The 53,321-nt window shown below is 68.3% G+C and carries 59 protein-coding genes, 2 tRNA genes and 1 pseudogene (1 of these 62 cut by a window edge); 23 read left to right on the top strand and 39 right to left on the bottom strand.

Annotation, left to right across the window (positions count from 1 at the left end; genetic code table 11):
- Positions 1 to 154: 154 nt before the first annotated feature.
- Both JIN95_RS15170 and JIN95_RS15165 read left to right on the top strand, forming a co-directional pair.
- Positions 155 to 922 (top strand): DICT sensory domain-containing protein, encoded by a 768-nt coding sequence (locus tag JIN95_RS15170; RefSeq protein WP_095637175.1) that lies wholly within the window; start codon positions 155 to 157, stop codon positions 920 to 922.
- A 42-nt stretch (positions 923 to 964) separates the two neighbouring features.
- A complete protein-coding gene (locus JIN95_RS15165; RefSeq protein WP_095637176.1) occupies positions 965 to 1,837 on the top strand; it encodes an SDR family NAD(P)-dependent oxidoreductase in 873 nt (290 codons plus the stop codon).
- Positions 1,838 to 1,868: 31 nt separating this feature from the next.
- On the opposite strand, the gene JIN95_RS15160 is transcribed toward JIN95_RS15165, so the two are convergent.
- Complete coding sequence (locus JIN95_RS15160; RefSeq protein ID WP_200532009.1) at positions 1,869 to 2,726, bottom strand: hypothetical protein; 858 nt, start codon at positions 2,724 to 2,726, stop codon at positions 1,869 to 1,871.
- Positions 2,727 to 2,804: 78 nt separating this feature from the next.
- Positions 2,805 to 3,743, bottom strand: coding sequence for an alpha/beta hydrolase (locus tag JIN95_RS15155; RefSeq protein ID WP_200532008.1), 939 nt, complete (start codon positions 3,741 to 3,743; stop codon positions 2,805 to 2,807).
- A gap of 140 nt (positions 3,744 to 3,883) precedes the next feature.
- On the opposite strand from JIN95_RS15155, the gene JIN95_RS15150 reads away from it, so the two are divergent.
- The gene (locus JIN95_RS15150; RefSeq protein WP_200532007.1) at positions 3,884 to 5,251 is read left to right on the top strand and encodes an MFS transporter; all 1,368 of its coding nucleotides are present in this window, start codon (positions 3,884 to 3,886) and stop codon (positions 5,249 to 5,251) included.
- A gap of 554 nt (positions 5,252 to 5,805) precedes the next feature.
- Here the strand turns inward: JIN95_RS15150 and JIN95_RS15145 are convergent.
- From JIN95_RS15145 to JIN95_RS15135, 3 genes are all read right to left on the bottom strand, one after another.
- A tRNA-Leu gene (locus JIN95_RS15145) sits at positions 5,806 to 5,890 on the bottom strand.
- 93 nt (positions 5,891 to 5,983) lie between these two features.
- The gene (locus tag JIN95_RS15140) at positions 5,984 to 6,334 is read right to left on the bottom strand and encodes a ferredoxin (protein WP_095637180.1); all 351 of its coding nucleotides are present in this window, start codon (positions 6,332 to 6,334) and stop codon (positions 5,984 to 5,986) included.
- A gap of 118 nt (positions 6,335 to 6,452) precedes the next feature.
- Positions 6,453 to 6,911 carry a DUF5796 family protein gene (locus tag JIN95_RS15135; RefSeq protein ID WP_095637181.1) on the bottom strand — a complete coding sequence of 153 codons (459 nt, stop codon included), beginning with the start codon at positions 6,909 to 6,911 and terminating at the stop codon, positions 6,453 to 6,455.
- A 117-nt stretch (positions 6,912 to 7,028) separates the two neighbouring features.
- On the opposite strand from JIN95_RS15135, the gene JIN95_RS15130 reads away from it, so the two are divergent.
- From JIN95_RS15130 to JIN95_RS15110, 5 genes are all read left to right on the top strand, one after another.
- Positions 7,029 to 8,393 (top strand): hypothetical protein, encoded by a 1,365-nt coding sequence (locus JIN95_RS15130; RefSeq protein ID WP_200532006.1) that lies wholly within the window; start codon positions 7,029 to 7,031, stop codon positions 8,391 to 8,393.
- Entirely contained in the window at positions 8,393 to 8,854 is a 462-nt protein-coding gene (locus tag JIN95_RS15125) for a hypothetical protein (protein ID WP_095637183.1), read from the top strand. Before JIN95_RS15130 ends, JIN95_RS15125 begins: the two co-directional genes overlap by 1 nt.
- Before the next feature lie 103 nt (positions 8,855 to 8,957).
- On the top strand, positions 8,958 to 9,554 hold the full coding sequence (locus JIN95_RS15120) for a hypothetical protein (RefSeq protein WP_200532005.1): 597 nt from the start codon (positions 8,958 to 8,960) through the stop codon (positions 9,552 to 9,554).
- A 103-nt stretch (positions 9,555 to 9,657) separates the two neighbouring features.
- A complete protein-coding gene (locus tag JIN95_RS15115) occupies positions 9,658 to 10,551 on the top strand; it encodes a shikimate kinase (RefSeq protein ID WP_200532004.1) in 894 nt (297 codons plus the stop codon).
- 36 nt (positions 10,552 to 10,587) lie between these two features.
- Positions 10,588 to 10,881, top strand: coding sequence for a chorismate mutase (locus JIN95_RS15110; RefSeq protein WP_095637186.1), 294 nt, complete (start codon positions 10,588 to 10,590; stop codon positions 10,879 to 10,881).
- Between the two features lie 104 nt (positions 10,882 to 10,985).
- Here the strand turns inward: JIN95_RS15110 and JIN95_RS15105 are convergent, their stop codons facing one another.
- The gene (locus JIN95_RS15105; protein ID WP_200532003.1) at positions 10,986 to 11,339 is read right to left on the bottom strand and encodes a type II toxin-antitoxin system PemK/MazF family toxin; all 354 of its coding nucleotides are present in this window, start codon (positions 11,337 to 11,339) and stop codon (positions 10,986 to 10,988) included.
- Positions 11,336 to 11,575 carry a hypothetical protein gene (locus JIN95_RS15100; RefSeq protein ID WP_200532002.1) on the bottom strand — a complete coding sequence of 80 codons (240 nt, stop codon included), beginning with the start codon at positions 11,573 to 11,575 and terminating at the stop codon, positions 11,336 to 11,338. Before JIN95_RS15100 ends, JIN95_RS15105 begins: the two co-directional genes overlap by 4 nt.
- 231 nt (positions 11,576 to 11,806) lie before the next feature.
- Here JIN95_RS15100 and JIN95_RS15095 point away from each other — a divergent pair, with 231 nt between their 5' ends.
- Complete coding sequence (locus JIN95_RS15095) at positions 11,807 to 12,142, top strand: hypothetical protein (protein WP_095637189.1); 336 nt, start codon at positions 11,807 to 11,809, stop codon at positions 12,140 to 12,142.
- Between the two features lie 79 nt (positions 12,143 to 12,221).
- A complete protein-coding gene (locus JIN95_RS15090; RefSeq protein ID WP_095637190.1) occupies positions 12,222 to 13,145 on the top strand; it encodes an acetamidase/formamidase family protein in 924 nt (307 codons plus the stop codon).
- 187 nt (positions 13,146 to 13,332) lie between these two features.
- Here JIN95_RS15090 and JIN95_RS15085 read toward each other — a convergent pair whose 3' ends face one another.
- Both JIN95_RS15085 and JIN95_RS15080 read right to left on the bottom strand, forming a co-directional pair.
- Positions 13,333 to 15,315 (bottom strand): DUF87 domain-containing protein, encoded by a 1,983-nt coding sequence (locus JIN95_RS15085; protein ID WP_200532001.1) that lies wholly within the window; start codon positions 15,313 to 15,315, stop codon positions 13,333 to 13,335.
- A 454-nt stretch (positions 15,316 to 15,769) separates the two neighbouring features.
- On the bottom strand, positions 15,770 to 17,392 hold the full coding sequence (locus tag JIN95_RS15080; protein ID WP_200532000.1) for a tryptophan--tRNA ligase: 1,623 nt from the start codon (positions 17,390 to 17,392) through the stop codon (positions 15,770 to 15,772).
- Positions 17,393 to 17,560: 168 nt separating this feature from the next.
- Here JIN95_RS15080 and JIN95_RS15075 point away from each other — a divergent pair, with 168 nt between their 5' ends.
- A complete protein-coding gene (locus JIN95_RS15075) occupies positions 17,561 to 17,986 on the top strand; it encodes a universal stress protein (protein ID WP_095637193.1) in 426 nt (141 codons plus the stop codon).
- A 29-nt stretch (positions 17,987 to 18,015) separates the two neighbouring features.
- On the opposite strand, the gene JIN95_RS15070 is transcribed toward JIN95_RS15075, so the two are convergent.
- Positions 18,016 to 19,581, bottom strand: a complete 1,566-nt coding sequence (locus JIN95_RS15070) for a globin-coupled sensor protein (RefSeq protein WP_200531999.1) — start codon at positions 19,579 to 19,581, stop codon at positions 18,016 to 18,018.
- Between the two features lie 175 nt (positions 19,582 to 19,756).
- On the opposite strand from JIN95_RS15070, the pseudogene JIN95_RS15065 reads away from it, so the two are divergent.
- A pseudogene (locus JIN95_RS15065) lies at positions 19,757 to 20,521 on the top strand (MBL fold metallo-hydrolase); the annotation flags it as partial.
- Positions 20,522 to 20,664: 143 nt separating this feature from the next.
- On the top strand, positions 20,665 to 21,669 hold the full coding sequence (gene moaA, locus JIN95_RS15060; protein WP_200531998.1) for a GTP 3',8-cyclase MoaA: 1,005 nt from the start codon (positions 20,665 to 20,667) through the stop codon (positions 21,667 to 21,669).
- A 33-nt stretch (positions 21,670 to 21,702) separates the two neighbouring features.
- Here the strand turns inward: moaA and JIN95_RS15055 are convergent, their stop codons facing one another.
- From JIN95_RS15055 to JIN95_RS15030, 6 genes are all read right to left on the bottom strand, one after another.
- Positions 21,703 to 22,254, bottom strand: a complete 552-nt coding sequence (locus JIN95_RS15055; RefSeq protein ID WP_200531997.1) for a hypothetical protein — start codon at positions 22,252 to 22,254, stop codon at positions 21,703 to 21,705.
- 119 nt (positions 22,255 to 22,373) lie between these two features.
- Positions 22,374 to 23,426, bottom strand: coding sequence for a site-specific integrase (locus tag JIN95_RS15050; protein WP_200531996.1), 1,053 nt, complete (start codon positions 23,424 to 23,426; stop codon positions 22,374 to 22,376).
- Complete coding sequence (locus JIN95_RS15045) at positions 23,423 to 23,602, bottom strand: hypothetical protein (protein ID WP_200531995.1); 180 nt, start codon at positions 23,600 to 23,602, stop codon at positions 23,423 to 23,425. The genes JIN95_RS15050 and JIN95_RS15045 overlap by 4 nt, the downstream gene beginning before the upstream one ends.
- Positions 23,599 to 23,787, bottom strand: a complete 189-nt coding sequence (locus JIN95_RS15040) for a hypothetical protein (protein WP_200531994.1) — start codon at positions 23,785 to 23,787, stop codon at positions 23,599 to 23,601. Before JIN95_RS15040 ends, JIN95_RS15045 begins: the two co-directional genes overlap by 4 nt.
- Before the next feature lie 151 nt (positions 23,788 to 23,938).
- The gene (locus JIN95_RS15035; RefSeq protein WP_200531993.1) at positions 23,939 to 24,262 is read right to left on the bottom strand and encodes a hypothetical protein; all 324 of its coding nucleotides are present in this window, start codon (positions 24,260 to 24,262) and stop codon (positions 23,939 to 23,941) included.
- The gene (locus JIN95_RS15030) at positions 24,259 to 24,513 is read right to left on the bottom strand and encodes a hypothetical protein (RefSeq protein ID WP_200531992.1); all 255 of its coding nucleotides are present in this window, start codon (positions 24,511 to 24,513) and stop codon (positions 24,259 to 24,261) included. The genes JIN95_RS15035 and JIN95_RS15030 overlap by 4 nt, the downstream gene beginning before the upstream one ends.
- 343 nt (positions 24,514 to 24,856) lie before the next feature.
- On the opposite strand from JIN95_RS15030, the gene JIN95_RS15025 reads away from it, so the two are divergent.
- Positions 24,857 to 25,069 carry a hypothetical protein gene (locus tag JIN95_RS15025; protein ID WP_200531991.1) on the top strand — a complete coding sequence of 71 codons (213 nt, stop codon included), beginning with the start codon at positions 24,857 to 24,859 and terminating at the stop codon, positions 25,067 to 25,069.
- A 168-nt stretch (positions 25,070 to 25,237) separates the two neighbouring features.
- Here the strand turns inward: JIN95_RS15025 and JIN95_RS15020 are convergent, their stop codons facing one another.
- The 7 genes from JIN95_RS15020 to JIN95_RS14990 all read right to left on the bottom strand — a co-directional run bounded on the left by JIN95_RS15020 (position 25,238) and on the right by JIN95_RS14990 (position 30,932).
- Entirely contained in the window at positions 25,238 to 26,197 is a 960-nt protein-coding gene (locus JIN95_RS15020) for a hypothetical protein (protein WP_200531990.1), read from the bottom strand.
- Positions 26,190 to 27,029, bottom strand: coding sequence for a hypothetical protein (locus tag JIN95_RS15015; protein WP_200531989.1), 840 nt, complete (start codon positions 27,027 to 27,029; stop codon positions 26,190 to 26,192). The genes JIN95_RS15020 and JIN95_RS15015 overlap by 8 nt, the downstream gene beginning before the upstream one ends.
- Positions 27,026 to 27,547, bottom strand: coding sequence for a hypothetical protein (locus JIN95_RS15010; RefSeq protein ID WP_200531988.1), 522 nt, complete (start codon positions 27,545 to 27,547; stop codon positions 27,026 to 27,028). Before JIN95_RS15010 ends, JIN95_RS15015 begins: the two co-directional genes overlap by 4 nt.
- Before the next feature lie 2 nt (positions 27,548 to 27,549).
- Complete coding sequence (locus JIN95_RS15005; RefSeq protein ID WP_200531987.1) at positions 27,550 to 29,247, bottom strand: hypothetical protein; 1,698 nt, start codon at positions 29,245 to 29,247, stop codon at positions 27,550 to 27,552.
- A gap of 21 nt (positions 29,248 to 29,268) precedes the next feature.
- On the bottom strand, positions 29,269 to 29,670 hold the full coding sequence (locus tag JIN95_RS15000; RefSeq protein WP_200531986.1) for a hypothetical protein: 402 nt from the start codon (positions 29,668 to 29,670) through the stop codon (positions 29,269 to 29,271).
- Positions 29,670 to 29,954 (bottom strand): hypothetical protein, encoded by a 285-nt coding sequence (locus JIN95_RS16355; protein ID WP_321169269.1) that lies wholly within the window; start codon positions 29,952 to 29,954, stop codon positions 29,670 to 29,672. The genes JIN95_RS15000 and JIN95_RS16355 overlap by 1 nt, the downstream gene beginning before the upstream one ends.
- A gap of 210 nt (positions 29,955 to 30,164) precedes the next feature.
- Positions 30,165 to 30,932 (bottom strand): hypothetical protein, encoded by a 768-nt coding sequence (locus JIN95_RS14990; RefSeq protein ID WP_200531984.1) that lies wholly within the window; start codon positions 30,930 to 30,932, stop codon positions 30,165 to 30,167.
- Between the two features lie 255 nt (positions 30,933 to 31,187).
- Between JIN95_RS14990 and JIN95_RS14985 the strand changes: the two genes are divergently transcribed.
- Positions 31,188 to 31,595: a type IV pilin N-terminal domain-containing protein gene (locus JIN95_RS14985; RefSeq protein WP_200531983.1), complete on the top strand. Its 408-nt coding sequence runs from the start codon at positions 31,188 to 31,190 to the stop codon at positions 31,593 to 31,595.
- A gap of 83 nt (positions 31,596 to 31,678) precedes the next feature.
- Here JIN95_RS14985 and JIN95_RS14980 read toward each other — a convergent pair whose 3' ends face one another.
- The 5 genes from JIN95_RS14980 to JIN95_RS14960 all read right to left on the bottom strand — a co-directional run bounded on the left by JIN95_RS14980 (position 31,679) and on the right by JIN95_RS14960 (position 38,628).
- The gene (locus JIN95_RS14980; protein ID WP_200531982.1) at positions 31,679 to 31,834 is read right to left on the bottom strand and encodes a hypothetical protein; all 156 of its coding nucleotides are present in this window, start codon (positions 31,832 to 31,834) and stop codon (positions 31,679 to 31,681) included.
- A gap of 23 nt (positions 31,835 to 31,857) precedes the next feature.
- On the bottom strand, positions 31,858 to 33,789 hold the full coding sequence (locus JIN95_RS14975) for a hypothetical protein (protein WP_234699218.1): 1,932 nt from the start codon (positions 33,787 to 33,789) through the stop codon (positions 31,858 to 31,860).
- A gap of 574 nt (positions 33,790 to 34,363) precedes the next feature.
- Positions 34,364 to 34,438 (bottom strand) — tRNA-Arg (locus JIN95_RS14970).
- 75 nt (positions 34,439 to 34,513) lie between these two features.
- Positions 34,514 to 37,339, bottom strand: a complete 2,826-nt coding sequence (locus JIN95_RS14965; RefSeq protein ID WP_200531981.1) for a DUF4350 domain-containing protein — start codon at positions 37,337 to 37,339, stop codon at positions 34,514 to 34,516.
- The gene (locus JIN95_RS14960; RefSeq protein ID WP_200531980.1) at positions 37,336 to 38,628 is read right to left on the bottom strand and encodes a DUF1102 domain-containing protein; all 1,293 of its coding nucleotides are present in this window, start codon (positions 38,626 to 38,628) and stop codon (positions 37,336 to 37,338) included. Before JIN95_RS14960 ends, JIN95_RS14965 begins: the two co-directional genes overlap by 4 nt.
- A gap of 273 nt (positions 38,629 to 38,901) precedes the next feature.
- Between JIN95_RS14960 and JIN95_RS14955 the strand changes: the two genes are divergently transcribed.
- Entirely contained in the window at positions 38,902 to 39,561 is a 660-nt protein-coding gene (locus JIN95_RS14955; RefSeq protein WP_200531979.1) for an AAA family ATPase, read from the top strand.
- Entirely contained in the window at positions 39,558 to 40,010 is a 453-nt protein-coding gene (locus JIN95_RS14950; RefSeq protein WP_095637199.1) for an RNA-binding domain-containing protein, read from the top strand. Before JIN95_RS14955 ends, JIN95_RS14950 begins: the two co-directional genes overlap by 4 nt.
- A 127-nt stretch (positions 40,011 to 40,137) precedes the next feature.
- Here JIN95_RS14950 and JIN95_RS14945 read toward each other — a convergent pair whose 3' ends face one another.
- The 5 genes from JIN95_RS14945 to JIN95_RS14925 all read right to left on the bottom strand — a co-directional run bounded on the left by JIN95_RS14945 (position 40,138) and on the right by JIN95_RS14925 (position 44,022).
- Positions 40,138 to 40,716, bottom strand: a complete 579-nt coding sequence (locus JIN95_RS14945) for a transporter (protein WP_200531978.1) — start codon at positions 40,714 to 40,716, stop codon at positions 40,138 to 40,140.
- 69 nt (positions 40,717 to 40,785) lie between these two features.
- Entirely contained in the window at positions 40,786 to 41,379 is a 594-nt protein-coding gene (locus JIN95_RS14940; RefSeq protein WP_200531977.1) for a GNAT family protein, read from the bottom strand.
- 72 nt (positions 41,380 to 41,451) lie between these two features.
- The gene (locus tag JIN95_RS14935) at positions 41,452 to 42,372 is read right to left on the bottom strand and encodes an EamA family transporter (protein WP_095637201.1); all 921 of its coding nucleotides are present in this window, start codon (positions 42,370 to 42,372) and stop codon (positions 41,452 to 41,454) included.
- Between the two features lie 102 nt (positions 42,373 to 42,474).
- A complete protein-coding gene (locus JIN95_RS14930) occupies positions 42,475 to 43,146 on the bottom strand; it encodes an ArsR family transcriptional regulator (protein WP_095637202.1) in 672 nt (223 codons plus the stop codon).
- A gap of 78 nt (positions 43,147 to 43,224) precedes the next feature.
- Positions 43,225 to 44,022, bottom strand: coding sequence for an aldolase/citrate lyase family protein (locus JIN95_RS14925; RefSeq protein ID WP_095637203.1), 798 nt, complete (start codon positions 44,020 to 44,022; stop codon positions 43,225 to 43,227).
- A 119-nt stretch (positions 44,023 to 44,141) separates the two neighbouring features.
- On the opposite strand from JIN95_RS14925, the gene gpmI reads away from it, so the two are divergent.
- Positions 44,142 to 45,707: a 2,3-bisphosphoglycerate-independent phosphoglycerate mutase gene (gene gpmI / locus JIN95_RS14920; protein WP_095637204.1), complete on the top strand. Its 1,566-nt coding sequence runs from the start codon at positions 44,142 to 44,144 to the stop codon at positions 45,705 to 45,707.
- Between the two features lie 107 nt (positions 45,708 to 45,814).
- A complete protein-coding gene (locus JIN95_RS14915; protein WP_095637205.1) occupies positions 45,815 to 46,957 on the top strand; it encodes a thiolase family protein in 1,143 nt (380 codons plus the stop codon).
- 59 nt (positions 46,958 to 47,016) lie between these two features.
- On the opposite strand, the gene eif1A is transcribed toward JIN95_RS14915, so the two are convergent.
- Complete coding sequence (gene eif1A, locus JIN95_RS14910) at positions 47,017 to 47,301, bottom strand: translation initiation factor eIF-1A (protein ID WP_004046489.1); 285 nt, start codon at positions 47,299 to 47,301, stop codon at positions 47,017 to 47,019.
- 133 nt (positions 47,302 to 47,434) lie between these two features.
- Positions 47,435 to 48,121 (bottom strand): AAA family ATPase, encoded by a 687-nt coding sequence (locus JIN95_RS14905; protein ID WP_234699217.1) that lies wholly within the window; start codon positions 48,119 to 48,121, stop codon positions 47,435 to 47,437.
- Between the two features lie 142 nt (positions 48,122 to 48,263).
- Here JIN95_RS14905 and JIN95_RS16440 point away from each other — a divergent pair, with 142 nt between their 5' ends.
- The 3 genes from JIN95_RS16440 (at position 48,264) to JIN95_RS14895 (ending at position 50,606) form a co-directional block, all read left to right on the top strand.
- Positions 48,264 to 48,398, top strand: a complete 135-nt coding sequence (locus JIN95_RS16440) for a hypothetical protein (RefSeq protein ID WP_255521297.1) — start codon at positions 48,264 to 48,266, stop codon at positions 48,396 to 48,398.
- Between the two features lie 168 nt (positions 48,399 to 48,566).
- The gene (locus tag JIN95_RS14900; RefSeq protein WP_200531976.1) at positions 48,567 to 49,298 is read left to right on the top strand and encodes a carbonic anhydrase; all 732 of its coding nucleotides are present in this window, start codon (positions 48,567 to 48,569) and stop codon (positions 49,296 to 49,298) included.
- A gap of 60 nt (positions 49,299 to 49,358) precedes the next feature.
- Positions 49,359 to 50,606 (top strand): PQQ-binding-like beta-propeller repeat protein, encoded by a 1,248-nt coding sequence (locus JIN95_RS14895; protein ID WP_200531975.1) that lies wholly within the window; start codon positions 49,359 to 49,361, stop codon positions 50,604 to 50,606.
- Between the two features lie 176 nt (positions 50,607 to 50,782).
- On the opposite strand, the gene ndk is transcribed toward JIN95_RS14895, so the two are convergent.
- The 4 genes from ndk to rpl7ae are packed head-to-tail and all read right to left on the bottom strand — an operon-like array spanning position 50,783 to position 52,048.
- Positions 50,783 to 51,262, bottom strand: a complete 480-nt coding sequence (gene ndk / locus JIN95_RS14890; RefSeq protein WP_095637208.1) for a nucleoside-diphosphate kinase — start codon at positions 51,260 to 51,262, stop codon at positions 50,783 to 50,785.
- Entirely contained in the window at positions 51,263 to 51,451 is a 189-nt protein-coding gene (locus JIN95_RS14885; RefSeq protein ID WP_004046480.1) for a 50S ribosomal protein L24e, read from the bottom strand. It lies immediately after the preceding gene.
- A gap of 3 nt (positions 51,452 to 51,454) precedes the next feature.
- Positions 51,455 to 51,679: a 30S ribosomal protein S28e gene (locus JIN95_RS14880; protein WP_004046478.1), complete on the bottom strand. Its 225-nt coding sequence runs from the start codon at positions 51,677 to 51,679 to the stop codon at positions 51,455 to 51,457.
- A gap of 6 nt (positions 51,680 to 51,685) precedes the next feature.
- Positions 51,686 to 52,048 (bottom strand): 50S ribosomal protein L7Ae, encoded by a 363-nt coding sequence (gene rpl7ae, locus JIN95_RS14875; RefSeq protein ID WP_095637209.1) that lies wholly within the window; start codon positions 52,046 to 52,048, stop codon positions 51,686 to 51,688.
- Between the two features lie 301 nt (positions 52,049 to 52,349).
- Here rpl7ae and JIN95_RS14870 point away from each other — a divergent pair, with 301 nt between their 5' ends.
- On the top strand, positions 52,350 to 53,321 hold the 5' portion of the coding sequence (locus JIN95_RS14870; protein WP_200531974.1) for a 5'-nucleotidase C-terminal domain-containing protein. It continues 513 nt past the right edge of the window; only the first 972 of its 1,485 coding nucleotides appear in the window; the start codon lies at positions 52,350 to 52,352; its stop codon lies off the right edge, out of view.

The raw sequence follows: 53,321 nt of genomic DNA, 5'->3' as shown, positions 1-53,321 counted from the left end.
TTATCACTGCTGGCGACGCTACGGTAACGCGAACCGTTCGCAGGACCACCATGCCAACCATTACCACTACAGGAGCGGGCGACGCGACGGAGGACGCGCAGACGGAGGCGACGGCGGCGTCGCCGGAGCGAGGTATCTCCTCGAACGCCGCCCGATGACGGATTCGTTGCGCGGCTTCTTCGACGATATCGACGCCCCGAGCCGGTCGCTCGTGGTCGTCAACCGGACCGAGCCCGACCCGGTTCGGAACCTCCTCGACTCCCTGCTCGACGGCCAGTCGGTCGCGATCAGCGAGCGCGACATCCCGGACACCGACGAAGACCTCGTCCTCCTCGTCGAGGACGGCGAGGTGATCGCTCGCTCCACGCTCGACGAGCTGCTCGACTCGGTCCTGTTGATCAACTCCGACCTGTACAAGACCGGCGCGATCGACCTCGACGAGGTCGAGCTCCCGGACGTGCTCGCCGGGCTCGACGAGGTCCCCTTCCGGCTCCGCGGCTACCCCCACTCGAACAAGGAGAAGCTCCTGTTGATCGTCGTCTCCCGCGTCATCGAGCGCATCGCGGCCAAGGCGGGCGGGGGGACGCTCCGGGCGTCGTTCCAGCGCCTCTCCCGGCTGCAGGACGAGCGCGGAACCCACGAGGTGTACCGGGTCGTCGGTAGTCGCGGCGTCGACGTCCACGTTTACGGGATCGGGGACGCGGACCCGGCGGCGACGCTCCCGGTGACCGTCCACCGTGGCCGGTCCTACCCGTACCGGCGGTCGTGGTTCGTCGTCTACGATCCGCCGCCGGAGGCGGAGACGGACCGCCACGCCGCGCTCGTCGCCCTCGAGGACGAGCCGAACGTGTGGGACGGGTTCTGGACGTTCCGTCCGGCGCTGGTCGACCGGATCGAGCAACACATCGCGACCGCGCTCTGAGCGCCGACAGAGCTACCCCGCTCGCGCGCCACCGTCCGACCCGTGCCCCCCACCGACCTCACCGACCGCGTGGTTGTCCTCACCGGCGCGACCAGCGGGATCGGTCGCCGCGCGGCCGCGACGCTGGCCGAGCGCGGCGCCACCGTCGCCGCCGTCGGGCGGGACCGCGAGCGCGGCGCGACGCTCGCCGCCGAGAGCGAGGCGGCGGCCGGGACGGTCCGGTTCCACCGCGCGGATCTGGCGACGCAATCCGCCGTGCGCGACCTCGCCGCCGACCTCCGTGACTCGTACGACCGGCTCGACGTGCTCGCGCACAACGCCGGACTCTCCGCGGGAGCGCGGACGGAGACCGCCGACGGGATCGAACTCACGCTCGCCGTGAACCACCTCGCGCCGTACCTCCTCACCCGCGAGCTGTTCGACCGGCTCGCGGCATCGGCGCCCGCCCGCGTCGTCGTCACCGCCTCGGACCTCCACCGGCGCGCGACCCTCGACTTCGACGACCTCGAGATGGCCGCCGACTACGACCCTCTGGAGGCGTACGCCCGGTCGAAGCTCGCGAACGTCGCGTTCACGCTCGAGCTCGCCGACCGGATCGGAGCCGACGCGGGGGTCACGGCGAACTGCCTCCATCCGGGGTTCGTCCCCTCGACGAACCTGTTCCGCGACGCCGCGCTCCGGACCCGCCTCGCGGTCCGAGTCGCCGGCCTCCTCCCCGGCGTCGGGACGACGCGCCGGGCGGCCGCGGAACGCCTCGTGCGACTGATCGCGGCGTCCGAGTACGGCGAGCAGACCGGGCGCTACGTCGGCGAGGAAGAGTTGACCCCCGCGGACGAAGCGAGGGACCCCGAGACCCGAAAGCAGCTCTGGGCCGTCAGCGCCGACCGCGTCGGGGTCGACCCCGACTGGCCGTGAGTCGGCGACCGACTCACCGGTCGGCGGGTAGCTACCACTCCACGTACGCGAGGTACGCCGCGCCCTCGTACTCCAGCAGCCACGTCCCGTCGAAGTCGTCCTCCCGGATTGCATCGTGGTCTCTGATCCGGTCGACCACCGAGCGGAAGGCGTCGTCGTCCTCGAAGTACGCCCCGTCGATCGACTCCTCGACGACCTCGCGCTCGGCGTCCGAGAGCCCCGCGAGCACGAACAGGTACCGGTCTCGGACCCGGTCCGCGAACGTCTCCACGTCGGGGGCCACCTCGCTCGCCTCGTACCGATACTCGGCCTCCGGGGCGGTCCGCGAATTGACCGCGACCCGGTACCGCTCCCCCCCGTAGACGAGCACGTCGTACTCCCGATCCGGCACGAACACCGAGTCGTTCCCGACCTCCTCGGCGCTCCCGTAGTCGACGCCGATGTCGTAACCGTCCCCGAGCGGCGGGTCGGCCTCGGTGACGATCCGTTCGAGCCGCTTCCTGTCCGTCTCCGGGAGGTCGTCGAACGCGATCTCGCCCAGCTCCGGCGTCGTGTCCTCCGGATCGAGGTCGAGGAGCACCTCGTACACCGTCACCTCGCTGCTCGCGACCCGCGTCTCCGTGACCTCGTAGAACGCGCCGTCGACCCGGACGGTGTCGGTGCGGTCGAACAGCTCGTACCGTCCGCGACGCGTGGCCGTCCCGTTCTCGATCGCCGACGCGACGACGTCGTACTCCTCCGAGTCGGGATCGGCGTTCATCGACACCTCGTCGGCGACGTCGTCGTCGGTCGCCTCGCTCAGATCGAGGACGACGGAGGGGTGGCCGCAGCCGGCGAGGACCGTCGCCGCGCCGGTCGCGAGGGCCGCGAGGAGGGACCGTCGGTTCATGGGGGAGAATGACGGGCCCCGATAATAAACGACCCCGTAGGACAAACGATCGCCGTCGCCTCGCTCCCCGCCCCCTCGCTATCCGTCCGCCCGAACCGCGCCCGCGAGGTCGTCGGCCACGTCCGCGACGGCCTCGGTCGCACGGTCCACCTCGCGGAGCGTCATGAACCCGTGCACCTGGTCCGCGTAGTTCTCGTAGCGCGTCGGGACGCCGTCCCGGACCAGCTGTTCGGCGTACGCCCGCCCGCCGTCGCGGAGGGGATCGAAGCCGGCGGTGACGACGGTGGCGGGGGCGACGCCGGACACGTCGCCCGCGTTCGTCGGGTCGGCGTAGGGGTTGCGCTCGTGGATCTCGTGGTCGTAGTAGCACTCCCGAAACCACTCCAAGTCGGCCTCGTCGAGGACGATGCCGGCGTGCTCCTCGACCGACGGCTGGCCACGCTCGACGCCGACGGCGGGGTACAACAGCGCCTGATACGCGATCTCGGGGCCGTCGCGCTCGGCCGCCATGAGCGCGGCGGCGGCCGCGAGCGCGCCCCCGGCGGAGTCGCCGGCGACCGCGACCCGACCGGTCCCCGCAACCGCGTCCGGGTTGGCGGCCGTCCACTCGACCGCCGCGTACGCGTCCGCGACCGCCGCGGGGAAGGGGTTCTCGGGCGCGAGCCGGTAGTCGACGGAGAGGACCGCGCAGCCGCTCTCCCGCGTGAGGTGGCGACAGAGCCAGTCGTGGGTGTCGACGCTCCCCAGCACGAACCCGCCGCCGTGGAAGAACACCACCGTGGGGAACGGGCCGTCGGCGTCGGGCAGGTACAGTCGGGCGTCGAGGTCGCCGGCCGGGCCGGGGACCGTCCCGTCCACGGTCTCACCGACCGGGGGCGGGTTCCGGTTTTGAAGCCGCGTCACCGGCCCCGTGAGCAGCCGCGCGAGCTTCAGCCCCCAGCGGCTGTGGGGCAGCGGGAACCGCTCCTGGCGCTCGATCGCCGCCTTCGCCTGCGGATCGATCTCGTCGGCGTGCATGGTCGACCCTGTGGCGAGCCGGGAGTAAACGTTGGGGACGGTGCGGGTACGGGTGCACACTGAGGAGCGATCGTGGGTACCTATTTGTCGCCGCGGGCGAACGCACAGACACGAGCAGTCAGCCGCCTCTCAGTCCCCCGATGAGCGAGACAAAATCGACCCCAGACCCGGAGGAGACCAGCCCGCTGGAGACGTTCCGACAGTTCTTCGCGTTGGAACGGGACGTGCTCGCGGTGTCGCTGGCGATGTTCGCGTTCAGCCTCGGCTTCCAGATGACGAACCGGTTCCTCCCGGAGTACATGGTTGCGCTGGGGGCGTCCGGGTTCGTCGTCGGCCTGTTTGGGACCTTCGGCAACGTCATCTCCGCGCTGTACCCGTACCCGGGCGGCGCGATCTCCGACCGGATCGGGTCGCGGTACGCGCTGACGGCCTTCGGGCTGATCTCGACCGTCGGCTTCGCCGTCTGGCTGGTCGCCCCGAACGTCGGGGCGATCACGGTCGCCGGCGTGACGATCGAACCGTGGATCTGGGTCTTCGTCGGGCTCGTGCTCGCGCAGGCGTGGAAGTCGTTCGGCCTCGGCGCGACCTTCGCCGTGGTCAAGCAGGCGACAGACCCCTCGCGGCTGGCGGCCGGGTTCGCGAGCACGGAGACGTTCCGCCGCACCGCGTTCCTGATCGGCCCCGTCCTCGCGGCGGTCCTCATCGACCTCCACCCGGCGTTCACCGTGAGCTTCCGGTACGTGCTCGCGGTGGCGGTCGTCTTCGGCGTCGTCGGGACGCTCGTGCAACACGTCCTCTACGACGCGAGCGAGGACACCGTCGGCGGCGGGCGGTTCGAGGGCGTCGCCCAGATCCGACGCGACCTCCGCGACATGCCCGATCCCCTCCGCCCGCTGTTGATCGGCGACACCCTCGTCCGCTTCGCGAACGGGATGGTGTACGTCTTCTTCGTGCTCGTCGTCACGCAGATCTTCTCGGTCGGGCTGGAAACGACGGTCGCGGTCGGCGGGTTCTCCTACCCCCTCGACCTCTCCCCGCAGGCCTTCTTCGGCTACCTGCTGGGCGTCGAGATGGTCGTCGCGCTGCTCACGATGGCCCCCGCGGCGAAGCTGGCCGAGCGGGTCGGGCTCAAGCCGGTCGTCGCGCTCGGCTTCTTCGTGTACGGGGCGTTCCCCGTCGTCCTCGTCTACGGTCCCGAGCTCCTCTCGCCGACCGTCCCGATCCAGTGGGCGCTCGTCCTCGTGTTCGCGTTCTCCGGGCTCCGGTTCGCCGGGCTGCCCTCGCACAAGGCGCTCATCGTCGGGCCCGCGGAGCAGGGCGCCGGCGGCCGGGTCACCGGGACCTACTACCTGCTGCGAAACACGATCGTCATCCCGAGCGCCGCGATCGGCGGCTACCTGTGGGACTTCGTCAGCCCGGAGGTCGCCTTCACCGTCGCCGCCGTCATCGGCGTCGTCGGAACCGGCTACTTCCTCGTCTTCGGCGAGGAGTTCGAGGCGTACGCTTGAGATCGGGGGCGTTTCGATCGACGGCGGGAGTACGTGAATCGTTTCGATGGGTTGGTTGTTTATAAGTCGGATTGTGGTGTTGCTGGCGGGTGTTTATAAGTGATCGACGGCTCCGGAGTGACGGCCTCCAAAGCCCCAGTCGCTGCGGGCGGCGCACGCTCGTTGCGCGCCTCACTCGGTCGCTCACGTTGTTCGCTCCCTCGTTCCGGTGCTTCCGTCGCCTGCGCCGCCCGCAGCGACTGCCCCTTTGAGTCCCACCCAACCGCACAGCACCTCATACCTCCCCAGCCTCGTCGGCCGGCGCTTATAAGCGCCGGCCGACTCCCTCGCGCGTGCTCCTCGCGGCCGCCTCCGGCGGCCACTCGGAGGCACGCGCCGACCGCATCGTTCTTTATAAGTGATCGTCGCCGTCGCTCACGGAGTGTTCGCGACAGCAATGCGGGGGAAGGGATTCGAACCACGGTCGGACGTGCTCGCTTCGCTGCGCGCGACCTCCCTGCTTCGAATCCCTTCTAAGCCGATTCCTGCTGCTCGCGGGTTGCTCGCAGCAGGAATGCGGGGGAAGGGATTCGAACCCTCGAACCTCTACAGGAGCGGATCTTAAGTCCGCCGCTTTTGGCCAGGCTCAGCCACCCCCGCGCGAATTCGGATTCCGGCGGCGGGGTCAAACCCCTTTCGGATGCCGCGGCGGTGCTCTGGATAGCGGGCTCCCACGCGCCCCGTCCGACTCCCCTACCAGTCCACCGACAGGGTCCCGTCCCCGTGCGGATCCGGCGCGATCTCCTCGTCGGTGCGGCGGTCGACGACGTGGATGACGCCCTGGTCCTTCTTGGCGGGACACACCTCGGCGGCCCGGACGTTCTCCGCCAGCTCGTCCTCGCCGATGTAGTACGACCGCGGCTTCGCCATCCCGCTCTGGACGTCCATCACCCAGTTGTCGCCGACCTCGGCGCACTTGCCCGCCCCGAAGCACTTGTTCGCCTCGAAGACGATCTTGTAGGGCTTCTCCTCGATCGGGGGGCCCTCGCCGCCGATGTCGCTCGCGCGCAGCACCTCGCTCTCGGCGTCCGCCTCGTCGCTCATACCCGTGATCGGCGCCCGCCGGACTTTCGTCTGTCGGTCGTTTTCACTCGGCGGGCGGTTCCACCCGGTGATCGGTTTCGTCACCGCGCTCCGCGCCGAGCCCGGTCACCGAGCCCGCTCACCGATGCGCGTCGAGTCCGTCCTCCGGCGCGTCGACGATCTCGTAGCTCCCCTCCGTCCAGCCGTCCTCGACGAAGACGAACACGCGGCCGCCGGCGATCTCGGGGTCGGCGATCACCTCGTTGCGCTGGCCCTCCCGCGCGACGATGACGCCGGGGAACACCTCGTCGCGCTCGCCGTCCTCGACCATGACGCGGCCGACCCCCGAGTCCTCGAGGATCTCGTCGTCGGTGTTGTAGTCGTTGACGTACGTCATCACGCCCTCCGTCTCCGTCGGGTCGGTGACGAGCACGTGCGTCTCCTTGCCGGGGCCGGCGGTCACCGACCCCTCGACGGCGTCCGGGACGCCGCGGTAGAGGGTGGTCCGCCCGTCGAGGTACTCGACGACCACGCCCTCCTCGCGGAGGTCGATCCCGATCGACGTGGGGGGAACGTCGCTGCGTGAGGGTGCTGACATACGCGCCGTTCGGTGCGCGCGCCTCAAAAGGGGCGCGCTCGGCGGTCGCGGCTCGGCCATTCAGAAGCGAGAATCGGGGATGCCACATTTAAGGTCCCTCCGCCGGGAGGGTATGTCATGCAACGGACGCGACGGGGCCTGTTGGGCGTCGGCGCCGCCGCGGTCGCCGGGCTCTCCGGGTGTCTCGGCGTCGAGGGCGTCGAGTACCCCGACGCGGCCTCCGAGGACCCGCCGAACGCGGACGGCGGGGACGGCGACGGCGGAGACGAGGGGGACGGGAACGCGGACGAGCAGGTCGACGGCGACGACGCCGGGCCGGTCGCAAACGAGGCGCTCGCGGCGGCGACGCGACACGTCGTCGACGACGCGGTGTGGTTCGCGACCGAGTACCCGTCGGCGGTCGAGACGTATCGCGCGGCGATCCGCGAGGTCGTCGCCGAGATCGACGACGTTCGGGACGAAGCCGACGCGAACGACGCGGTGACCGTCGAGATGGCCGACCGCCTCGACGAGGCCGGGCGCGCGGCCGCCGACACCGCCGCTGACGCGCTGGAACCGCACTTTCACCCCCGCTCTCGGATCGTCTCGCGGACCGAGCGCCACGTCGAGGAGCTTCGGACGTTCGCCCCCCGCGGCGACGTCGATCGGTTCCTAGAGGAGCTCTCGCGGATGCACAGCAACTTCGCCGCCGTCGGGACCGCCACCTACGTCGACGAGGCGTTCTCGCGCGAGCCGATCCACAACCGCCTCCTGGACCGCCTCCTGTATCCCCTCCCGGACGACCCCGAGGAGCGCCGGCGGGTCCGCGGCGGCGCGTTCGTGGAGCTCGGCCTCGCGAGCCGCGGCTTCTCGGCGTTCTCACACGAGCCGTACGACGACGAGGAGCACGACCGGGACCGGATCCCGAGGATCTACGGGAACGCGTTCGAGGCCGCCCGCCGCGAGGAGCTGCGCGCGCGGCTCGGACCGATACCTCGTTCCGAGGACCGGACCGAGGAGCTGTTCGTCGCGTTCGCGGCGCGCCCCGAGGCCGGCAACCGTCCGAGCGAGACGTTCGAGGGGTGGGCCCACGAACTGGACGGCGTCCCCCTGTACGTCCAGCGGTACCCGGACGCGGCGACAGCGAGCGACCGCCTCGACGAGGCGATCGCCGCCGCGTCGACCGAGGGCCGCGCGCCGATCGACCCCGACGCCACCGCGGCCGGCTCCGACTTCTCCGGGAACGCGACGGCGGGGGAGGGCGGAGGGAGCGACGAGACCGACGGGGAGGCGGCGACGGACGAGGGCCCCACCCGCTGGCACCGCCTCTACCACCACGAGGCCGAGGGCGAGCGGTACGGGTACGACGAGCACGCCGGCGTCCAGTACGGCTATGTCGTGCAGGCTGGCGAGTTCGTGCTCGCGACCGGGTTCTCGGGCGACGCGTGGGAGGAGCGCACCGGCTGGCAGGGACGGCTGGCGGACGGGTGGGCGGTGGTCTGATGGACGGGAACGGAGTCGGGCTCACGGCGGCGGTGTTCGCGGTCGTCGGCGCGGGCGTCGGCCTCGTCGCCGCCGCGACCACCGGGTGGGCGGAGGCCGCGCTCGCCACGGCGGCCACCGGCGAGACCGCGCGGTTCGGCCCGGTGTTCGTCGCGCAGTCGTACCTCGCCGTCACAGCCGCCGCGCTGGCCTTCGCGCCGCTGCTCGCCGGCGTGCTCGGCGTCCTCGTCGGGTCGCGGGCGTACGACGCGCGGGAGGCGACCGTGACCTGCGGGCTCGGCGGCGGACTCGGCGCGCTGACGTACGGGCTGGTCGTCGTCGTCCTCGTCGTCGCGTCGCAGGGCGAGGCGGCGACGCAGGCCCACGGGATCGCGGACGCGTTCGGATCGATTCTCACGACCGCGGTCGTCGCCGCCGTCGTCGGCGCGGTGACCGGCGCCCTCGGGTCGGTGACGGGATAACGATGCGGCCGCGCTCGACTCCCGAATGCCGTTGCGACCGAGGGGCGCACGTCGATCGGCTCCGACGACCACCTTTAGGGCGCTCGCCGACGTGGGTGGACGCATGACGCCCTCGCTCCGCCGTCGACGCCTGCTGGCCGCCGCGGTCCCCGGCCTGCTCGCCGGCTGTCTCGTGGAGTCGAGCGGGGAGGCCGGCAGCTCCGGGGACGGGACGGGGAGCGACGCCGACCGCGAATCGCTCTCCGAGGGCGAGGAGTCCGGGGCTGAGCAGACGGACGGCGAGGAGTCGGACGGGGCGGACGACGACGACGAGGCGGACGGCGCCGAAACCCCCGAGGAGGTCGGCCCCGACGGCTCCGGCCTCGTGGTCACGAACGTCGACGTGCTCGACGTGACCGACGGCGGCTACGAGACGACGGTCGAGGCGCGGCTCACCGTCGAGAACGCCGGGCGGTTCACGTACGGGACCGTCTACTTCCGCGTCGACGCGTACGCGACCCGCCCGAACTCGATCGAGCGCGAGGCGGTCGGGTACGCGTACCACCGCGCGGAGTACTCTGCGGACGACCGGTTCGACGGGGGCGACGACCCGCGGCGGTTCACCGTCGAGATCGACTTCCGGAGCCGGGACACCCGCGCCCGGCCCGATCCCGACTGGTACGAGGTCGACGCCGCGGTCCGGCGCGCCGAGCCGGTCTGAGGGCGCGGGCGCTTCGGCGGGCCGCGCCGCTCCCTCCCCCGACCGCCCCGAGAGACTCGCCGTGATCGCTACCTCTTTGTCCGCGCTCGCGAGCCGTGAGTGCATGGAGGGACGGGCAGCGGCGCTCGGCGCCGGCACCGTGTTGAACGCGCTCGCGACGGGCACCGGCGCGGCCTTCGGCATCGACGTCGAAACGCGCGCGACGGTGACGCTCGACCCCGGCGCCGACGACGTGCGCGGGGAGATCGCCGAGGCCCCCGACGCGGACACCGCCCTGATCGAGCGCTGCGTCGCGCTCGCGACCGAGCGCTGGGGCGACGGCGAGGGCGGCGCCGTCCGGACCGACAGCGACGTGCCCCTCGCGGCCGGCCTCAAAAGCTCCAGCGCGGCCGCCAACGCGACCGTGCTCGCGACCTGCGACGCGCTCGGGCTCGCGGTCGGGGACGACGCGGACGACCCCGCGGTCGACGTGACCCGCCTCGACGCCTGTCGGCTCGGCGTCCGCGCGGCCCGCGAGGCGGGCGTCACGGTCACGGGCGCGTTCGACGACGCGACCGCCTCGATGCTCGGCGGCGTCACCGTCACCGACAACGGCGCCGACGAGCTGCGGTCGCGCGAGGCGGTCGACTGGGACGTGCTCGTGTGGACCCCGCCCGAGCGCGCCTACAGCGCGGACGCGGACGTGGCGCGCTGCGAGGCCGTCGCGCCGATGGCCGACCTCGTCGCCGACCTCGCGCTGGACGGGCGGTACGCCGAGGCGATGACCGTCAACGGGCTCGCCTTCTCCGCCGCGCTCGGCTTCGACGCCGACCCCGCGGTCGAGGCGATGCCCCACGCCACCGGGGTGTCGCTGTCGGGGACCGGGCCGAGCGTCGTCGCCGTCGCGAACCCGGACGACCCCGAGACCGACCTCGATCGGGTCGCCGACGCGTGGGGCGACCGCCCCGGCACGCTGCGACGCACGACCACCAGGAACGACGGGGCGACCGTCGAGTGAGCGTCCGCGAGACACCACACAACAGACACACCCACAATGAGTGACACACCGAACTCCGAGGACCGAAGCCTCGACGAACTGCGACACGAGATCGAGGACATCGACCGCGAGATCGTGGAACTGATCGCCCGCCGGACCTACGTCGCCGACACGGTCGCGGCCGTGAAAGACGAGCGCGACCTCCCGACGACCGACGAGGGACAGGAGGAGCGCGTGATGGAACGGGCCGGCGAGAACGCCGAGCGGTTCGACGTCGACGCCAACCTCGTGAAAGCGATCTTCCGGCTGCTGATCGAGTTGAACAAGGTCGAGCAGCGGGAGAGTCGATAGTCGTCTCAGGATAGTTTTAGACGCTTCATCACCTGATTAGTGATTCGAAAACCGGTCTAGGGAGTTCGCCGTGTTCGGTCGGGGTAGTCGGAAGATGGGCTGACTCAATCTAGCCCGAGACTCAGTTTCAGTGCTTCGTCGACCTCGGCCATGATCGGCTCGCTCAGACTTCCGACAACCGAGTGAATCCGCTTTTCGATAGAGACGACGCGAATCTGGTCGAGACGAACTGATGAGTCCTTCTCGAACGGTGAGCCATCCGCTTCGACCAGCACCTCGAAGGGGTATCCCCGATGCGTGCCTGTCGCGGGAGCAACGATGGTTGTACTGGAGTTTCGATTTCCGATATCGTTTTGCACAATCACCGCAGGCCGGGTCTTCTTCATCTCACGGCCCTCGGCAGGGTCGAGACGGACGATTACGACATCGCCACGCCGAATCTCGGTATCATCGGTCATTCATCGAGTCCGCTCCACGCCTCGTCGGATGCTCCCTTCCACTCCTCCGCGAGATAGTCGGCGCTCTCGGAAGCCTCGCGGTACGCGGCGGCTAATTCGTCCTCGTCAGGTCCGGCAGACTCGACTTCGACGACGGCGACGGTCACGCGTTTGTTCGCGTATTCTGTTCCGAGATAGATACGACCTCGGTCGTCAGTCTCGTTGGTTCGCAGGTCGCGGGCATCCACCTTCGTCATGTTACCCACTACAATCCACTCCTGGATAAGTATTACCCACTATTACCCACGGAGATGCTTTTCCGTCAATGTTCCATAGATTTCGGCGACCTGAGCAAGGGCGGCGGAAGAGTCGGGAGGACGCTACACTCTCGCCCCCGCCCGGCGTTGCTGAGGCGCCTCGCGCCGAGCGCACGCCGTTCGTCTGACTGACTTTTATCTTCCTGACTGTGCTATTACTTACCACGGACAATGGCCTCCGACCCTCCAGCCGAGAGCGCGACGGAGCGACCGGCGTTGCGGTGGTCCGACAGCGGCGGCTCCGCGGCGGCAGGCGCCGAGGCCCGCGGCGACGACCGCACCGAGGGCCCCCGCGACGCGGAGCGAGCGGTCGCCGACGACGACCGCGACGTCGAACGGCTCGAAGCCGAGCTCGAACGCAAAGAGGAACAGCTCCGGTACGTCACCGAACAGTACGAGGAACTGCTGGCGGAGAAGAACGAGCGGCTCGCGGACGACGGCGACGACGACCGGGGGCGGACCACGCTCCGATCGCGGCTCGCCGGATACCTCCCCGACCTTCGGTGACGTATCGATCTCGTTTCTCTGGCCGCGAACCCGCCGTCGACGCCGGGGTTTTTGTCCGCCCGCCCCGGATCGAGACGCGATGTCACGTGACAGGATCTCACACCGCGACGGCCACGTCTACGAGTTCGCGCCGGCGATGGACCCCGTCTACGAGGCGGCCGACGGCGAGTCGCTCACGATCGAGACGGTCGACAGCCTGAACGGCGCGATCCAGACGGACGACGACCTCCTCGACGCGATCCCGGAGGAGGTGAACGCCGCCACCGGGCCGATCGCGGTCGCGGGGGCCAGCCCGGGCGACGTGCTCGCGGTCGAGATCGAGGACGTGCGCGTCACTGAGGACGTCGGGCGCGTCCTCACCGCCCCCGGATTCGGACTCCTGCAGGACGACCCCGACATCGACCACCCGGCGACGCGGATCACGGAGGTGGATGCCGAGAGCGACGGATCGAGCGGTGGGATCGACTTCGAGGGGATCGACGTGCCGATCGAGCCGGTGATCGGCACGATCGGGGTCGCGACCGCCGAGGAGACCGTGTCGACGCTCACGCCGGACGACCACGGCGGCAACCTCGACACGACCGACATGACGGCGGGGACGACGGCGTACTTCCCGGTGTTTCAGGAGGGCGCGATGCTCGCGATGGGCGACTCGAAGGCCGCGATGGCCGACGGCGAGATGTGCGGAACCGGCGCCGAGATCGGCACCGAGATCGACGTGACGCTCTCGGTGATCGAAGCCCCCGAAATCCCGCTCCGTCGCCCCCTCGTCGACACCGGCGACGCGGTCAAGACGATCGCGAGCGCGCCGACGATGGAGGAGGCCGCCGAGCTCGCGAACCGCGACGCGGTGCGGCTGCTGGCGCACGAACACGGGTTCTCTCGGACCGAGGCGTACCTGTTCTCCAGCCTCGTCGGCGGCCTCGAGATCAGTCAGGTGGTCGACCCGCAAGTCACCGTGCGCAACGCGGTCCCGAGCGAGCACCTCTCGGTTCCGTTCTGACGGGCGGCCGGGACCGCCCGGTCACGTCCGCACCGACCGATCTCGCGTCCGCATCGACCGATCTCACGTCCGCATCGACCGATCTCGCGTCCGCACCGACCGATCTCGCGTCCGCATCGACCGATCTCGCGTCCGCATCGACCGATCTCACGTCCGCACCGACCGATCTCACGTCCGCATCGACCGGTCACTCCTCGGCGGTGCGCCCGCGATCGGCGAGCCGCCGGGCGGCGTCGCTCAGGCCGCCGGCGTCGTCCCCGGTCTCCTCGGTGTCCGCCTCCTCCCGGTCCTCGCTGTCGTCGCGTTCCGCCTCGTCTCCGTCTGTCGGAGTGTCCGCATCGCCGAGCTCGATCCCCGCCGAGCCGCCGCCGGCGACGTCTTCCGGGTCGGCGTCCGGGGGATAGCTCCGCTCGGCCGGGGGGACGAAGGCGGTCTCGACCGCGCGGACGACCTCGCGGACGCTCTCCTCGTCGAGCCGGTCGGCGTACGCCTCGCGGATCAGGTCGGGGACGGCGTAGGCGTAGTGCCCCCGGCCCGCGTGGCGGATGAGCCCCGCACGCCGGATCGGTCGGTGTCGGCTGTACGCGTGCCCGGAGTCGCCGTCGCCGCCGGCGTCGATGTGGGCGGCGACGGGGTCGCTGACGCCCTCTCGGCGGTAGTGTCGCAGCATCCCCTGCGAGAGATCCGGGAGCGTCTCGATCCGGCTCCGGAGCTCCTCGATGACCGCCTCGCGGGTGCCGAGCTCGACCGCGTCGTCGAACCGGAGCGCGCTCTCGGCCACGTCGGCGCGCGTGACCGGGTCGACGTCGTCGACGTCGGCGGCGGGAGCGTCGCCGGTTCCGGAATCGACGTCCGACGTGTCGGCGCGGGTGTCCTCGGCGGTGCCGGTCGCAGCGTCGCTCTCCGCGTCGGCGGCGTCGAGGTCGGCTGCCGGGTTCCCGTCGGCCGCCGGGTTCCCGCCGTCCGCGGCCTCGCCGTCCGCGGTCCCGCCGTCGCCCTCGGTCGCGGCGACCGCCTCGTCGTACGACTTGAGGACGGACTGGCCGCCGTCCTCGCCCTCGTCGCTTCCGGGATAGCCGCCGCCGGGCGCGGTCCCCCCGCCGCCGCGGTACGGCGCCTCGGCCTTCCCGAGGAGCGCCTGCGCGAACTGGTCGGCCATGTTGCTCAGGTCGCGCGCCTCCTCTAACTCGCGTTCGAGCTCCTGGATGCGCCGGTCCTTCTTGTCGAGCTCCTGGCGGAGGTCGGCGATCTCGGACTCGCGGCGCTCCTTCTCGTCGGAGATCGACTGAAGCTCCCCCACGAGGTCGCTGGAGACCGACTTCAGCTCGGGGCGCTCGAAGTCGTCGAGCCCGGGGGTCGCCCCCGCGTCGAACGTCTCCTTGCGGTGGAACTGGATCCGGCGGATCGACTCGTCCCAGTCGGTCATCAGGAAGGCCTCGCCGTCGCCCAGATCCTCCACCGCGCTCGCGTACTTCGAGCCGAGGATCCGGCCCACGACCTTCGTGTCGTTGTCCCAGGTGAGCCGGTGCCAGCAGAGCCAGTCGCACTGGGTGATGAAGTCCTTTTTTACGTCGGCCGGGCGCTGGCTGATCCCGACGATGCCGAGGCCGTGTTTCCGGCCGCGCTTTCCGACCTTGATCAGCATCTTGCCCGTCTCGTCCATCCCGCCGCCCTCGGGGATGTACTCGTGGCACTCCTCGACGACGAGCAGGAAGGGCTTCTTGAGCCGCTTCTCCTTGGCGAACAGCTGTTTGACGACCTCTAAGAGGAGCTCGTTTGCCGTGTCCTCTTCGAGGTAGCCGGAGACGTCGAGGATGATCGGGACGTTCTGCTCCAAGGCGAGGGTCGCGATCTTCTCAGCGTGTTCCGGCGAGACGACGATGTCGCACTCGTCGTCGGCGCCCGCGTGGAGAATCTCGTACTCTTCTTTTAAGCCGTAATACTCTCCGTCCGTGTCGACGATGAGCACCGGAAACCCGTTATCGAGGAGATTCTCGATCACGACGCTCGCGGTGTTGCTCTTCCCGGACCCGCTTTTTCCCGTTATGAAGGATCGGCCGGTGAGCACGTCGACGACCGGAAGCTCCACCGGCGAGCCCGGTTCCGCCGTCGCGTCGCCGCCGATCCCCTCGCTGACGTCCGCGACGTGGATCGTCTCCTCCTCGCTCATACTCGTGAGAGGTGGCGCCCACCCCATAAACCATCGGCTCGGTCGACGGTCCGAGTCGGAACGGGTGAAGCGAACCGACGGGTACCTCTCCGAGAAGTAGACGAACCGCTACCGACGACTGACCCAAGAACACCGACGACGCCCTCCCCGACGCAGTTATCGGCGCGCTCACAGCGGTTCAGTTATAAACTGCTGACTGACACGCACCACTCCGAATCCCTAGCAGCGAGAATCGAAGATTCTCTGGAAGCCGGCGCTACGCGCCGGCGACTGGCCCTTCGAGTCCCGCCCCGCACGGCACCGCACCTCACACCTCCCCAGCCTCGTCGGTCGCCTCCGCTTCGCTCCGGCGACCGACTCCCTCGTACGGGCGGTTCGCGCCCCGCCGGGCGCTCACCGGCGCACGCCACCGCACGGTCACTTATAAATAGTCCACCGCAATCGACGATCCCGTTTAGTGCTCGCCGCCGGTCCCGCGCCGGTCGGAGTCCAAGTCGATGTCGAGCTCGTCGAGCAGTTCCTCGGCCTCCTCGCGCTTCTCCTGGTGGTCTTCGAGGAACTCGCGCATCAGCTCGGCGGCCTGCTCCTTGCAGCCGCCACAGAGGCGCTCGCCGTTGACGCACTCGGAGTAGACGGTCTTCGTCAGCTCGTCGTCGTCGCCCGCGAGCAGGTAGGCGTACAGCTCGTAGACGGGGCACTCGTCGGCCTCGCCGCCGAGTTCGCGCTGCTTTTCAGCGGTGTCGCGGCCGCCGGTCGTCGCCGCCCGGACCTTGTCGTAGCCGTCCTCGGGGTCGTCGAGCAGGGAGATGTGGCTCGCCGGGACCGACGAGGACATCTTCCCGCCGGTGAGCCCGGTCATGAAGCGGTGGTAGATCGAGGAGGGCTGGCGGAAGCCGAACCCGTCGTGGTCGATCTCGACCTCGCGGGCGACCGACTCGGCCTCGCCGCGGGTGAGGTCGAAGGCGTCGACGTGGCCCTCGAACACGCGCTTCTCGCCGTCGACCGCCTCGATCAGCGCCTCGAACGCCTCGTCGGTTGCGTTGCGGTCGAAGAAGCGCACGCGGGGCCGGAGCGGTTCCTTCCCGCCGGCCTCGAGCTTGTCGAGGGCGCCGGACTTGGCCTCGGCGACCGACTCGGGCGGCTCGTAGTCGGCGAGCCAGTCGGCGGCGTCCTCGCAGCGCACGTCGGTCTCGGCGTCGTCGACCGCGCCGTCGCCGTCGGGGTCCGCGAGCGCGTCGTAGGCGGCCCGCACGAGCTGCCGCTCGTCGTCGTCGAGCTCGAAGGAGGCGAACGCCTCGGTCACCTTGAAGTAGCGCACGCGGGTCGCCAGGTCGCGGGTGAGCCGGACGTGGGGGTCCTGGTCCGGCCCGACGGGAATGACGGTGGGCTTCGGCTCGTCGACCAGCTGCGGGTAGAGGATGTCCGCGGTCTGGGTGATCACGCTCTGCATGTGCGAGATGTTGGTCTCGCCGTCGAAGCCGTAGATCGCCTCGAACTCCGAGAAGTTCGCCTTCGAGCCGAGCTCGAAGCCGAGGTCCTGTACCTCGCGGTTGTCGGACTGGCGGTAGATCTCCCCCTCCTCGGCGTCGAAGCCGAGCGCGAGGAGCGAGAGGAGGTAGTTGCGGGCGTGCTCGTCGATTTCGTCCCACGACATCCCGCGCGCGGAGTGGGCCTCCAGGTCGGCGATCAGCCCGAAGGCGTCGCCGCCCTGCTGTTGATGCCAGATGATCTCGTCGAACACGAGCTTGTGGCCGATGTGGGGGTCGCCGGTGGGCATGAACCCGGAGAGCGCGGCGAACGGCTCGTCGTTGGCCATCGCCTCGGCGACGGCGTCGTACTCGCGGTGCCCGAAGATGACGCCGCGGCGCATCAGGTAGTGGGGGTCGACCACGTCGTCGGCGACCTCGTCGAACGCCTCGATGCCGAACTCCTCGAAGAGGTCCGCGTAGTCGCCGACCGACGCCGACCCCCAGGGGTCGAGCGCGACGTCCTCGGTCGGTTCCGCGCGCTCGGTCCCGCCGTCGGCCCGGGGGTCGCCCGCCGTCGGCGCCTCCCCGTCGGGGGTGTCCTCGTCCATACGTCCCTTCCAGTCGGTCGACGCAAAAACCGTTCGCTTGCGCGGGAGCGGTTGGCACGCCCTCGGACGGGGGACGGCGGGGGAGCCCGTCCCCCCGCGTTCCTCCGCGTTCCCAGCGGGCGACCGAGCGGGCGTACCGTTATTTGCCGCCGGATCGAACGGGGACCTATGTACGACGACCTGCTGGTGCCGACCGACGGGAGCGAGGCGGTCGACCGCGCGCTCGATCACGCGGTCCGGCTGGCGACCGACCACGACGCGACGATCCACGCGCTGTACGTCGTCGACCGGCGCATCGCCACCGCGAGCTCGGGCGAACTGCACGACGAGGTCGTCGCCGACCTCGAGTCGCAGGGCGAGGCGGCGGTCGCCGCGGTCGCCGACCGCGCCGAGGAGGCCGGCGTCGACGTCGAGACCCGCGTCGTGTCGGGGACGCCGGACACGGAGATCGTCGACTACGCCGACGAGCACGGGATCGACGTGATCGTGATGAGCCCGGAGGGGAAGTCGCCGCGCGAGCGGATCCGGTCGCTCGGCAGCGTCTCCGACCGCGTGGCCGACGACGCGAACGTCCCGGTGTTCCTGATCAAGTAGCGGGGCCCGCGCCGGCGCCCTCGCCCGATCTACTCCGCGAGATCCGCCGCGGAGTCGGCGATCTCGTCGACGCGCTCGCGCTGCCGGTCGGTCGCGGCGGCGATCTCGCTCGCGCTCTCGGCGACCGTCTCCGCCGAGTCCGCCGACTCGTCGACCATGGCGGCCACCTCCTCGACGGAGGTCGCCTGCGAGTCCATCGCGTCGGACACCTCCGCGACCCCGTCTGAGGCGTCCGCCACCGCGCTCTCGATCGCCGCCAACCGCTCGACGGCCTCGTCGACCTGTCCCGTGCCCGCCGTGACGCGGTCGGCGACCCGCTCGAGCTCGTCGAGCGTCGACTCCCCGCTGTCGGCCACCTCCTCGACCGTGTCCTCGATGTCTGCGGCGTGGTCGCTGGCGTCCTGGGCGAGCGACTTCACCTCGTCGGCGACGACCGCGAAGCCGGAGCCGGCCTCCCCGGCGCGGGCGGCCTCGATAGAGGCGTTCAACGCGAGTAGGTTCGTCTGTTCGGCCACGTCGCCGATCACGTCGGCGACGCCCCTGATCTCGTCGACGCGCTCCTGGAGGTCGGCCATCTCCTCGCGGACGGCCTCGGTGGCCTCTCGGATCTCCGCCATCGTCTCCGCGGCGTCGTCCGCGACCTCGACGCCCCCGGCCGCCAGATCCGCGGCGTCGTCGCTCGTCGCGGCCACCTCGTCGGCGGTGGCGGCGACCTCCTCGACGGTCGCGGTCATCTCGTTGGCCTCCCGGGAGAGGTCGTCCATCCGCTCGGACTGCCGCCCGGCGAGGTCGTCGATCCGGTCGCTCTCCTCGGCGACCGCCGCCGTGGTCTCGCGGAGGGCCGCCGCCGGATCGCCGATCCGCTCGGCGACTCGACGCGAGAGCTCCCGCTGGCGGCGGGCCTCGCGTTCCGCCTCCGCGGCGTACGAGTCGACGTAGGTGTCGATCGCGAGCTGTTGGTCGAGGAGGAACGCCTTGAGCACCGACAGCGCCTCGGCGCGGAACTGCTCGACCGCCTCCGCAGCGTCGGCGGTCGCGGAGCGCTCGGCGGTCGCAGCGCCCCCGTCGATCGGTCCGCCCGCTGCCGGCGATCCGAACCCGTCTCCGTCACCGTTCTGGTCGAGCGCCCGTTCCGCCAACACGTCGAAAATTCCCTCGTAGTACACCGCGTACTGCCCGAGGTACGCGTCGGGGCCGAGGCCGAGCAGGTCGTGGAGCCGGCCAACGCGCGCCCGGTCGGCGAAGTACTCCCGGCCGTAGTCGCCGCCGACCAGGTCGGTGAGATACCGCTGCTGGCCGGCGACGAGCGCCGGCATCGGGAGGGAGGACCGGTCGAGCACCGCCCGGACCTCCGGATCGGAGTCGATGTGATCGTAGAAGTCGTCGACGATGTCGTCCGTGACCGGGTCGACGTCGTCCGCGATCGCGGAGAGCCGCGCGGCGTCCCGTTCGTCGAACCGGGTGTACCGTTTCCGGCGTTCGATCTCGGCGTCGTCGATCCCGAGGTTGTCCAACAGCTCGTCGCCGTCGACCGTCGCTCGGACGTCGTCGTCGACGCCGCGCTCGCGGTCTCGATGAGTCCCTTGGCTGCTCATATCAGAGGTATCCGGATCCGGTTTATGAGTCCTCTCTCCCGATTATCAGGTCGAACATTTTTCCGGTACTGCGCCGCCCCGGCCCCGATCAGGACGCGCCACCGACAGCTCGGGCACGGACGAACGGGGCCTAGGTCCGACCGAGTTAGGTGACTGGGCGCACGGACACACGAGCATGGAACTCACCGTCCTCGGGTCCGGCAGCGCCATGCCGGTCCCGGACCGCGCGCAGGCCGGCTACCTCCTCGACGACGGCGACCGCTCCCTCCTCGTCGACTGCGGCAGCGGCGTCCTCCAGCGGCTCGCGGGCACCGACACCGGCTACGAGGGGGTCTCGACCGTCCTCTTAACCCACCACCACCTCGATCACGTCGCGGCGCTGCTCCCGCTGATAAAGGCCCGGTGGCTCGCCGGCGAGGAGCACTTGGAAGTCGTCGGCCCCGCGGGGACCAAGTCGCTCCTCGACGGACTCCTCGACGTCCACGAGTACCTCGACGGACGGATCGACCTGGCGGTCCGCGAGGTGTCGGCGTCGCGCCCCTTCGCGGCGGCCGGGTTCGACGTGACCGCCCGCGAGACGCGCCACTCGATGGCGGGGTTCGCCTATCGGTTCTCGCCGCCGAGCGCCGACGTCGACCCGGCGGACGGACCGCTCACGCTCTCGGGGGACACGGAGGCGTTCGCGGGCATGGCGTCGTTCGCGGACGGGAGCGATCTGTTGGTCCACGACTGCTCGTTCCCGGACGGGACCGACGTGTCGAACCACCCGAACCCCACGGAGCTCGGCGAGTCGCTCGCCGGCGTCGACGTCGACACGCTACTGCTCTCGCACCTGTATCCGCACACGGGAGGTCGCGAGCGCGAGATGGCGCGAAGCGTCCGGGACGCCGGCTTCGACGGGGACGTCGAGGTCGCCAGCGACGGGCTCCGGATCGCGATCGCCGAACGGTCCGAGCCCACGGGCGAGAGATCGACCGCCGATACGGACCACGCGAACGCGAGAGACGAAACGTAACCGTACCACGTTACACTGACCCACGATCCACCCGGTTATTTAAGCGAACGCGGCGGTTCCGTTCGGACATGACCGGCCCACTCGCGGACGACTTCGGACGGGAGGTGACGGGGGTTCGGATCTCGCTCACCGACCGGTGTAACTTCGACTGCGTCTACTGTCACAACGAGGGGTTAGGCGACACGCGGGGGCCGATGGAGCCGAGCGACGACGAGATGACCGCCGACGACGTGGTCCGCTTCCTGGAGGTCGTCGAGGGGTACGGCGTCGACTCGGTGAAGTTCACGGGCGGCGAGCCGATGCTCCGGCAGGACTTAGAGGAGATCGTCGAACGCACGCCCGACTCGATGGAGGTGTCGCTGACGACCAACGGCACCTTCCTCCCCGGCCGCGCCGCGGACCTGAAGGCCGCCGGCCTCGACCGCGTGAACGTCTCGCAGGACGCGCTCGACCCTGACGACTTCGCGGAGGTCACCAAGTCGGGCGCCTACGAGAAGGTGTTAGAGGGCGTCAAAGCCGCCGTCGACGCCGGGCTCGACCCCGTAAAGCTCAACATGGTCGTGTTCACGCACACCGCGGGCTACGTCGAGGAGATGGTCGAGCACGTCGCCGACAACGAGGGGCTCCAGCTCCAGCTCATCCAGTACATGCCAGAGCTCACCGGGAAGCCGGAGTGGAACATCGACATCCAGCGCGTCCACGACTGGCTCGCGGAGCAGGCCGACCGCGTCGAGCGCCGCGAGATGCACGACCGGAAGCGCTACTTCGTCGGCGAGGAGAGCGACGACGACACCGGCGGCATGGTCGAGATCGTCGACCCCGTCGAGAACGAGGACTTCTGTGCGAACTGCGGGCGCGTCCGCGTCACCCACGAGGGGTACTTAAAAGGGTGTCTCAACCGCAACGACGACCTCCGGTCGATGGGTGAGATGACCCGTGACGAAATCGCGGAGACGTTCGAGGAAGTGGTCGCCAATCGGGTCCCGTACTACGGCGAGTACCTGGTCGAGAACGACGACGGCGAGTACGAGATCAACGAGGAGTACCTCGGGACGCCGAGCGTCGCGGACTGAGGCGGGCCTATAAACCGATCTCGGAGCGCCTTCTCAACCGGACCCGGTTACGAGCGTCTCCCTGAACGACTCTGCGGACGCCTCGCTTTCGAACGTCATCCGGAACGCCCCGTCCCACTCGCCGTCGACGATGGAGCGCGCCAGCGGCTGTGCGACGCCGAACCGGTTCAGTTTCTCGCCGTCGGCGATCACCGCGATCTCGGCGTCCTCGTACCGCTCGCCGAGATCCGCCGCGACCGCCGTCTCGGTGGCCGCCTCGACTCCCTCGTCGGTCAGTCGGAGGGCGAGGTAGGGCATCCCGTTCCGGCCCGTCTCCACCGGGCCGACGCGCTCGACGTGCCGACTCTCGAAGAGCGTCCACGTCTCGTCGACCGTGAGCGTGACCCGAAGGGAAGCGTCGTCCGCCACCGGGTCGCCGGCCGGTTCCGAGCCGGACTCTGACTCCGTCGGTCCCGACTCGCCGGCGCCACCGTCGACGGCGTCACCCGAGACGAGATCGTCGGGGAGGGCGCCGGTACAGCCGGCGACCGCGACCGCGCCGGCGACGCCGCAAAGGCCGAGATAGCCGCGTCTGGAGGGCTGCATACGGCGAGCCAGTCGCGGAACGATGAAATGCTTTGTGACGAACACCGCCGACCGCACGACGAACGAACGGGCACAGTGGGGTCTGGCGATTCGGCGATTCGCGGCGTAGGGTTCGGGGTTCATAGGTCGGGGAGAAAGTCGCTGCGTTGTTCTGCCTGTTCTCGGTCAGACCGCCGATCGTAGTGGCGACTCAGAATGTCCTCGCTGGCGTTCAGCCGGTCCTCGACGATGCGCCGCGGAACGTCCTCGCGGCGGTAGAAGGTCACCCGGCCACTCCGCACGTCGTGAGGAGAGCGCGACGACGGACACTTGCTCGCGTGGTCGATGTTCGTCGCCTCGCAGGAGTCGATATCCCGATCGTGGGGACAGCCCTCGTCGCGCCAGCATGGACGAGTCACCCGATAGAGCGTTTTCCGGAACGTGTTGCCCGCCGGTCGACCGTACCGGGTCGTGATCAGCGGATGGCGGTCGTACTCGTCGGTCACCTCGTCGCGGTGATACTCGATGTAGTCCTCGATGTACCGAGCCGTTTTCTGACTGATTCGGTTCCAGCGGGTCCCCGACTCGTGGTTCTTGAGGGGAGTCCCGGTCTCCGGACGGTGAACGAAGTGGACGGCCGGACCGGAGAACCGAGGATGCGTCCCGTCGAGGTCGCAATCTTCGAGGTCGAGGCCGCGGATCGCACCGCTTCGAGCACCCGTCTCCCACAGGAGGAGGAGAACGATGTGATCGCGAGACGCCGGCTGCGCGTTTTCGAGGTAGTCCAGAATCTCGATAGCCCGCTCGGGTTTGAGCGTGGTTTCGGAGACGTCTTCCCCGTTCTTCATCGTCGGGAGGCTGAGCTGTTCGTACAGCTCGGGGTCGACGGCGTCGATGTCGCCAGCGAACCGGAGGAATCGACGAAGCGTCGCCAGCTGACTCTTGAGCGTGACGAGCTTGATCGAGTCGCGTCCGTCGCCCTTCCCCTCTCTCCGCCAGGTGCGGTATCGGTAGAGGTCTCGACCGGACACCTCGTTCAGATTCTCGATCCCCTCCTCATCGCAGAACTGGATGAAAGACCGGAGCCGGTGGTACTCGCTCCGGCGCGTCGACTCCGAGTGTTCGTCCTCCATCGCACTGTGGAACATCTCCACGGCGTCGACCGGGGAGATCGGTTCGAGGTCGTCACTCACAGGTAGCCCTCCGGGGCGTCGAGGATCGGGTGATCTGGGTGCGACTCCGCGAAGTGGTCGAGGTAGCCGGCCACCTGACGCGCGTACTCGGTGAACCCGTCCGGCGGGTCCGGGTCGATCGAGGCGCCGCACACCTCGCAGGTCGAGAGGTCCTCGACGAGAGTGTTCGAACTCATGCCGGATCCATCCACCCCGAGGTGAGCCGCTCCCAGCAGTCGACGTGAAACGCGTAATCCGCGTCAGCTTCGTAGAGAGTCGCCGTCGGGTGACACGTCCGCGGCTTCCGCTCCGCGTCGATCCACATGTGATCGTCGTCGGGTTCGAAGCGGTTCCCGCAGATCGCGCAGTAGAGCGTCGTCATAGAACCGGCACCCCGATCGTCGCAGAAGCGAAGACCTCGCAGTGAGGGCAGAAAACGCCCGTCTCCTCACCGATCGAAGCGTCATGAAACACGAGACGGCGAGTTTCAACCCCGCACTCGCCGCAGGTGATATTGTGAGCGACAGGAGTGTTCATCGCGCACCCCCGTCGGCGTCGAAAGGTCGAATCTTTTCGATCACGAGGAGAATCTCCGTATGCTCGATCGAGAGGAAGTCGACTTTCCCGACGAACTCCTCGATGGGAGTCGAGACATCTACGGTCTCGTCGATAGGTATCGGATGGAAGGTCTCACAATCTCTCGGGTCGATATGAATCCGGATCCCGTTCCTGTCGTCGCACTCGTCGATCTGCCAAGTCGGGAACGAAACGTCTCCGACCTCGACGGCGTACTCATCGGAATGAGGGATTTCTCCTTCTGGAGGGTACTCAGAGTAGGGACCGACTCGAACTGTCATCGCGCACCCCCGTCGAGATCGTCGTCGTAGGGACCGGTCGGCGTGACGAGTTGCACCTGGTGGCGGACGAGAAGCGCGTCGGTCTTCCGATCGCGCAACTGGTAGAACGCGCCGTCGACATCGTCCCGCCGGGCGCAGTGTTGACACCAGAAGTGGTGATTCGTCGGCTCCCACGTCCGGTGACCGAGAGGGCAAACATACCGCCAGCGATCGCGCTCGTTCTCGATACGAACGAGTTCCTTTGAGGGCATCACCTCACGCCGACGACCGGGTATATAAAAGACGAAATCCTTGTACGGAGACTGAAAGTGAAACTGGTTCCAGTCGCTGGTTTCCGCGCGATCACGTCCGTCGTGGGGGGATTCAATACCCCCGACCGTGTGTGCTGACATGGCTTTCGTGCCTGATTCACGGAAGTCCGCGCGGACCTGCTGCCCCTAGCAGCGAGGTCCGTTTTCTCGACAAGTCGAGATTTGCTTCCGTTACCGGATAGTGCATTAGCCAATACTTAATTGTTAGCTAATACATATGCACCAGCTAATTAATAACTACCACATAGCTGATGATTATAAGGGTACCAATTCAAAACAGAGTATGACCGGTCGACCGGCAGATACCTCAGATGAGGAAATATTAGATTTCTTTAGAGAATCTGACGATTTAGTGTTTTCAACATCGGAGGTCGCTGAGGCTTTATCTTACAGTCAACCGGGGATATACCGGAGACTTGTCAAGCTAGAGGAAGATGGGAAAGTGAAATCAAAGACTTTGGGAGGAACAAGAGCATGGTGGTTAAGAGAAGAGTAGGAAGCCCGCGCGACCCCCCACAAGGAGGGGTCTTGCGGGCAGCGACATCGGATGGAAACCACCACAGGAGAGGGGTGGGTCGGTGGACGGGTCGGAGAGAGCGAGTTGCGAGCTGGACCAGGTGACCAGCCTAACCAGAGTATCGTACGCAGCCTACCAGCAGCAACGTCACTCGGCCGGACCACGATCGCGGAGTTCCTCCAGCAGCTCGGGCCAGTCGAGGTCGAGCGCGAACAGGTCGGGTTGGAGGTTCCATTCCCACGGCGCCGCGTCGTTCGGGTCGGGTTCCGCGGTCGCGGGTTCGAGGTTTTCGACGGTGCCGCCGAACAGCTGATCGGTCGGCTTGTCGGCGTCGGCCGGCCAGTTTTCAAAGAAGTCGACCTCCTTCTTGGAGTGTTTGAAGTACGCGGTCGTGAACAGCCGTTTCAGCTCCGGGTGGCAGTCCTTCCCAGTGTGGAACACGGTTCCGAAGACGTCGACGTTCACCTTCGCCATCCGCTTGGCGAGTGGGGAGAACTGCGCAGCCACCTCGTAACTGTTCGTCCGAGCGTCGAAGTGGGTCGATCCCTCGTCGATAAAGACGAACTTCGGGCGGTGTCGGTGCTCGATGCAGGTGACGGCGAGGTCGTGCGCGCTGGTGACGACGAGGTCCGTCCGGTCCCACGTCCGCGAGTTCGAGATTACCAGGAGATCGTCGACGGTCGCAGATCGGAGTTCGGCGAGCAGCGCCATCAGGTTGGTCTTCCCCGTGTTGGGGTTACCGGCGCCGCCGATGAACGCCGTTGCGTCGTTGTTGGTCATCACCTCATCGAGCCGCAGCGGGAGACGGAGCGCCGAGGCATCGAGGTCCTGCTCGGTGATCCCGACGAGGTGAGAGAGCAGGATCGAGTTACCGGAGCGAATCGCTTTCGACGCCTGCCGGGATTGCTGGGTCCGGTCGACGAGCGAGAGCAACTCCGAGGGACGATCACGCTCAGCGCGGAGATCGTCGAGGAACACCGAGGCGGACACGTCGTCCGGGTCGAGCGCGCCAGCGCCGGAGGCGAGGTCGCGTTCGGTGTCGATGTTGCCGGCGAGCTGCTCGGCGAGCTTCGCCGCCGTCAGCATCCCTTCGTCTACGTCAGTCATCGGCGGAGACCTCCGCTTTCTCGGCGTGACCGTTCCGGTCGGTCGGCGGGTCCTCCGGGTTCGAGAAGTCGAATCCGGACTTATGGTCGAGGTCGTCAAGGTCGGCGTCGTCGACGAGGTCGGAGAGGTCAGAATCCGCGGCGTCGTCAAGCCCGAATTCTTCCAGCTCCTTGTCGATCGCCCGGTCGATGCCGTCGCCCGAGTCGGGAAGCGCGCCGTCCTCGAACAGCTCCACCACACGCTTGACCGTGTTCCGGGTGGCGCGCCGGACCACGACGAACGCGGAGGTTTCGAGGATGAAGCCGCGCTGAGCGTCGTCCTGCAGCTGGCCGCGGCACTCGTGGACCGTACGGAGCGCGCGGGTCAGCTCCCGATCGTCGAGCGTGCCGCGCCAGGTGCCGACGACCGTCATGTCTTCGAGGTCGACCTGTTTCCCCACGTAAAGGTTCGGGGACAGCTGCGTGAGGTCGTACGTCGAGTTGATGAACTCGTCGTCGTCGAGGATTTCGAGCTCGCGGAAGTCTTCGAGCGGAAGCCGGTAAATCCCGCCGTCGAGAACGCGGGCGTCGAGATCGATCAGGTAGACCCACGACGGGTTGTAGAGCCACGAGACGACCTTTTGACCGGTCAGGAAGCCGAGAGGCGACAGCGCGACCGCGGCGACGGTGAACACGTACCAGAAGCGCGGAACTTCGAGGTCGAACCCAACGATCATCGAGACGCCGACGAGCGCGGTCAGGCCCGCGACGAGTTCCGGAACGTGACCGTGCAGCCAGTCGAGTATCTTGGCGTGACGAGGCGGTTCGGGACGGGGTTCAGGTATGTCTCTCATGCTAACCTCTCGGGGTCCTCAGCGCGGCCGTAGACGACCTTTGCGACGAGGAAGATGGTGACAATCGCGACGCCGGCACCACCGCCGAGCCCGGCGGCTTGTGCGTCGGCCGCTGTGAACGGACCGGCGACGATCGTCGAGGAGGTCCGGACCTCCTTTTGGTACAGCACGTCGCCCGCGGCGATCGTAACGCCCTCGGAGCCGCCGTCGACGGTGACGGTCATTCGGACGGTGTTGCGACCGGCGTCGAGCGAGACGCGCCGCTGGGCGAGTTCGCCCGAGCCCTTCCGGAACGCCTCGGTGACGACGACCGTTTGCGGGCCTTCGGTGTGGATATCGATCACCACGTCTGAGCCGTCGAGTTCGGCGCCGCAGATGGCCGTGTACTCGTTGATGCGTTCGGTACACTCCGCCGTCTGGTTCGTCGACGTGGAGTTCGTCGCCTCCTGTGCAGCGACGCCGCCAGTTGCGACGGCTGTCGCTACGAGTAGCGTGGCAAAAATGGTGAGAACGCGCATGGTCAGTTGTTGATGACGCCGAGAGCGGCTAGTGCGGCGACGACCAACGCGACGCCTTTCTCGCCGGTCGAGAGGCCAGACCAGCCACCACCGCCGCCGGTGGCGGTGTCGTGGACCATCTCCGTCGCCTCCTTGTTGGCGGTGTAGTTCTCCTTGAAGATCTGGTTGATCTGGTCGTTCGTCATCGAGTCGTTGGCGAGCGACCGATCGTTGAACGTCACGCCGCTCGCGCCCTCGGCTGACACGATCGTGAACGGTTGCGTCAGTTCGAGCGTTTCGGCACCCGGACCCTCGGAATCGGAGTACGAGGTTGTGTTGGTCTCGTTTTCGTAGAGACTGGTTACGTCGTCCGGGAGGTTGACGGCGGCCATGATTGAGCCGGGGATGTTGGCGGGGTTGTGCTGCTGGCCAACTTCAAGGGAGTTGCCCTTGTGGGCAGTCCACGAGAGGCGGCCAGTCAGTTCCATCCCTTCGCCATCCTCGGTCGGGATCTCGATAGTGACCACCTGCTCGCTCATCGGGAAGCCCATCGCGCGGAGCGACAGAGCGGCCTCGGCGTAGTCATCAGCGACACTTGCGGAGTCGGTGAGGTGCTTCGGGCCGACCGCTTCGTAGAGGTCGATCTCCCCGTCCTTCGCCGGCTGGAAGTAGGAGTCGACGATCGTAGAGACCTCGTTGCTCATCGCGTTGTAGGCGTCGTCGAGGTCCTGCAGGAGTTCGGCCCACTGGTAGAGGTCGAGCGCGACAACGCGGTTGTACGACACGTCGAGCGCGTCGTCCTCGGTGACGGAGTCGTAGTTGGCCGGGTCAGGCTTGTTGAGCACGACACCCGTCATGTCGTTGGCGTCCCCGTAGTTCGAGAGCGTGGTTTCTGACGGGGCTGGGTCCGTCAGGATATTGTTCCCGTTGCCGTCGGTGGTGTTGGCCGTTCCGAGGTACGAGACAGAGTCGTCGTCGTAGAGCGTGACGGTAGTCGTGGGGGCGTCAGCGGTCGCGTAGCTGCCGCCGGTCATCACGTACCACCAGCCCGTGTAGCTCACGTTCTCGTGGTTCTGGTTGACGTTGTCACCCCACGGGTTGGATGAAGGAGTGTCGCCGAAGACGCCGAGCACGTTCGCCATCCGGTTCGCGCGGATGTTGTACGAGTTGTAGATCGACCGTTGCACGGTCGCGTAGGCGTCGTCGACGGCGGCCTGCGCGTTCGCCGTCGCGTCGGACTCGGTGAGGTTGTCGACGCCGGCTTCGTACACCTTGAAGATAGCCTCCTCGCGAGCCTTGTTCTCGACGAGCTGCACGTCGCGCTTCAGAGACGACAGCGTCGAGTCGAGCATCAGGCGGTCTTCGCGAGCACGGGTGAACTCGTCGACGTGGAACTGCCAGTCCAGCGCGTCGGCGACCTCTTCACCGTCAGGGCCGCCGATGGTCTTCCCGTACGCGATGCCGGCGACAGAGCCAGCAGCGAGCCCAGCAGCGCCAGCGATCAGGAGCGGAGCGATAGCCTCGGACTCCTGAACGGGACCGTCGTCAAGCGATAGCGTGACACCGGTCGCAGCAGTCGCACCCATCCCTTTCAGGAAGGTCCGGCGGCCGAGGCGACGATCAGACCGTACATCAGTACCACCATCAGGACCCACAGAAGGCCCATCAGGAGCGCCGTTCGTTGCTTCACCGCTAGTCGAGATTTCATTTTTGGAACTCATAAGGTGAGATTCGAGGGTTGGTTACCGAACAGCGACGCCCCACGCCACGACCGTCGCGAGGAACGCGACGATCGGGCCGAGGTTGCTACTCGTGTTGATCACGTCGGCGACCGGCTGCACGTACTGGTAGCCGACGATGACGAGCGGGCCAGCGATGATCGCGACCTTCTCCCAGTCTTCATAGCTGTCGAACTGCTTCGTCTCCGAGGAGGCGAAGGCGACAGCATACGCGCCGATCGAGATGAACGTCGCGTGTTCCGCGGTCAGTGTGTAGTCGAGCCACGTCAGCATGACCTCGGAGATCCCCCCGAACTGGTAGAGTCCGGCCAGTACGAACACGACCGACAGCAGCGCCGGGAGCGTCCGCAGGTGGGTGTAGTCCGAGAGCGCGTCGCCCATCGACTGCGAGTAGGACGACGCCATCAGTCACCACCCGGGAACGCGACCATCGTCGGGTTGTAGTCGTGCGTCGATCCGTCGTCGCGTTCTAAGGTCACCTCGTCGGTGTCCATCGCGACCCAGATCTGTTCGCCGACCTCGATCCGGTCCTGCGCAGCTGCACGCTTGACCTCGTCCTTCGCGAAGTACCGCACGACTCCGCGAGACTCGTCCTTGATCTTCAGGCGGTACCACGGGCCGTACTCTCCCTCTCCTTCGGTGAGATCGAGCACGAGCCCTTCGAGTACGTCGCCGGGGCCGAGTTCCACAGTGGGAACATCGGACTCCGGCGACTCTCCTTCGAACTGTTCGTAACCGTCAGGCGGCGTCGGTCTTTCAGTCGACATCTCCGACTGTTAGTTCAAAAAGAGAATACAAATAGCACGAGAGATACCGGGGTGAAAGTAATTGTGCGAAAGCCGATCGAGGTATCTACTTATTGACTCAGAAAGAAACTGCGCACTGGCATTCCGTTTGCGTTAGGAGAGCCCGAGTTCGCGAGCAGCGTCGGCCGAGATCGTCAGCGCGCGGTCGCCACGCGAGACGTTGCCCTCGACGCACTCGCCGATCAGGTTGTGGAGGTCCTTGAGGTACGACGCCGGGCGCTCCTCCTGTATGCGGGTCGTCGCCTTCCCTTCGAGATACGCACCGCGGTGGGCGACGTACGTCTCGACGAATCGCCGGCGGATCGGTTCGGGACTCTCCCAGACGACCGCCGGGACGGCGTCGAGACTCGTCTTCGCACCGTGCGGGGCGCCCATAGCGACGAGACACCGACCGAGCACCGAGGCATCCGTCGTCGGGTACAACTCCGTCGCACGGCCGTCACTGTCCACATGTCGGCGCTGCGTGTCGACGCCCACTGCCGCGAACGCGGCCTCGATCGTTGCGTGGTCGACCCGGCGCCCGGTCGATATCGCGGGGACGAACGTCTCGTTGATGCTCCCGCCCGCGAGGACGTGCGCGAGGAGCTCAACGAGCGCGCCGGCCATGTCACACTCAGGTTCGAGCCACCCGTTCGCACTCGCGGTCTCGATCCCGCGCACCGGATCGGGTTTCCCACCGTTGAGCCAGCCTCGGACGCGCGACGGCGGCAGTTCGAGCGCGTTCCCGACGGCCGTCCGGCCCGAATTAGGGTGTTCGGCGGCGTACGCCTGCACGCGCTGATAGTCCTCGACCTTGTCCCACGGGTCGGGGTAGACGCGATCGGAGTAGGTCCGCGCGATCGAGCGCGCCGTCGGTTCCATACTTGGAATGTTGACAGCCTGAGAGATACGTCTTGCGGGGCCGTTCTCAGCCGAGATATTTGCGCCGATGTGTTTATCCCCCTCCTCAGAGTTAATTAGACCATACCAACGGACGAAACGGAGACAAAGGTGGGATGGGGGGCCATCCCACCACCTCGGGTCCGCGCAAGCGGGGCGCCTCGAAAGGGCAGCCTATCAGTATGCGCCCGAGTGTCGTTAATCTTCGTATCTGTCTCGTTGGCGACACAACGAAACATGAACCTCAAAACAGCATTTCAGGACAGCGAACGGGCGGTCAGTCCGGTAATCGGAGTCATACTCATGGTCGCGATAACCGTGATTCTGGCGGCCGTGATCGGGACGTTCGTGCTCGGACTCGGTGACTCGCTCGGGGACAGCCAGCCGAGCGCGCAGTTGACTTTGGACAGTACGGATCTCAGTGCCGGTGAGGTGACAATCGCCCACGGCGGAGGAGACCCGCTCGACGGTGGCGACCTACGAGTGACCGCCAACGGAACTGAAACAAGTGACCAGTTCCCCGACAGCCAATTCAGCGTCGGCAACACACAGACACTCACCGATAGTACGAATATCACCGAGGGCGCCCGACTCCGGATCATCCACGAGCCGTCCGAGTCGATCATCTTCGACCGGACGCTCTAATTAGGCGTTTCACCGTCTGATTTTTTAAAAATAGAATCCTACCCACCGAGAGCCGTCTATTCCTCAGCCCGAAGCAACACGTCCTATTCGCCGTACGGCCCGGAGTGAACAATGATGTTCGTCCGATTAGCCCCGGCGGCGTTGACCGTTACCGAGTCGCCGGGCACGATCTCTCCGTACTCGCCCCAGCGCTGGGATCGACGAACGTCGCCGTCGATCAGGAGCTCGTCGGCGGGCACTGCGTCGCCTCCCGGATTTCAGGCTACTTGTCATCAGGGTGAATCATGCAAGAACGGGGTTCGTCTCTCGACATCCGAGGGTTCGAGACGTGGTAGTCCTCGACGGTTAGTAGCCGATCGGCAACTTCCGGGTCATCAACGCCCATCTCTAGGAACCCCCTCGCGATCGCTTCCGGGTCGTGCGACGCGACCTTCGTTTGGCTGTTTCGGAAAATCTCTCCTTGCGCAAGATCATTTCCGAGGCGCGTATTCTCAACGAGGTTCTGGATAGGAAGCTCCAGATGGACCATGTCGACACCGCCGCCGCCCGGCTGGTGTTCGTTGCCGTCGCTGTCGACAATCGCCTTCAGTTCATACCCAAAGCGCGGTTCCTGCCGGCGGCGATCTACCGATTCAGAATCAGGGCGTTCGGTTCCGTTCAGGATGTCGCCGACGAATTCCTTGTACGAAGGGTCGATGTTCAAGCGTGCGAGCAACGAGGGTAGCGATACGTTCGAGTCATGCACGTCGAGGTAGGTATCGACCTTCTCGCGAATCGCAGCCTTGCGAGGCGATTCGCCGTATGACCATGCGCTCGTTGCGCTCGGCCAGCGTTCGGCGAGCGTCCGACCTTGTTCGGGTTCAGGCGGTGCCGCAGCTGCTTCGGTCGCCCACTGGAGCCCGTCGAGAAGACGATCGTCCGGTTCGGGAGGTCCGTCGAGCTGGTGCTGGTCGATAGTCCACGGTGACCCGCAGCAGGTACAGACCACGTCGTCACCGTGGCCGTCGTCCCATCGGACGCGCTCTCCGTGCGATTCAGTCTGGCCCGAATCTTCGTATTCGGCGTGCTGTTCACATCGATCCGCGCGGATCGCCTGATTCACGGTTTGTGACCGCGAAGTCCGTCGCCGGGCTGCGGACCAGTAAACCGCGCCCCAGGCGATGTACTCAATCGGTTTGTCCATGAGGTCCTCAGTATAGCCACCCATGTACGCCGCGAGGTACGAACCGAGGTTCCCGACGTCTGCGTTCATCGAGATGCAGCCGTTGTCTTCGTGGAGGTAGTCGTCGATCACGTCGTAATTATGGGCCGACCAGCCGGCCGGATCACAGGCTTCTAGGTGTTTGTCGATCACACGCTCGAACTCGGAGGCTACAGGTCGGAGATCTTCGAAGCGACCGCCGTCGAAGTAGACGCCGACGTGAATATGAGTGTAGCAGGCATTGAGGCCGGCGTCTTTCTCGGGGTCAGCAGCGGTACCCATACCGTGCGGTTCCGCTTGTAACCAGTATCCCCACTGGTCGGAGTCGAGGTCGAGGTGATATTCCATCACGTTGCGGAGGGTATCGCGAACGCCGCCGTAGCTGAAGGCGTCGTGAATCGCGTCCATCTGGTCGACGGGAGAGAGGCGGAGTCCGTTCGGAACGGACGACGCGGTCAGCGTGAGCATGACGGTCACCGGGTCCTCCCACGCGGGGATCGCGTCGCCGCCGGACGGACGGGTACCTCCCGACATCTGTCGCTGGAGCGCGCGAGCCCGTGCGTACTGTTTCTTGCTGTACTCTTTCCCCCACGCGTCGACAAGGGGAACGTCGAACTCGTCGCCGGTCTCCCGATCGGCGAAACGAGCCAGCATCCCCTTGTAGTCGTGATGGGCGCGGAGGAAGGCGTGAACGGCGTCAAGCCACGTCCCTGCCGAACGAGAGCGAAGCGAATCAACGGCGAAGGCGTCTTCCATCGGGTGATCGGGGTCGACGAACTCCGTTTCCCATTCGGCTTCCGTGACGATCCGGCGGAGCTTCCGCCCGTGCGTCTCGGAGAGCGGTTGATCAGCGAGTTCTGGATACTCAGTCGCAAACTCGGTCACCCGTTCGATGACGGGATCGGCGTCATCCTCTAATCCGGTGAGAGAAGCCGTTACAGAGTTAGTCTCCTTGGAAGGCCAAGACGCACCCCCATCCGTGGGCGCGCTCATCGCTCACCTCCAGGTGTGCGCGCTACCGCGACAGCACCGCCGCTCGTTTGGCGACCTTCGGTCGCCTGTGCGCGGTCGGCGCCGTTCGGTCCGCGTCCGGCGGACCTCACGGACCACAAGGTCGCCGACCGCTTGGAGAGACAGCTGAGGCTTGCGTTGTCGAGGCGAGGGAGATCGTGCCGAACCCGTGGGGAGGTGGACCGGCGTGCAGCTGGCCGGCTCACTTCTCGTTGGGATTGTCGAGGTCGGCCGGCCGCTCTAGACAGTCGAGCGCGTGCCCGTACTCGATCCCGGAGGTCCGATTACGGGTGCATCGCTGCTGGCAGAACGGACACCAGAACTCACCCACCCCGTCAGTTGTGAGAGTGTTCCCGGTGTTCGCCTCGTTACCAAGGCTCACCGCCAATCACCCCCGAGAACAATGAAAAACGGGTGCCTGCGTGGGGGTCCGTTAAGCTGCTTAACGAAATCCGAATCGCGGTCTCTAAATCGGTCTGAAAATTTGGTCCTAGAGGTTCTTACACCACGTCTAACGGACGTTTGACGAACGACCCAAGAACCGAGGGTTTCGGAGCGGGCACAGTGGGATTCGAACCCACGACCGTCGGATTAGAAGTCCGACGCTCTATCCGGGCTGAGCTATGTGCCCTCATTCGCTTCTACTCTGCCGGGTCTAAAAAACGCCCGCGGTTCGCGTCGGGGAGTCGTCCCGAGTCGACCGCGTTCAGTAGCTGTGCTCGATCACGAGGGTGCCGTCCGGGTTCTCGACGTACACCGTGTCGCCGCCGTTGTTCCAGATCGCCGACCCGGTCCGACCCCAGTACACCGTGTCGTCGGTGTCGGTACCTGTGCCGGTGTACAGTGTGATCGTCGCGCCGGGATCGACGCTGACCGCGCCGAAGGTGTAGCTGTTGTCGACCTCGTCGTACACGACGTATCCGTCGAGGTCGACCGTCTCGGCGCCCTGGTTCACGAACGAGACGTACTCGTCTTGGACCGGGTCGCCCGAGGGGGCTTCGACCAGCTCGTCGATCGCGAGGTAGACATCTCCGCCGCCGCCCCCGTCGTCGCCGTCGCCGTAGGCGTCGAACAGGTCGAAGTCGGCGTCGAAGTTCGTCGTCGTCGGGTTGGCGGGGCCGCCGAGGTTGTTCTGGTCGTCGGTCACCGCGTCGCCGGTCCGCAGGTCGGAGCCGAGGTCGGCGGCGAGCGCGTCGAGGTTGTCGCGCGCGTCGCTCGCGTCGTCGCCGGCCGCGCTCGCGAGGATCACGGCGCCGCCGTCGTCGCGGAAGTCCTCGATCGCGGTGACCTCGTCGCTCCCGAATCCGTCGTCGGGCGCGGTGACGATGAGGGCCCGGGCCTCCGCGAGGTCCCGGCCGAGGTCGTCGTCGAAGTCGTTCTTCCCGTCGAACTCGATCGCGAACCCCTCCAGGTAGCGCTGGAAGTAGGCCGCGTCCTCGGCGGAGAGCGCGTAGTCCGCGGCGAACTGCCCGTGCCCCCCGTCGATGACGACGCTCCCCTCGCGCCCGTCCGCGGAGACGGCGTCGATCAGGTTCGCGAGGAAGACGTAGTTGCCGTACGGATCGGTTCCAGGTCCGTCCTCGCCCCCTTCGAAGTTCTCGTCCGGAAGCGGTCCGCCGAGGAGCGCGACGTTGCTGTCGGCGTCGACGCCGACGAGCGGGTCCCCGCCCTCGGACTCGACGGGAACGCGGTCGTCTGCGATGTCGCCGTCGGCGGTCGCGACCGCGGTGGCCGACGGGACGAACAGCTCGTCGACGGGGGCGTCGCCGACGACGGGGGTTGCGGTGACGTCGCTGTCGGCCCAGAGCCCGCGACCGTTCTCGCGCGCGTCGGCCTCCGCCTCCCAGAACTGATCGTGGAGCCCGAGCCCGGAGTCGTACACGCGAGCGTAGCCGTCGGCGATGAGGTTCTCGTTGAACAGTCCGTCGTCCGTCTCGATCAGACCGAGCAGTCGACCGAAGTTCCCGCGAAGCCCCTCGTTTTCGTCGAAGGAGAGCGTCACCGTCTCACCGACCGGAACCGCGTCCTGCGCGTAGTCGGTCGCTTCGTCGCCCCAGAAGCCGAGCGTGTCCACGTCGTCGATCCCCTCCCACTCCTCGGGGCGCTCGTTAGCCGCCTGTGTTTCCGGCGCATCGTGTCCGAGAGTGCGAACGGTTTCGACCTGTCCGCCTTCGAACTGGACGTCGACGGTGTCGCCGTCGGTGACGCTGACGACCTCGACCTCGTACTCCTCGCTCGGGTCGAGTTCGAGCCCGAGCCCGTCGCGGTCGGCGAACAGCTCGGGATAGCTCTCCGTGTCGAGATCAGTCGACGTGGGTGCGAAGTTCGCGCCGTCGTTGTTCTCGTCGTCTATCACCTGATTGTCGTTGAACCGGATCTGCGAGTCGAGACCGTTCGCTAGGGCGTTGAGGTTGTCCGTCTCGTCGTAGTCGCTGTAGTCGGACTGGTCCATCAACACGATCAGCCCGCCCGCGTCGGCGAACATTGAGAGCGCATCGATCTCGCTCCCGGAGAACGACTCGGAGGGCGACGTGATCACGATCGCCCCGGCCGAACCGGACAGGTCCGTTCCGAGTTCCGTCGTCGCCTCCAGTGTGTATCCGTTCTCCTCGGCGTAGGATTCGAAGTTATTGTGGCCGTCTCCTTCACCCTGACCCAGGGTGTAAAACTGGCCGTGCCCCTCATCCCAGAGGACCGTGTCCGACGCGGCGTACTTGTCGAGAACGTTCAGTAGCACTTCCTCGTTGCCGTAGCTTCCGAACTGAATGTCGTCCTTGGCGAACGGGAAGCCGAACGCGACCACCGGAAGCTCCTGGTCGACCGCCATCAGCGGCAGCGGCGCGTCGTCCGGGTAGCTCGTGTCGTCGCCGTTGCCGTCCTCGTCGACCGACTCCGCCGTCGGCTCGGCGGCGACCGCGACGGCGTCCTCGGGGAGGTAGCCGTCCGCCGCCAACAGGCTCGCGGTCGAGTCGAAGACGAGCTCGTCGACGAACTCGGTCGGCCCCTCGCCCGGCTCGTCACCGGGGTCTTCGATCGGTCCGTCGCCGATGCCGAGCGTGATCGCCACCTCGCCGTCGGTCGGGTCCTCGCCGGAGTCGATCTCGACGCCGACCGCGACTGCCTCGCCGACGCCGAGCTCGACGGTCGGGTCAGGACCGAGCGTCTCGCCGTCGACGGTCAGTTCGAAGCTCGCGTCGCCGAGGCTCCCGTCCTCGACCTCCGCGAAGAGGCCGAGGTCCTCGGTCCCCTGGTTGCTGACCTGGAACACCTCGCCGATCTCGTAGACGGTGTTCGAGCCGAAGCCGGTGCCGCCGCCCTCGACCTCGTCGAAGACCAAGGCGAGCTCGCCGTCGTCGTCGACGAACGCGTACTCGTCGTCCAGCGGCGTCAAAGAGAGGAGCGAGCTGGCGTCGTCCGCGAGCGCGACGGTCGCGGTCCGCTCCGCCGTCGCCGTGTCGAACGCCCCCGTGGCGATCGCCCCGCCGCCGGCCGCGGTCGCGCCGATGCCGATGAGGACGCTGCGGCGCTTCATAGTTCACCCTCCGCGAGGAAGAAGTCGGGAAACTCGTCGTCGTTGAAGTTGCTCGTCCGCGGGATGTAGAAATCGCCCCCGTTGTTGTCGTTGTCGACCACCTGATCGAAGTTGAACCGGAACGCGGCGTCGAGGTCGGCGAGCACCGCGTTCAGCGCGTCGTTCGAGGTGCCGTCGAACGACGCGGTCCCGTGGAGGAACACCGCACCGCCGTCGTCGACGAAGTCGGCGAGTTCGGACCGCTCCGTGTCGGAGAATCCGCCCACGCTCGCCACGTCGCCGTCGGATGCCGCGATCATCACCGCGTCCGCACCGTCGAGCGAGCCGACGAAGTCGCTGTCGATCGACTCGACGTCGAACCCCCGACCCTCTGCTACCGATTGGAGCTGCGAGAAGGCGTCGAGCGTCAGTTCCTGTCCGTGGGTCTCGTCGTACAGCACGGTTCCGGTCCCGTCGAGGACCGTCTGCCAGGCGTTCGCGATGAGCGTCCGATTGTCGTCTTCACTGCTCGCGTCCGGGCCGAGATCTGCTCCGAACCCGACTACGTTCCCGTCCGCCGCTGCCAACGGGATTCCGGTGTCGTCGGGATACGAGACGAACCCGTCGTCGTCCTCCGAGTTTTCGTTGTCGGCCGTCGCTTCCGCCCACACCGCGACGACGGAGTCGTCGTCGAGCACCTCGCCGTTCGCGTCGACGAGGCTCGACGTGGAGAAGAACTCCGTCTCGTCGATCGTCTCGGGCGGCTCCGGTTCCGGCTCGTCCGGCTCGTCGCCGCCCTCCTCGAAGGCCGCCTCGATGGTGATCTCGATGTCGAGCTCGTTCGTCACGTCGACGTCGCCCGTCTCGACGTGGGTGCCGACCGACTGCTCCTCGCCGGTCTCCAAGACGATCGCGTTGTCCTCGTCGTCGAGGGTGCCGTCTCGGTCGCCGGTCGGGTACAGCCGGAACTCGCCGTCGAACGCGTCGGTGTCGCTGCTCGCGGTGATAGAGACCGTCTCGGTCCCCTGGTTCGCGATCGCGAACACCTCGTCGAAGAAGAACTGCGAGTTGCGGCCGATCCCGTCGCCGTCGCCGGAGACGTCGCCGAACGCGAGCGCGAGCTCGCCGTCGCCGTCCGTCGTCGCGTACGCGCTCTTCGAGACCAGCCCCAGATAGGCGTCCTCGTCGTCCGCGAAGTTCACCGTCGCGGTCCGCTCCGCGCTCGCCGTGTCGAACGCGCCCGTTCCGATGAGTGCTATACCGCCGATACCGCTGGCCGCCGCTCCCGTGATGAGTGTTCGTCGTCGCATGGATCGTCCGCGGCCGCCGTGCGTCGCCGCGGGTGTCCACCGTCAGAGAACCGAGCGCCGGCGGAGGAGAGCGGGCGAATGCAAGGGACTTGCTGGCACACGTCAGCCACGTTAAACGAATCCGAGAGATAGTTTATATATTTTTATACTACTTCTATTGTGTTTTGTATTCGCGTTCCCAGATATATAGCGCTCCACGGAGGAAACGGTCGGTCGGCGAGGCTCGCGGCCCCAACAGCAGACCTAAGTCCGGCACGGGACTACTCGCCGCTAATGAACGTCATCGGAACCGTCGGCCTCCCCGGCAGCGGGAAGGGGGAGGCGGCGAACGTGGCCGAGGAGGCGGGGATCCCGGTCGTCGTCATGGGCGACGTGATCCGGGCGGAGTGCCGCCGACGCGGGCTCGACCCGGCCGAACACCACGGTCGGATCGCCGGCGCGCTCCGCGAGGAGGAGGGCGACGACGCGATCGCCGCCCGGACGCTCCCGCTGATCCGCGAGGCGGCGGCCGAGAGCGACCGCGAGGCCGTCCTCGTCGACGGGCTCCGCTCGACCGTCGAACTGGAGCGGTTCCGAGAGGCCTTCGGCGACGACTTCACGCTGGTGGCTGTCCGCGCGCCCTTCGAGCTCCGCGCCGAGCGGCTCGACGAGCGCGGCCGCGACGACTCCGACTCCGACCTGGAGGCCCTCCGCGAGCGCGACGCCCGCGAGCTCGAGCTCGGCCTCGGCGAGACCCTCGACCGGGCCGACGTCGAGATCGACAACACCGGGACGCTGGCGGCGTTCCGGCGGCGGGTCCGAGAGGTACTCGGCGTCGCGGACGGCGAGGCGAGCGAGGAGAGCGCCGACGGCGGCGCGGCGGGCGACGCCGATCCGGATCCGGAGTCCGACACCGACCCCGCGGCCCCGAACGCCGGAGGTGACGGCTCGTGATCTACAGCGTCGACGTGCGGATCGAGGCCCCAGTCAACGACACCGAAGTCACCGATCGGGTCGCCGACGCGGTCGAGAACGTGTTCCCGGACGCGGAGCCGGTCCACGAGGACGGGATGCTGGTCGCCGAGGCGCACGCCCTCGACGCCTTCTCCGACGTGCTCCACGAACAGGAGATCCTCGACACGGCCCGCCGGGTGTTCCTTCAGAACAGCACCGACGAGGGGTTCGACTTCTCCTTGAAGAAGCAGGCGGCGTTCGAGGGCGTCGTCAACTTCGCGGTCGGCGAGCCGGACGAGCTCGGCGAGATCGACGTCGAGGTCCGCGTCCGGGAGCCCGACGTCGAGGCGTTCATCGACTACGTCGCGCCCGAGACGGACGAGGGGCGCCCCGTCGATCCCGCCCGGGAGTACGGCGACCGGATCGACCCCGAGGACGCGGAGTACTGACGGCTCTGGCGGTTTTGGCGGTACCGGCGCTACGAGCGGTTCTGGCGGTTTTGGCGGTACCGGCGCTACGAGCGGTTCTGGCGGTTTTGGGTACGCCGCCGAAAAGTCGAGTCGCCGCTTCTCGGAGTCAGTCGCTCAGCAGCGACGAGGCGGCGCCGCCGATCGCGCCGAAGACCACGGGGTAGACGGCGCCGGCGAGCAGCACCGCGGTGACGAGGTCGGGCGCCACCGTCCCGTCACCGACGGAGTACCGGAACAGGAAGGCCCCGATCACCGCGAGGGGGAGGTAGCCGGCGAGGACGAACGCGCCGGCCTGCGCCCCGTCGGCCGGATCGGACGCGCCGGCGGTCCGGCCCGCGACGAGGCCGGCGACGATAAGGAGGAGCGGGGGGAGGACGAACAGCAGCGACAGCGACCCCCCGTCGGCCTGCGTGATCAGGTTCCCCGACTGCGCGCCGCCGATCAGCGAGGGGGCGTTGACGTCGACGAAGTGGGCGTTGTAGAACATCCACCCCGCGGCCTGCCAGGTGGAGATCGGGTCGCCGCCGAACAGGTCGGCGAAGAAGTTGATCCCCGAGAGGCCCTCCTCGATCCGGTCGCCCTGCGTCACGTACACGACGAGATAGCCGAGGACGTACGCGACGGCGCCAGCCGCCGCGCCGCCGACGATTCCCTGCGTTCGGTTCGATCGGTCGGGGACAGACATGTGCTCGGTGTCGTTTCGGCGGTCATAAGTGTCTGTTGGGTCGGTGTGCTCGGTGCCGACCGTGTTCCGCTACTCCGTCGCCTCGCGCCACTCGCCCTGCGAGATCGAGTACCGGACCTCGTCGTGGACGCTGCCGTCCGTGAACGTGATGTGGTTCCGCAACAGCCCCTCGCGGCGGCCGCCGAGCCGGTCGACGTACTTCTCGATCGCCCGCCGCGACTTGTCGTTCTCGGGGAGGTGGCTCACGGCGACGAGGTCGAGATCGAGGTCGTCGAAGGCGACCTCGGCGAGGGCGGCGGCGCGCTCGCCGGAGTAGCCGCGGCCCCAGAACCGCTTGCGGAGCCAGGTGCCGAGGACCGCGGTCCGTTTCTCCCAGTCGACGGTGAAGCCGCCGAAGCCGGCGATCTCGCCCGCGCCCTCCTCGCCCTCGCGGGGGCGGATGACGTAGCTCGCCGCCTCGTCGTCCTCCCAGCGCTCGCGGCCGCGCTCGAGGAACTCCAGCGTCTCCTTCTTCGTCTCGTGGGGGTCCCACGTGACGTGTTCGGTCACCTCGTCGATCCCGGGGTCCGACGAGCAGATCCGGTAGCAGTCGTCGAGGTCGACGTTCTCGGGCCACCGCGGCTCCAGTCGCAGCCGGTCGGTCTCGATCGTCTCGGGGAACATACCCGCCCGTCTCGCGGGTGCGTATAAAAACCACCTCGGGAGTGGGGGATGGTACCGTCCGTCAGTACCTCGTCACTCGACCACGCCGTACTCGCGGAGGGCGTCCCTGAACGCCGCCCGCTTCACGAGGAGGAAGCCGAGGCAGATGATCAGGAAGCCCGCGACGGTGTTGAGGGTGATCGCCTCCCGCAGGAACAGCCACCCGGAGACCGCGGCGAACACCGGCGCGACGTACGAGACGAGGTTGATCTCGATCGGGCCGAGCCGGTCGAGGAGATCGAAGTAGATGAGGAAGCCGAGCCCGCTGGCGACGACCGAGAGGTAGCCGAGCGCGAGGAGCGCCTCGGCGGTCCACGCCACGTCGGCGGCCGACTCGCCGAGCCCGAGCGACAGCAGGTGCATCAGCGCCGCGCCGAGGAGCATCGACCACGCCTCCATCGTCTCGATCGGGAGGTCGGCGTCGGACGCCCGCGTCAACACCGACCCGAGCGCGAACGACGCGGCCGCCAGCAACACGAGCAGCTTCGGGACCGTGCCGCCGCCGGCGAGGTTGCTCGGGTCCGGCGCGGCCAGCACGACCGCCCCCACGAGACCGACGAGGAGACCGATCACGCCGACGACCGTCAGCCGCTCGGAGGGGAGGAAGGCGCGCGCGAAGACGGTCGTCAAGACGGGCGAGAGGCTGACGATCACGGCCGCGACCGCGCTCGTCACGGCCGGATCGGTCTCGCCGACGAAGAGGAACGCGTGGTAGGCGGCGATGATCAGCGTCGCGCCGACGGCGACGACGGCCCACTCGTCGCGCCCCCGCGGGATCGGGTCGTCGACGACGTACGCCGCGTACGCGAGCATGACGACGCCCGCGACGTCGTACCTGAACGCGGCGAACAGCACGGGCGGAAAGTACGCCAGCCCGGCCTTGATCGCCATGAACGCCGACCCCCACACCGCGGCGAGGACGAGGAACAACGCGAGATTCCGTGCTCTGCTCACGCGTCGACCTCTCCCGGGCGCGCGCCAAAAGGTTCCGGAAGCGGCCGACTGTGCGGGGACCGGTGCGCCTCGGCGGCGACTCTCGACCGCTGGCCCCGCGCCCTACCGGATCCGGTAGCGGTCCACGTCGGCGGAGCCGTCGCGGGCGACGACCCCCACGTCCGCGAGCCGCCGGAGGGCGTCGGCGACCGTCTCCTCGCGGGCGCCGACCTCGTCTGCGACCGCCGCGGGGGTGCCGTCGGTCTCGACCAGCGCGGCGAGGACCGCCGCGAAGAAGCGGCTGTCGGACTCGGTGCCGAGCCGCTCGTCGATCTCGGCCAGCGTGTCCTCGACGCGGCCCTGCACCCACCGCTGGGCCAGCGAGAGCTCCCGATCGAGGTTCTGGAGCCGACCGAACTCGTCGGCGAGGTCGGCCAGGTCGCTCGACGACCCGGACCCGTCGGGGACCTCTATCGAGAGGTGTTGGCACCGGGCCGCCATGTCGAAGCTGTTCTTCGCGGGGTACGCGCTCTTCGCCCCGAAGCCGTACGGGGAGACGCTCACCTCCAGTCGGAGGCTCCGGGCGATACGGAAGTACTTGCGGCGCTGGTCGTCGGTGGTCGACTCGATGAGGCCGGCCTCCTCCAGCTTCCGCAGGTGGTCGATGACCGCCTTGGGGCTCACGTCGAGGTACTCCGAGATCTCCGTGACGTAACAGGGCTTGGTGGCGAGCAGCCGGAGGATGCGCCGCCGGTTCTCGTTGCCGAGGAGATCGAGCAGTACCGCGGAGTCCATTAACGTATGGTTAGCGTCGGAGAGGGAAAAGGGTGACTTCCCCGGCGCCCGTCGAGCGTCACTCCGCGTCGTCGGGCGTCACTCCGCGTCGCCGTCCTCGTACGCGTCGAGCCAGCCGGAGACGGTCTTCTGGAGCGCTCCGGTGGTGCTACCGAGATTCAGGATCTGGTATCCCTCCGTCGCCTTCTCGTCCGCGTCGTCGACGCCGAAGGCGAGCCCGCCGACCGGCACGCCGGCCGCGATCGCCTTCGATCGGACGGTCTCGACCGCCTCCCGCACCTCCGGGTGGTCGATCTCTCCGGGATGGCCGAGCGAGACGGACAGGTCGAACGGCCCGAGGAAGACGAAGCCGAGCTCCGGGACGTCAAGGATCGCGTCGATGTTCTCGACGGCGGCCGCGGTCTCGATCGTGGTACCGACCATCGTCTCGGCGTCCTCGGTCTCCACGTAGTCGTCCGCCAGGCCCCATCGGCGCGCCCGCGGCGCGGCGAGCCCGCGGTCGCCGGGCTCGTCGTCGTACTCGAACCGGGCGGACGCGACGGCCTCGCGGACCTCGGCCGCGCCCTCGACCCGCGGCAGGAAGACGTTCCTGACGCCCAGGTCGAGCGCCTTCCGCACGAGCGCCGGGTCCGAGTCGGGCAGCCGGACGAGCAGCTCGACGCCGGTCCGCTCAGCGGCCCGGAGGAGGTTCTCGATCAGGCCCGCGTCCCACGGGTCTGGCCCGCCGTGTTCCAAGTCCAGCCAGACGAAGTCGACCCCGACCTCACCGTACAGTTCGACGAGATTCGGGCTGTACGCGTTGTCGAGCAGTCCGAGCGCGACCTCGCCGTCCGCCACCGTCGCCGCGAGTTCGTTCGTGCGCGAGTGAGTTCCCATCGTCCGTCACGTCGGTCGCCGCGGACAAACCGTTGTGGGGTCGACGGGCGCCCGGATCCCGGGACCGCCGGGGCGACGCGAGGCGAAGAGTAGTTACCTCGCCCACGGAAACGAGGGGTATGGAAACGGCGCTCATCATTCTCGACGGCTGGGGGCTCGGCGGCGGCGCAGGAGACGGCGAGCGCGGGGAGACGGTCGATCCCTCGGGACGTCCCGCGGGCCGCGACGCGGTCGCGGCGGCCGACACGCCCGCCTTCGACGCTGCCACCGAGCGCGGCGCGGACGGCCGCCTCGTCGTCCACGGGCGGCGCGTGGGGCTCCCGGAGGGGCAGATGGGCAACTCCGAGGTCGGCCACCTGAACATCGGCGCGGGGCGGGTCGTCAAGCAGGCGTACACCCGCATCACGGACGCGCTCGCCGAGGGGTCGCTCTCGGACAACGACGCCGTCGCGGCCGCGCTCGACCACGCTGACTCGACCGGTGGACGGGTCCACTTCATGGGGCTCGTCTCTGACGGCGGGGTCCACTCGGACGTGGAACACCTGCTCGCGCTGATCGACGCGGCGGCCGACGCCGGGGTGCCGGCGACGAGCCACGCGTTCACCGACGGCCGCGACACCGCCCCGGAGATCGCCGACGAGTTCCTCGCGGACGTGACGGCGAAGGCCGACGAGCGCGGAACCGGTCACGTCGCGACCGTGACGGGACGCTACCACGCGATGGACCGCGACGAGAACTGGGAGCGCACGCGGAAGGCGTACGACGCGATCGTCTCCCGCGACGCCCCGCACGAGGCCGAGAGCGCGGTCGCGGCGGCCCGCGAGGCCCACGCTCGGGGGGAGACCGACGAGTTTGTCGAGCCGACGCTCGTGGCCGACGAGCCGGCGCTCGATGACGGAGACGCCGTGGTCTTCTTCAACTTCCGGGCGGATCGCGCCCGCCAGCTGGTCCGGATGCTCACCGACACGCAGCCCGCGTGGGAGTTCGATCTCGACCAGCCCGATATCCGCATGACCACGATGACCGAGTACGACGAGACGTTCGAGTTCCCGGTCGCGTTCCCGCCGCAGATCCCGGCGAACACGATCGGCGAGGTGGTCTCAGACGTCGACGGCACCCAGCTCCGGATCGCGGAGTCGGAAAAGTACCCGCACGTCACCTACTTCCTTAACGGCGGGAGGGAGGTGGAGTTCCCCGGCGAGAATCGGACCATCGTCGAGAGCCCGGACGTGTCCACCTACGACCAGCAGCCGGAGATGTCCGCCCCGGAAGTGACCGACGAGGCGGTCGAGACGATCGCCGAAGACGACCCCGACCTGCTGGTGTTGAACTACGCGAACCCCGACATGGTGGGCCACACCGGCGACTTCGACGCCGCGGTCGAGGCGGTCGAGGCGGTGGACGCCCAGCTCGACCGGCTCCTCGACGCGGTCGCCGACGCGGGCGGCCACGCGGTCGTGACGGCCGACCACGGCAACGCCGACGACATGGGGACCCCCGAAGACCCCCACACCGCCCACACGTTCAACCCGGTCCCCTTCGTGTACCTGACGCCCGACGGCGACGACGGGGGACGAGCGGTCCGCGAGGGCGGCTCGCTCTGTGACATCGCCCCGACGCTGCTCGATCTGATGGGGCTCGACCGTCCGGAGGAGATGACCGGCGAGGGCCTCTTGACGGAGTAATTCGGGGGACGATCGCTCCCGGGTCGACGCGTGATAAACGATAAACCCCGGTCAGATTCACTCGGGTTCCACGCCGTTTTAAGTCCCTGACGCGCCAGCGATCGATCATGACAGACGGGACCACGCCGGTTATCGCCGCCGCCTACCGAACGCCGCAGGGACGCGACGGGGGCGTCTACGCCGACGTCCGCAGCGAGGACCTCTCGACGCGGCTCATCGACCACACGCTCGCGGAGACGGGGCTGACGAGCGACCACGTCGACGACCTGATGTGGGGCGTCGCCCAGCAGCGGACGGAACAGGACAACAACGTCGCGCGCGTCATCGCGCTGCTCTCCGATCTGGGCGAGTCGGTGCCGGCGACCTCGATCAACCGCTGGTGCGCCTCCTCGATGCAGGCGATCATCTCGGCGTCGGACGCGATCGCGGCCGGGAACCGCGACTGCATCATCGCCGGCGGCGTCGAGAACATGAGCCGCGTCCCGATGGACGGCGACTCCTACCAACACCTCCATTCCGAGCTCTCGGAGCAGTACAACGTCTTCCAGCTCCAGATGGGGATGACCGCCGAGAAGGTCGCCGAGGAGTACGACGTGAGCCGCGAGGCGCAGGACGAGTACGCGGCCCGCAGTCATCAGCGCGCCGCCGAGGCCACCGAGTCGGGCCGCTTCGACGACGAGATCGTCCCCGTGGAGACCGACGAGGGGCTCGTGGAGGAAGACGAGGGGATCCGCCCGGACACGACGCCCGAGAAGCTCGCCGGCCTCTCGCCCGCGTTCACGGGGGACGGCACGGTGACCGCCGGGAACTCCTCGCAGATCTCCGACGGCGCGTCGCTGACGCTCGTCACGAGCAAGGCGTTCGCGGAGGACCACGGCCTCGACGTGCTCGCGGAGGTCGGCACGAACAACGTCGCCGGCGTCGACCCCACCGTGATGGGGATCGGCCCGGTGCCCGCGACCCGCGGCCTGCTCGACCGCGCCGGCCGGAGCATCGACGACTACGACCTCGTGGAGCTCAACGAGGCGTTCGCCTCCCAGTGCGAGTACTCGCGGCGCGAGCTCGGGATCGACGAGGAGCAGTACAACGTCAACGGCGGCGCCATCGCCATCGGTCACCCCCTCGGCGCGTCCGGCGCGCGGCTCCCCGTCACCCTGATCCACGAGATGGAAAAGCGGGACGCCGACCGCGGGCTCGCGACGCTCTGCGTCGGCTTCGGGCAGGGCGCGGCGATAGAGTTCAGCAGATAGCGCTCGGCGCCGTCGCTCGGGAGATTAAAAACACCTTCCGGTGACACCGCGCCGCGGAGTTACTGGATGTGGCCTTCGCGCCGGAGCTGGTCCGCGTCGTCGTCGTCGTACCGCCACTCGACGTTCGCCTTCTCGTCCTGCCAGTCCCACGGCTCCGCGAGGACCACGTCGCCCTCGCTGATCCACGTCCGGTACTTCATGCGGCCGGGGATCCGGCCCATCCGCGTCTCGCCGTCCACGCAGCGCAGTCGCACGTGGTTCCCGCCGAGGTGTTCCGTCACCACGGCGAACACTTCGTCGTCGTTGGGCATTCGGAGGTTCCGACGCCCGGATTCTTCGCTCATACACTACATATGACGGTGGGCCGTATAAGTGATGGGAGATACGTGTGCGCGTTTCTCGTGCGAACCTGTGTCGTGCAAACTGGTGGCACGACACGGGGAGTCCGGTCACCGCGACGCCGATCGCCGCCCGCGCTCACTTCCCGTCGCCCGGTTTCGCGCCGAACGCGGCGTCGACCTGCGCGAACGTCTCCGCCTGATCGCCGGAGTTGTCGACGACGACGTGGTCGGTCTCGATCCGGTCGAACAGCTCCTTGAAGTGGAGGTGGACCTCGAAGTCGGCGTCGCTGATCCCGTCGCGGCGCTCGATCCGGCGCTCGACGACCGGCTCGTCGCACTCGACCTCGACGAGCGCGAACCCGCCCGCGACGCTCTCGCCCACCTCGCGGGCGTCGGCGCGGAACCGGGCGTCCGCGAACGTCGCGTCGAGGACGACGGCGGACCCGGCGGCGACGCGGTCGCGGGCGCGGTCGATGAGCTCCGCGTACACCGCCTCCGTCTCCTCGTCCGTGTACGCCGGCTCGTCGAACAGCTCCTTCCGGATCACGTCGGTCCTGAGGATCTCGCCGTCGACGTGACCGGCGACCCGCTCCGCCACCGTCGTCTTGCCGACCCCCGGCAGCCCGCAGACGACGACCAGCACTCCGCCCCCGGACGCGGCGGCGGTCGTCGATCCGGCCGCCGGGTCGACGGCGGCCCCTCCCTCGGAGGGCGGGTCAGGCGGATCGGCGATCGCCCCCCGAGGTCCCCCGTCGTCGGCCGCGTCACCGTTCGACATCGGCGCCCCCTCGGTTCCGGCCGTCGGCCGTCCTCCGTCACTCATCCATCCGCACAGTCCGTCGAGAGGTAAATGAAGCTTCCCTTCAGGGGCGGTCGAGGGACGATTTGCTCCGGCTCGGGAGTCCGCCGAACCGAGCGCCCCGCCGAGCGAAGCGTTCAAACCCCGTCGCCACGACGGGTCTCGCATGGAAGACATGGAGTCGCTCGTGCTCGATCAGGACGAAGAGGCCCTCTCGCCCGCGGTGGTGGTGGCGACGATCGCCCTCCTCGCGGTCTTCGTCGTCGGATTCCTCGTGCAGATCGTCGGCCTGATCGCCTGATCGTTTGATCGCCCGGATCGCCGCCGAGCCGATCCCGACCGTTTTCCCCAGATTTTTGCGGCCTCCGACCCCGATTCTCGCCACGTCCGTTCCCGATTCTCGCCACGTCCGTTCCCGATTCTCGCCACGTCCGTCTCCCTTTTCAGACTCGGGAGCGAGTCGGCGGGTATGGGACGCGACCTCCTCATCGATCTCCTCTCGCGCAACGACGAGCACGTCGCGTCGCTCGGCGCGGACGCCCTCGCGGCCCAGCGCGACGGCCAGCGTCCCCCGGTCGTCTCCGTCTGCTGTTCGGACTCGCGCGTGTCGCAGGAGGGCATGTGGGCGGTCGATCGACCCGGCTTCCTCTTTACCGCCGGCAACATCGGGAATCGCGCCACCGACCGCGTCGACGGCGAGCGCGTGCTCGCGGGTAGCGTCGCGTACCCGCTCGCCTACACCGGCACGGAGGCGCTCGCGGTCGTCGGGCACACCGGGTGCGGCGCGATCGGTGCGGCCCTCGCCGCGGTGCGGACGGGCGAACTCCCCGACGAGCCCGGCGTCAGGGCCGACGTTGAAGAGCTCGTCCCGATCGTCGAGTCCGGGATCGACGCGCTCGAAGGCGACGGTAGCGAGAAGAGCGGCGGCGGGACGGACGACTCAGGCGACGAGAGCGACGAGGCCGCCGGCCTCCGCAACCGCCTCGTCGAGTACAACGTCCACGAACAGGTCGCGATGGCTCGCGAGACCGAAACCGGCGCCGACGCGGACGTGTACGGCTTCGTCTACGACTTCCACGGCGCCTACGGCGGCCGCGACGGAGCGGTCTACCTCGTGAACGCCGACGGCGAGCGCGACCCCGAGGTCCTCCGCGATCTGGTCGGGCCGTCGCACGCGGACCACGTCGCCACGCTGCTGTAGGCCTCCTCGTCGCCCGCCGCATCCGACAGGGGTATCACGCCGACGACCGAACCCCAGGTAATGGACCGCCGCGTTCTGTTCGCGAGCCTGATCTTGTTCGCCGGCGGCGCGACCGGCGTCGGGGTCGCCCTCTTCGCGTTCGTCGGCCTCGACGACGTTACGGCGGACGCCGAGGTCGTCTGGGAGTCGGAGCCCGTCGCCGGCGACGACGGCACCGGCGCGGTCGTCGCCACGATGGACGGCGACCCGCTCGTCCTCCAGCCGACGGTCGAGGACGGCGCCCCGACGATACGCGCCACCGCGGTGGGCGGCGACGTGGAGTGGCGAACGGGGGTCGGCGGGGCGGACGGCGACACCGGCGACACCGGCGACGGGAACGGCACGGATCCCCCGGCGACGAGCGGGCTGGCCGCCGGCGAACTCGGCGGCGACGAGGTCGTCGCGTTCACGACCGAAGCCGGCTCCCTCGTCGTGATCGATCCGACCGACGGCACCGAGCGATTCGCGGTCGACCTCGGCGGATCGGGCGGACTCCGACCGGCGATCGGCGACCTCGACGGCGACGGTGACGGCGAGGTCGCCGCGGTCACGACCGACGGACGGGTTCGCGCGGTCGACGCGGGCGGAGAGACCGTGTTCGAGACCGACCTCGACGCCTCGGTGAAGCGTCGGCCGCTGGCGGTCGACTTCGGCGGTGCCGGGGGCGACGCCGTCCGCGGGCTCGCGGTCGCGACCGCGGTCGACGGCGAGCGTTCGATCAGCCTGCTCGACGCGAGCGGCGAGGTGCGATGGACGACGACTCCGTCGGTCACCCCCCTGAGTTGGAGCGCGGCCGACACCCGGAGCGGTCCGGTGCTCGCGCTCGGCGGCGCGAACGGGAACCTTGAGACGCTCGACGTCGCCGACGGCGGGAGCCGCTACGAGGTCGGACTGCAGGACGAGCCCGTCACCGTCGGCGACGCGGACCCCGGTCGCGTCTACGTCGGCGGGAGCGGAAGCGTCTGGGCGGTCGACCTGCTCGACGGCGAAGTCGTCTGGAAGCAGCAGTACGGCGGCGACACCCGGGTGAACGCGCCCGGCGTCGCCGACGTCGACGGCGACGGCTCTCCCGGCCCGGTGGCGGTGAATCAGAACGGCGGCGTGCTCGCGCTGAACCAGAACGGCGAGGCGATCGCGCGCGGCGATATCGGTGGACCCGGCGGCGCCGTCGTGTACGCGGGCCCGCTGTTCGCGGACGCGACCGGCGACGGGACCGCGGAGGTACTCGTGGTCGCCGAGGACGGTCGGATCGTCGCGCTGTCCGACTGAAGACTGAGCGGCCGGGTCGCGGAGCTCGTCGGGACGTGTTTATCACTCGGTCCGTGTCCGGTTCGCGTCGCAGTCGCCGAATTTCAGATGTGATTTCACCGGAAACGAGGTGTGTCGAAATAGCTACCGCTCGCGGGAACGCGGAGGTCGACGAAAACGGAACGCGGCGTCGCCGTTCAGTGCTGCTCGTCCTCGTACACCCACGCGGCGGTGTCGAGGCCGTAGTCGACGAGCTCGTCCTCGTCGAAGAACAGGTCGATCTCGCGTTCGTTCGCGCCCTCGTCCTCGTGGTCCGACGCGTGGATCACGTTGTGGCCGAGGTCTAAGCCGAAGTCGCCCCGGATCGTGCCCGGGGCGGACTCGGCGGGGTCGGTCTCGCCGACCATCGCGCGGACCTGTCGGGTCGCGTCAGCGCCCTCCCACACCATCGCGAAGACGGGGCCGGAGGTGATGAACTCGACGAGGCCGTCGAAGAACGGCTTGCCCTCGTGCTCGCCGTAGTGCTCGTGGGCGAGTTCCTCGTCGATCTGCATGAACTTGCCGCCGACGAGCTTCAGGCCGCGCTCCTCGAAGCGAGAGACGATCTCGCCGATGAGGCCGCGCTGGACGCCGTCCGGCTTCACCATCACGAAGGTGCGCTCGTCGTGGTGGCTCATCTACTCGCCACCCTGGTTGCGCCCTTCCTCGGTCCACTCGAGGTCGCGCGCCTCGCGGCCGAGGAAGTAGTTCTTCTCCGCCTTCGAGTCGACGAAGTGGAGGATCTGTCCGTCCTTCTTGACGTACATCGTGCCCGTGCCGGGCTCGATCTCCTCGCCGGTGTAGTCGCAGGTTCGTGTCTCGACCATTGGTTATCGCCCTCCGATGGAGTCGGCGTCGCGCTGGGTCTCCCGGAGCTGGAGCACGTCGCCCATGCGGACGGGACCCAGGACGTTCCGGGTGATGATCCGGCCCTGGTTCGATCCTTCCTGGATGCGGCACTTGACCTGCATGGCCTCGCCGTGCATCCCGGTCTTGCCGACGACCTCGATGACCTCCGCGGTCGTCGAGTCGCCGGTGCCCTCTTCTGCGCTCATGGGTGGTTATCGGAGCTCCGCGACCTTCTCGCCGATGTCCTCGACGTCGTCGTCGGCGTCGCCGGCGTCAACGACGGCGGCGGCGGCCGAGCCGACTTCGAGGCCGGCGGCGTGGCCGACTTCGTCCTGCGTGTCGACGAAGACGACCGGGATGCCCTTCTCCTCGGCGAGTTCGGGGAGGTGCATCACGATCTCCTCGGGGGAGACGTCCTCGGCGACGATGACGAGGTCCGCGTTGCCGCGCTCGACGGCCTTCGTGGTCTCGTTGGTTCCTTTCTTCACGGTACCGGTGTCTCGGGCGACCTCGAGCGCCTCGAGCGATCGCTCGGCGAGGTCGGCTGGGGTTTCGTAGTCTACGTAAACGGGCATATGTTGTTCACCTATCCTCCGCGCGGGCTCGCGTGCTCGCACCGTGGTCGGTCCCTAACGGCACGGCACATCATCAACCCCGCAGAGGCTGTGAAGCGACGTAGTCCGGACATCCATAAAAGCGCTTTCAATGTCCTGCGCGTGTGCGAGCGGGGCTCACGGGGCCCGGACCCGCCGCACCCGCGGCGTTCGCGACGATAACTCGGGGCCGTCTCGCCGCGCCCACGCCGCGCCTCGACGGCGATCCGCCGCCGAACTCCGCGCTTTTTAAGCGTCGCTCGCCCCTCCCTCCGCACATCGAATGGTCCGTCTCGTTCACTACTCCGACATCGAGAACGTCTTCGACGCCCCGGAGCGGGCGGCCCGCCTCGCCGGCCGGATCCGAGAGCTCTCGGGCCCGGACGCCGCCGTCGTCGCCACCGGTGACACGACCGCGCCGGGCGTCCTCTCGCTGGTCGCGACCGGCCGGCAGGTCCTCGACTTCTACGCCGCGACGGACACCCGCCTCGACACGTTCGGCAACCACGAGTTCGACTACGGGCCGGACGCCCTGCGCGGGCTGGTGGGCGACGCCACCGCGACGTTCGTCTCCGCGAACGTCCGCGACGAGAACGGGGACCCCTTCGGCCGCGACGAGGGGGTCGTCCCGTGGACGACGCGACGGATCGACGGCGCGACCGTCGGCTTCGTCGGCGTCACCGACCCCGCGACCGACTCGCTGAACCCGATGGCCGCCGACCTCGCCTTCGACGACCCGGTCGCCGCCGCGCGGGACGCGCTCGCCGAGATGCGGGACGAGGTCGCCGAGAACGGCGACGGACTCGATCACGTCGTCGTCCTCTCGCACCTCGGCGCGGGCGACGACGACCTCGCCCGCGAGCTCGACGTGGACGCGATCCTCGGGGGCCACGTCCACAGCCCGCGCAACGAGCGCGTTGGCGACACCCTGCTCGTCCGTCCCGGCGTCAACGGCGAGGCCGTCGTCGAGGTCGAGTTCGGCGGCTCGGTGGCGGCCGACGGCGCCGGCGCGGTCGACGGTGCGGAAGGCGCTGAGGGCGCGGGAGCGACCGGCGCCGACGACCCCGCCCCCACCGCGACCCTCCACGAGCCGGACGGCGCCGAACCGCTCGCCGCGCTCCAGGCCGCCCTCGAAGAGCGGATGGCGGCCGCCGACCTCGACGAGGTCGTCGACCGCGTCGACGAGCCGATCGAGCGGACCGGCGAGATCGTCCACGGCGGGGAGTGCCGCGTCGGCAACTTCGTCGCGGACGCG

The sequence above is a fragment of the Halorubrum sp. LN27 genome, from assembly GCF_016635065.1.
GTDB classification, from domain to species: Archaea; Halobacteriota; Halobacteria; order Halobacteriales; family Haloferacaceae; genus Halorubrum; species Halorubrum salipaludis.
Note: the sequence above shows the minus strand (reverse complement) of the source record. Positions and strands in the feature narration are given on the sequence as shown.

What these genes read in the sequence shown, in the direction of transcription:
- JIN95_RS15130 (WP_200532006.1), top strand. Translation starts at nt 7,029, where the DNA reads ATGCAACGGACGCGACGGGGCCTGTTGGGCGTCGGCGCCGCCGCGGTC.
- JIN95_RS15070 (WP_200531999.1), bottom strand. Translation starts at nt 19,581, where the DNA reads ATGAGCAGCCAAGGGACTCATCGAGACCGCGAGCGCGGCGTCGACGAC.
- gpmI (WP_095637204.1), top strand. Translation starts at nt 44,142, where the DNA reads ATGGAAACGGCGCTCATCATTCTCGACGGCTGGGGGCTCGGCGGCGGC.
- JIN95_RS15135 (WP_095637181.1), bottom strand. Translation starts at nt 6,911, where the DNA reads ATGTCAGCACCCTCACGCAGCGACGTTCCCCCCACGTCGATCGGGATC.
- JIN95_RS14960 (WP_200531980.1), bottom strand. Translation starts at nt 38,628, where the DNA reads ATGCGACGACGAACACTCATCACGGGAGCGGCGGCCAGCGGTATCGGC.
- JIN95_RS15100 (WP_200532002.1), bottom strand. Translation starts at nt 11,575, where the DNA reads ATGACGAAGGTGGATGCCCGCGACCTGCGAACCAACGAGACTGACGAC.
- JIN95_RS15025 (WP_200531991.1), top strand. Translation starts at nt 24,857, where the DNA reads ATGACCGGTCGACCGGCAGATACCTCAGATGAGGAAATATTAGATTTC.
- JIN95_RS15150 (WP_200532007.1), top strand. Translation starts at nt 3,884, where the DNA reads ATGAGCGAGACAAAATCGACCCCAGACCCGGAGGAGACCAGCCCGCTG.
- JIN95_RS15055 (WP_200531997.1), bottom strand. Translation starts at nt 22,254, where the DNA reads ATGCAGCCCTCCAGACGCGGCTATCTCGGCCTTTGCGGCGTCGCCGGC.
- JIN95_RS15000 (WP_200531986.1), bottom strand. Translation starts at nt 29,670, where the DNA reads ATGGCGTCGTCCTACTCGCAGTCGATGGGCGACGCGCTCTCGGACTAC.
- JIN95_RS14905 (WP_234699217.1), bottom strand. Translation starts at nt 48,121, where the DNA reads ATGAGTGACGGAGGACGGCCGACGGCCGGAACCGAGGGGGCGCCGATG.
- moaA (WP_200531998.1), top strand. Translation starts at nt 20,665, where the DNA reads ATGACCGGCCCACTCGCGGACGACTTCGGACGGGAGGTGACGGGGGTT.
- JIN95_RS15160 (WP_200532009.1), bottom strand. Translation starts at nt 2,726, where the DNA reads ATGAACCGACGGTCCCTCCTCGCGGCCCTCGCGACCGGCGCGGCGACG.
- JIN95_RS14945 (WP_200531978.1), bottom strand. Translation starts at nt 40,716, where the DNA reads ATGTCTGTCCCCGACCGATCGAACCGAACGCAGGGAATCGTCGGCGGC.
- rpl7ae (WP_095637209.1), bottom strand. Translation starts at nt 52,048, where the DNA reads ATGCCCGTTTACGTAGACTACGAAACCCCAGCCGACCTCGCCGAGCGA.
- JIN95_RS16440 (WP_255521297.1), top strand. Translation starts at nt 48,264, where the DNA reads ATGGAAGACATGGAGTCGCTCGTGCTCGATCAGGACGAAGAGGCCCTC.
- JIN95_RS14895 (WP_200531975.1), top strand. Translation starts at nt 49,359, where the DNA reads ATGGACCGCCGCGTTCTGTTCGCGAGCCTGATCTTGTTCGCCGGCGGC.
- JIN95_RS15040 (WP_200531994.1), bottom strand. Translation starts at nt 23,787, where the DNA reads ATGACGACGCTCTACTGCGCGATCTGCGGGAACCGCTTCGAACCCGAC.
- JIN95_RS14990 (WP_200531984.1), bottom strand. Translation starts at nt 30,932, where the DNA reads ATGGAACCGACGGCGCGCTCGATCGCGCGGACCTACTCCGATCGCGTC.
- JIN95_RS15095 (WP_095637189.1), top strand. Translation starts at nt 11,807, where the DNA reads ATGGCCTCCGACCCTCCAGCCGAGAGCGCGACGGAGCGACCGGCGTTG.
- JIN95_RS15015 (WP_200531989.1), bottom strand. Translation starts at nt 27,029, where the DNA reads ATGAGAGACATACCTGAACCCCGTCCCGAACCGCCTCGTCACGCCAAG.
- JIN95_RS14940 (WP_200531977.1), bottom strand. Translation starts at nt 41,379, where the DNA reads ATGTTCCCCGAGACGATCGAGACCGACCGGCTGCGACTGGAGCCGCGG.
- JIN95_RS14930 (WP_095637202.1), bottom strand. Translation starts at nt 43,146, where the DNA reads ATGGACTCCGCGGTACTGCTCGATCTCCTCGGCAACGAGAACCGGCGG.
- JIN95_RS15120 (WP_200532005.1), top strand. Translation starts at nt 8,958, where the DNA reads ATGACGCCCTCGCTCCGCCGTCGACGCCTGCTGGCCGCCGCGGTCCCC.
- JIN95_RS14965 (WP_200531981.1), bottom strand. Translation starts at nt 37,339, where the DNA reads ATGAAGCGCCGCAGCGTCCTCATCGGCATCGGCGCGACCGCGGCCGGC.
- JIN95_RS15020 (WP_200531990.1), bottom strand. Translation starts at nt 26,197, where the DNA reads ATGACTGACGTAGACGAAGGGATGCTGACGGCGGCGAAGCTCGCCGAG.
- ndk (WP_095637208.1), bottom strand. Translation starts at nt 51,262, where the DNA reads ATGAGCCACCACGACGAGCGCACCTTCGTGATGGTGAAGCCGGACGGC.
- JIN95_RS15005 (WP_200531987.1), bottom strand. Translation starts at nt 29,247, where the DNA reads ATGAGTTCCAAAAATGAAATCTCGACTAGCGGTGAAGCAACGAACGGC.
- JIN95_RS15035 (WP_200531993.1), bottom strand. Translation starts at nt 24,262, where the DNA reads ATGACAGTTCGAGTCGGTCCCTACTCTGAGTACCCTCCAGAAGGAGAA.
- JIN95_RS15085 (WP_200532001.1), bottom strand. Translation starts at nt 15,315, where the DNA reads ATGAGCGAGGAGGAGACGATCCACGTCGCGGACGTCAGCGAGGGGATC.
- JIN95_RS14985 (WP_200531983.1), top strand. Translation starts at nt 31,188, where the DNA reads ATGAACCTCAAAACAGCATTTCAGGACAGCGAACGGGCGGTCAGTCCG.
- JIN95_RS15080 (WP_200532000.1), bottom strand. Translation starts at nt 17,392, where the DNA reads ATGGACGAGGACACCCCCGACGGGGAGGCGCCGACGGCGGGCGACCCC.
- JIN95_RS15090 (WP_095637190.1), top strand. Translation starts at nt 12,222, where the DNA reads ATGTCACGTGACAGGATCTCACACCGCGACGGCCACGTCTACGAGTTC.
- eif1A (WP_004046489.1), bottom strand. Translation starts at nt 47,301, where the DNA reads ATGAGCGAAGAATCCGGGCGTCGGAACCTCCGAATGCCCAACGACGAC.
- JIN95_RS15010 (WP_200531988.1), bottom strand. Translation starts at nt 27,547, where the DNA reads ATGCGCGTTCTCACCATTTTTGCCACGCTACTCGTAGCGACAGCCGTC.
- JIN95_RS14880 (WP_004046478.1), bottom strand. Translation starts at nt 51,679, where the DNA reads ATGAGCGCAGAAGAGGGCACCGGCGACTCGACGACCGCGGAGGTCATC.
- JIN95_RS15115 (WP_200532004.1), top strand. Translation starts at nt 9,658, where the DNA reads ATGGAGGGACGGGCAGCGGCGCTCGGCGCCGGCACCGTGTTGAACGCG.
- JIN95_RS15045 (WP_200531995.1), bottom strand. Translation starts at nt 23,602, where the DNA reads ATGAGTTCGAACACTCTCGTCGAGGACCTCTCGACCTGCGAGGTGTGC.
- JIN95_RS14955 (WP_200531979.1), top strand. Translation starts at nt 38,902, where the DNA reads ATGAACGTCATCGGAACCGTCGGCCTCCCCGGCAGCGGGAAGGGGGAG.
- JIN95_RS14900 (WP_200531976.1), top strand. Translation starts at nt 48,567, where the DNA reads ATGGGACGCGACCTCCTCATCGATCTCCTCTCGCGCAACGACGAGCAC.
- JIN95_RS15170 (WP_095637175.1), top strand. Translation starts at nt 155, where the DNA reads ATGACGGATTCGTTGCGCGGCTTCTTCGACGATATCGACGCCCCGAGC.
- JIN95_RS15110 (WP_095637186.1), top strand. Translation starts at nt 10,588, where the DNA reads ATGAGTGACACACCGAACTCCGAGGACCGAAGCCTCGACGAACTGCGA.
- JIN95_RS14925 (WP_095637203.1), bottom strand. Translation starts at nt 44,022, where the DNA reads ATGGGAACTCACTCGCGCACGAACGAACTCGCGGCGACGGTGGCGGAC.
- JIN95_RS14975 (WP_234699218.1), bottom strand. Translation starts at nt 33,789, where the DNA reads ATGAGCGCGCCCACGGATGGGGGTGCGTCTTGGCCTTCCAAGGAGACT.
- JIN95_RS15030 (WP_200531992.1), bottom strand. Translation starts at nt 24,513, where the DNA reads ATGCCCTCAAAGGAACTCGTTCGTATCGAGAACGAGCGCGATCGCTGG.
- JIN95_RS15140 (WP_095637180.1), bottom strand. Translation starts at nt 6,334, where the DNA reads ATGAGCGACGAGGCGGACGCCGAGAGCGAGGTGCTGCGCGCGAGCGAC.
- JIN95_RS15125 (WP_095637183.1), top strand. Translation starts at nt 8,393, where the DNA reads ATGGACGGGAACGGAGTCGGGCTCACGGCGGCGGTGTTCGCGGTCGTC.
- JIN95_RS15075 (WP_095637193.1), top strand. Translation starts at nt 17,561, where the DNA reads ATGTACGACGACCTGCTGGTGCCGACCGACGGGAGCGAGGCGGTCGAC.
- JIN95_RS14885 (WP_004046480.1), bottom strand. Translation starts at nt 51,451, where the DNA reads ATGGTCGAGACACGAACCTGCGACTACACCGGCGAGGAGATCGAGCCC.
- JIN95_RS14915 (WP_095637205.1), top strand. Translation starts at nt 45,815, where the DNA reads ATGACAGACGGGACCACGCCGGTTATCGCCGCCGCCTACCGAACGCCG.
- JIN95_RS15105 (WP_200532003.1), bottom strand. Translation starts at nt 11,339, where the DNA reads ATGACCGATGATACCGAGATTCGGCGTGGCGATGTCGTAATCGTCCGT.
- JIN95_RS15155 (WP_200532008.1), bottom strand. Translation starts at nt 3,743, where the DNA reads ATGCACGCCGACGAGATCGATCCGCAGGCGAAGGCGGCGATCGAGCGC.